Annotated in this window: 50 protein-coding genes and 1 tRNA gene; 24 read left to right on the top strand and 27 right to left on the bottom strand. The window is 67.0% G+C overall.

The features are described 5' to 3' along the window. Nucleotides 1-139: 139 nt before the first annotated feature. From ACIHAX_RS35145 to ACIHAX_RS35120, 6 genes are all read right to left on the bottom strand, one after another. Nucleotides 140-1,129: a pirin family protein gene (locus ACIHAX_RS35145; protein WP_397281936.1), complete on the bottom strand. Its 990-nt coding sequence runs from the start codon at nt 1,127-1,129 to the stop codon at nt 140-142. Beyond that, nucleotides 1,126-1,920 (bottom strand): GNAT family N-acetyltransferase, encoded by a 795-nt coding sequence (locus ACIHAX_RS35140; protein ID WP_355080055.1) that lies wholly within the window; start codon nt 1,918-1,920, stop codon nt 1,126-1,128. The genes ACIHAX_RS35145 and ACIHAX_RS35140 overlap by 4 nt, the downstream gene beginning before the upstream one ends. 140 nt (nt 1,921-2,060) lie before the next feature. Further along, a complete protein-coding gene (locus tag ACIHAX_RS35135) occupies nt 2,061-2,354 on the bottom strand; it encodes a putative quinol monooxygenase (protein WP_355080053.1) in 294 nt (97 codons plus the stop codon). A 25-nt stretch (nt 2,355-2,379) separates the two neighbouring features. Further along, complete coding sequence (locus ACIHAX_RS35130; protein WP_397281933.1) at nt 2,380-3,390, bottom strand: aldo/keto reductase; 1,011 nt, start codon at nt 3,388-3,390, stop codon at nt 2,380-2,382. Further along, a complete protein-coding gene (locus ACIHAX_RS35125) occupies nt 3,387-3,845 on the bottom strand; it encodes a MerR family transcriptional regulator (protein WP_355080049.1) in 459 nt (152 codons plus the stop codon). Before ACIHAX_RS35125 ends, ACIHAX_RS35130 begins: the two co-directional genes overlap by 4 nt. A 123-nt stretch (nt 3,846-3,968) precedes the next feature. Beyond that, complete coding sequence (locus ACIHAX_RS35120) at nt 3,969-4,853, bottom strand: alpha/beta hydrolase (protein WP_364434566.1); 885 nt, start codon at nt 4,851-4,853, stop codon at nt 3,969-3,971. Nucleotides 4,854-4,930: 77 nt separating this feature from the next. Between ACIHAX_RS35120 and ACIHAX_RS35115 the strand changes: the two genes are divergently transcribed. After that, nucleotides 4,931-5,539, top strand: a complete 609-nt coding sequence (locus ACIHAX_RS35115; protein ID WP_355080045.1) for a TetR/AcrR family transcriptional regulator — start codon at nt 4,931-4,933, stop codon at nt 5,537-5,539. Between the two features lie 10 nt (nt 5,540-5,549). Here ACIHAX_RS35115 and ACIHAX_RS35110 read toward each other — a convergent pair whose 3' ends face one another. Further along, nucleotides 5,550-5,921 (bottom strand): glyoxalase superfamily protein, encoded by a 372-nt coding sequence (locus ACIHAX_RS35110; RefSeq protein ID WP_397281930.1) that lies wholly within the window; start codon nt 5,919-5,921, stop codon nt 5,550-5,552. A gap of 58 nt (nt 5,922-5,979) precedes the next feature. Here ACIHAX_RS35110 and ACIHAX_RS35105 point away from each other — a divergent pair, with 58 nt between their 5' ends. Next, the gene (locus tag ACIHAX_RS35105; protein ID WP_355080041.1) at nt 5,980-6,183 is read left to right on the top strand and encodes a hypothetical protein; all 204 of its coding nucleotides are present in this window, start codon (nt 5,980-5,982) and stop codon (nt 6,181-6,183) included. 23 nt (nt 6,184-6,206) lie between these two features. On the opposite strand, the gene ACIHAX_RS35100 is transcribed toward ACIHAX_RS35105, so the two are convergent. Beyond that, on the bottom strand, nt 6,207-6,698 hold the full coding sequence (locus ACIHAX_RS35100) for a histidine phosphatase family protein (RefSeq protein WP_355080039.1): 492 nt from the start codon (nt 6,696-6,698) through the stop codon (nt 6,207-6,209). Between the two features lie 181 nt (nt 6,699-6,879). On the opposite strand from ACIHAX_RS35100, the gene ACIHAX_RS35095 reads away from it, so the two are divergent. Next, the gene (locus ACIHAX_RS35095; RefSeq protein WP_397281928.1) at nt 6,880-8,550 is read left to right on the top strand and encodes an FAD-dependent oxidoreductase; all 1,671 of its coding nucleotides are present in this window, start codon (nt 6,880-6,882) and stop codon (nt 8,548-8,550) included. A gap of 365 nt (nt 8,551-8,915) precedes the next feature. Here ACIHAX_RS35095 and ACIHAX_RS35090 read toward each other — a convergent pair whose 3' ends face one another. The 3 genes from ACIHAX_RS35090 to ACIHAX_RS35080 all read right to left on the bottom strand — a co-directional run bounded on the left by ACIHAX_RS35090 (nt 8,916) and on the right by ACIHAX_RS35080 (nt 11,387). Beyond that, nucleotides 8,916-9,701 carry an acyl-ACP thioesterase domain-containing protein gene (locus ACIHAX_RS35090; RefSeq protein ID WP_355080035.1) on the bottom strand — a complete coding sequence of 262 codons (786 nt, stop codon included), beginning with the start codon at nt 9,699-9,701 and terminating at the stop codon, nt 8,916-8,918. Between the two features lie 223 nt (nt 9,702-9,924). After that, the gene (locus ACIHAX_RS35085; protein WP_397281925.1) at nt 9,925-11,058 is read right to left on the bottom strand and encodes a transglycosylase SLT domain-containing protein; all 1,134 of its coding nucleotides are present in this window, start codon (nt 11,056-11,058) and stop codon (nt 9,925-9,927) included. Beyond that, nucleotides 11,055-11,387 carry a type VII secretion target gene (locus ACIHAX_RS35080; RefSeq protein ID WP_397281923.1) on the bottom strand — a complete coding sequence of 111 codons (333 nt, stop codon included), beginning with the start codon at nt 11,385-11,387 and terminating at the stop codon, nt 11,055-11,057. Before ACIHAX_RS35080 ends, ACIHAX_RS35085 begins: the two co-directional genes overlap by 4 nt. A 146-nt stretch (nt 11,388-11,533) precedes the next feature. Here ACIHAX_RS35080 and ACIHAX_RS35075 point away from each other — a divergent pair, with 146 nt between their 5' ends. Together ACIHAX_RS35075 and ACIHAX_RS35070 are read left to right on the top strand one after the other, a co-directional pair. Continuing rightward, on the top strand, nt 11,534-12,508 hold the full coding sequence (locus ACIHAX_RS35075) for an NADPH:quinone oxidoreductase family protein (protein WP_355080029.1): 975 nt from the start codon (nt 11,534-11,536) through the stop codon (nt 12,506-12,508). Nucleotides 12,509-12,525: 17 nt separating this feature from the next. Next, nucleotides 12,526-13,638 carry a winged helix DNA-binding domain-containing protein gene (locus ACIHAX_RS35070; protein WP_364434739.1) on the top strand — a complete coding sequence of 371 codons (1,113 nt, stop codon included), beginning with the start codon at nt 12,526-12,528 and terminating at the stop codon, nt 13,636-13,638. A 10-nt stretch (nt 13,639-13,648) separates the two neighbouring features. Here the strand turns inward: ACIHAX_RS35070 and ACIHAX_RS35065 are convergent, their stop codons facing one another. After that, nucleotides 13,649-14,173 carry an Lrp/AsnC family transcriptional regulator gene (locus ACIHAX_RS35065; protein WP_355080025.1) on the bottom strand — a complete coding sequence of 175 codons (525 nt, stop codon included), beginning with the start codon at nt 14,171-14,173 and terminating at the stop codon, nt 13,649-13,651. 157 nt (nt 14,174-14,330) lie between these two features. Between ACIHAX_RS35065 and hppD the strand changes: the two genes are divergently transcribed. From hppD to ACIHAX_RS35025, 8 genes are all read left to right on the top strand, one after another. Next, a complete protein-coding gene (gene hppD / locus ACIHAX_RS35060; protein ID WP_355080023.1) occupies nt 14,331-15,533 on the top strand; it encodes a 4-hydroxyphenylpyruvate dioxygenase in 1,203 nt (400 codons plus the stop codon). A 103-nt stretch (nt 15,534-15,636) separates the two neighbouring features. After that, the gene (locus ACIHAX_RS35055; protein WP_364434744.1) at nt 15,637-16,164 is read left to right on the top strand and encodes a DUF3558 domain-containing protein; all 528 of its coding nucleotides are present in this window, start codon (nt 15,637-15,639) and stop codon (nt 16,162-16,164) included. Between the two features lie 10 nt (nt 16,165-16,174). Continuing rightward, the gene (locus ACIHAX_RS35050) at nt 16,175-16,732 is read left to right on the top strand and encodes a DUF3558 domain-containing protein (RefSeq protein ID WP_355080019.1); all 558 of its coding nucleotides are present in this window, start codon (nt 16,175-16,177) and stop codon (nt 16,730-16,732) included. A gap of 342 nt (nt 16,733-17,074) precedes the next feature. Continuing rightward, complete coding sequence (gene rpsL / locus ACIHAX_RS35045) at nt 17,075-17,449, top strand: 30S ribosomal protein S12 (protein WP_039801925.1); 375 nt, start codon at nt 17,075-17,077, stop codon at nt 17,447-17,449. Between the two features lies 1 nt (nt 17,450). Continuing rightward, on the top strand, nt 17,451-17,921 hold the full coding sequence (gene rpsG, locus ACIHAX_RS35040) for a 30S ribosomal protein S7 (RefSeq protein WP_014353063.1): 471 nt from the start codon (nt 17,451-17,453) through the stop codon (nt 17,919-17,921). Between the two features lie 136 nt (nt 17,922-18,057). Continuing rightward, nucleotides 18,058-20,160, top strand: coding sequence for an elongation factor G (gene fusA, locus ACIHAX_RS35035; protein ID WP_355080017.1), 2,103 nt, complete (start codon nt 18,058-18,060; stop codon nt 20,158-20,160). Nucleotides 20,161-20,259: 99 nt separating this feature from the next. Beyond that, nucleotides 20,260-21,450 (top strand): elongation factor Tu, encoded by a 1,191-nt coding sequence (gene tuf / locus ACIHAX_RS35030; RefSeq protein WP_067809956.1) that lies wholly within the window; start codon nt 20,260-20,262, stop codon nt 21,448-21,450. 104 nt (nt 21,451-21,554) lie between these two features. Next, complete coding sequence (locus ACIHAX_RS35025; protein ID WP_397281919.1) at nt 21,555-22,037, top strand: hypothetical protein; 483 nt, start codon at nt 21,555-21,557, stop codon at nt 22,035-22,037. A gap of 375 nt (nt 22,038-22,412) precedes the next feature. Here the strand turns inward: ACIHAX_RS35025 and ACIHAX_RS35020 are convergent, their stop codons facing one another. Beyond that, nucleotides 22,413-23,072: a hypothetical protein gene (locus tag ACIHAX_RS35020; RefSeq protein WP_397281917.1), complete on the bottom strand. Its 660-nt coding sequence runs from the start codon at nt 23,070-23,072 to the stop codon at nt 22,413-22,415. A 91-nt stretch (nt 23,073-23,163) separates the two neighbouring features. Beyond that, nucleotides 23,164-23,916, bottom strand: coding sequence for a hypothetical protein (locus ACIHAX_RS35015; protein ID WP_397281915.1), 753 nt, complete (start codon nt 23,914-23,916; stop codon nt 23,164-23,166). A 1,262-nt stretch (nt 23,917-25,178) separates the two neighbouring features. On the opposite strand from ACIHAX_RS35015, the gene ACIHAX_RS35010 reads away from it, so the two are divergent. Together ACIHAX_RS35010 and ACIHAX_RS35005 are read left to right on the top strand one after the other, a co-directional pair. After that, complete coding sequence (locus ACIHAX_RS35010) at nt 25,179-29,972, top strand: FHA domain-containing protein (protein ID WP_397281913.1); 4,794 nt, start codon at nt 25,179-25,181, stop codon at nt 29,970-29,972. Nucleotides 29,973-29,985: 13 nt separating this feature from the next. Further along, nucleotides 29,986-30,228, top strand: coding sequence for a hypothetical protein (locus tag ACIHAX_RS35005; RefSeq protein ID WP_355080008.1), 243 nt, complete (start codon nt 29,986-29,988; stop codon nt 30,226-30,228). Nucleotides 30,229-30,278: 50 nt separating this feature from the next. Here the strand turns inward: ACIHAX_RS35005 and ACIHAX_RS35000 are convergent, their stop codons facing one another. Further along, nucleotides 30,279-31,211, bottom strand: coding sequence for an alpha/beta fold hydrolase (locus tag ACIHAX_RS35000; RefSeq protein WP_397281911.1), 933 nt, complete (start codon nt 31,209-31,211; stop codon nt 30,279-30,281). A 102-nt stretch (nt 31,212-31,313) separates the two neighbouring features. Here ACIHAX_RS35000 and ACIHAX_RS34995 point away from each other — a divergent pair, with 102 nt between their 5' ends. Continuing rightward, nucleotides 31,314-32,126 carry a helix-turn-helix domain-containing protein gene (locus tag ACIHAX_RS34995; protein WP_397281909.1) on the top strand — a complete coding sequence of 271 codons (813 nt, stop codon included), beginning with the start codon at nt 31,314-31,316 and terminating at the stop codon, nt 32,124-32,126. A gap of 177 nt (nt 32,127-32,303) precedes the next feature. Here ACIHAX_RS34995 and ACIHAX_RS34990 read toward each other — a convergent pair whose 3' ends face one another. The 5 genes from ACIHAX_RS34990 to ACIHAX_RS34970 all read right to left on the bottom strand — a co-directional run bounded on the left by ACIHAX_RS34990 (nt 32,304) and on the right by ACIHAX_RS34970 (nt 39,311). After that, nucleotides 32,304-33,611, bottom strand: coding sequence for an FAD-binding oxidoreductase (locus ACIHAX_RS34990; protein WP_397281907.1), 1,308 nt, complete (start codon nt 33,609-33,611; stop codon nt 32,304-32,306). A gap of 26 nt (nt 33,612-33,637) precedes the next feature. Next, nucleotides 33,638-35,089: an amidase family protein gene (locus ACIHAX_RS34985; protein WP_397281905.1), complete on the bottom strand. Its 1,452-nt coding sequence runs from the start codon at nt 35,087-35,089 to the stop codon at nt 33,638-33,640. After that, nucleotides 35,086-35,538, bottom strand: a complete 453-nt coding sequence (locus ACIHAX_RS34980; RefSeq protein WP_364434784.1) for a DUF2871 domain-containing protein — start codon at nt 35,536-35,538, stop codon at nt 35,086-35,088. The genes ACIHAX_RS34985 and ACIHAX_RS34980 overlap by 4 nt, the downstream gene beginning before the upstream one ends. A 7-nt stretch (nt 35,539-35,545) precedes the next feature. Next, nucleotides 35,546-35,983, bottom strand: a complete 438-nt coding sequence (locus tag ACIHAX_RS34975; protein ID WP_397281902.1) for a DUF4267 domain-containing protein — start codon at nt 35,981-35,983, stop codon at nt 35,546-35,548. 73 nt (nt 35,984-36,056) lie between these two features. Further along, nucleotides 36,057-39,311, bottom strand: a complete 3,255-nt coding sequence (locus tag ACIHAX_RS34970) for an AfsR/SARP family transcriptional regulator (RefSeq protein WP_397281900.1) — start codon at nt 39,309-39,311, stop codon at nt 36,057-36,059. Nucleotides 39,312-39,628: 317 nt separating this feature from the next. On the opposite strand from ACIHAX_RS34970, the gene ACIHAX_RS34965 reads away from it, so the two are divergent. Beyond that, nucleotides 39,629-41,323 carry an LCP family protein gene (locus ACIHAX_RS34965; RefSeq protein ID WP_397281898.1) on the top strand — a complete coding sequence of 565 codons (1,695 nt, stop codon included), beginning with the start codon at nt 39,629-39,631 and terminating at the stop codon, nt 41,321-41,323. 205 nt (nt 41,324-41,528) lie between these two features. Then, nucleotides 41,529-42,752, top strand: coding sequence for an FAD-dependent monooxygenase (locus ACIHAX_RS34960; RefSeq protein WP_364434794.1), 1,224 nt, complete (start codon nt 41,529-41,531; stop codon nt 42,750-42,752). Between the two features lie 189 nt (nt 42,753-42,941). On the opposite strand, the gene ACIHAX_RS34955 is transcribed toward ACIHAX_RS34960, so the two are convergent. After that, nucleotides 42,942-44,027 (bottom strand): fatty acid desaturase family protein, encoded by a 1,086-nt coding sequence (locus tag ACIHAX_RS34955; RefSeq protein WP_397281896.1) that lies wholly within the window; start codon nt 44,025-44,027, stop codon nt 42,942-42,944. 880 nt (nt 44,028-44,907) lie between these two features. Here ACIHAX_RS34955 and ACIHAX_RS34950 point away from each other — a divergent pair. Then, nucleotides 44,908-45,819, top strand: a complete 912-nt coding sequence (locus ACIHAX_RS34950; RefSeq protein WP_355079991.1) for a hypothetical protein — start codon at nt 44,908-44,910, stop codon at nt 45,817-45,819. 280 nt (nt 45,820-46,099) lie between these two features. Here the strand turns inward: ACIHAX_RS34950 and ACIHAX_RS34945 are convergent, their stop codons facing one another. Next, nucleotides 46,100-46,414 carry a hypothetical protein gene (locus ACIHAX_RS34945; protein WP_355079989.1) on the bottom strand — a complete coding sequence of 105 codons (315 nt, stop codon included), beginning with the start codon at nt 46,412-46,414 and terminating at the stop codon, nt 46,100-46,102. Nucleotides 46,415-46,423: 9 nt separating this feature from the next. Then, nucleotides 46,424-47,503, bottom strand: coding sequence for a zinc metalloprotease (locus tag ACIHAX_RS34940; protein WP_397281893.1), 1,080 nt, complete (start codon nt 47,501-47,503; stop codon nt 46,424-46,426). Between the two features lie 784 nt (nt 47,504-48,287). Between ACIHAX_RS34940 and ACIHAX_RS34935 the strand changes: the two genes are divergently transcribed. Both ACIHAX_RS34935 and ACIHAX_RS34930 read left to right on the top strand, forming a co-directional pair. Continuing rightward, nucleotides 48,288-48,563: a DUF6189 family protein gene (locus tag ACIHAX_RS34935; RefSeq protein ID WP_397281891.1), complete on the top strand. Its 276-nt coding sequence runs from the start codon at nt 48,288-48,290 to the stop codon at nt 48,561-48,563. 328 nt (nt 48,564-48,891) lie between these two features. After that, nucleotides 48,892-49,485 carry a DinB family protein gene (locus ACIHAX_RS34930; RefSeq protein WP_397281889.1) on the top strand — a complete coding sequence of 198 codons (594 nt, stop codon included), beginning with the start codon at nt 48,892-48,894 and terminating at the stop codon, nt 49,483-49,485. Nucleotides 49,486-49,952: 467 nt separating this feature from the next. Here ACIHAX_RS34930 and ACIHAX_RS34925 read toward each other — a convergent pair. The 4 genes from ACIHAX_RS34925 to ACIHAX_RS34910 form a co-directional block, all read right to left on the bottom strand. Then, nucleotides 49,953-50,028: transfer RNA gene (locus tag ACIHAX_RS34925), tRNA-Arg, on the bottom strand. A 94-nt stretch (nt 50,029-50,122) separates the two neighbouring features. Then, on the bottom strand, nt 50,123-50,965 hold the full coding sequence (locus ACIHAX_RS34920) for a DUF1542 domain-containing protein (RefSeq protein WP_397281887.1): 843 nt from the start codon (nt 50,963-50,965) through the stop codon (nt 50,123-50,125). A gap of 74 nt (nt 50,966-51,039) precedes the next feature. Next, entirely contained in the window at nt 51,040-52,512 is a 1,473-nt protein-coding gene (locus ACIHAX_RS34915; RefSeq protein ID WP_397281885.1) for a flavin-containing monooxygenase, read from the bottom strand. Between the two features lie 80 nt (nt 52,513-52,592). Then, a complete protein-coding gene (locus tag ACIHAX_RS34910; protein ID WP_397281883.1) occupies nt 52,593-53,735 on the bottom strand; it encodes an acyl-CoA dehydrogenase family protein in 1,143 nt (380 codons plus the stop codon). A gap of 526 nt (nt 53,736-54,261) precedes the next feature. Between ACIHAX_RS34910 and ACIHAX_RS34905 the strand changes: the two genes are divergently transcribed. The 3 genes from ACIHAX_RS34905 (at nt 54,262) to ACIHAX_RS34895 (ending at nt 56,417) form a co-directional block, all read left to right on the top strand. Beyond that, nucleotides 54,262-54,654, top strand: a complete 393-nt coding sequence (locus ACIHAX_RS34905) for a metalloregulator ArsR/SmtB family transcription factor (protein WP_355079977.1) — start codon at nt 54,262-54,264, stop codon at nt 54,652-54,654. Beyond that, the gene (locus ACIHAX_RS34900) at nt 54,651-55,682 is read left to right on the top strand and encodes a cation diffusion facilitator family transporter (protein WP_397281880.1); all 1,032 of its coding nucleotides are present in this window, start codon (nt 54,651-54,653) and stop codon (nt 55,680-55,682) included. The genes ACIHAX_RS34905 and ACIHAX_RS34900 overlap by 4 nt, the downstream gene beginning before the upstream one ends. Before the next feature lie 132 nt (nt 55,683-55,814). Beyond that, the gene (locus tag ACIHAX_RS34895) at nt 55,815-56,417 is read left to right on the top strand and encodes a serine hydrolase domain-containing protein (protein ID WP_397281878.1); all 603 of its coding nucleotides are present in this window, start codon (nt 55,815-55,817) and stop codon (nt 56,415-56,417) included. Nucleotides 56,418-56,460 lie beyond the last annotated feature (43 nt).

Genomic DNA, 56,460 nt, shown 5'->3' with positions numbered 1-56,460 from the left:
AATCGGCGGCCGATCCAGGCGCGTCTACGGACGCGAACGGCCGTCCGGCTCGGGACGGTGGCGGCGGCAATCCTCAACAGGTGGCGGTGCTGACAACAGCGGGGCCGCCGGGCGGAGCCGGATGAGATCGCGGCGCGGTTCAGTCCCTGGCCGGGCCGATCCGGCGCTTGCGCGGCTTCAGATGCAGTCCGGGCAGGGGCGGCGCGGGAATGCGCTGCCCCGGGGTGTGGCCCGCGATGTCGGCGAACCGGCTGACGTCGTGATTCTCCCAATCGGCGCGGGCGGCGACGATGTCCTCGTGGCTGCGGCCGACGAAGTTCCACCACATCACCAGTTCCTCGCCGAACGGCTCCCCGCCGATCAGCGCGACGTGCGCGCCGCCGGAACTGGTGAGCTGGAGTTCGTCACGGCCGGTGCCCAGGTACAGCAGCGGTCCAGCCGCGAGTTCGTCGCCCGCGACGGTCACCTCGCCCTCGATCACCAGCACAGCGTGCTCGAAACGAGGGTCGAGCGGGAGAGCGACATCGGCTCCCGGCTCGAGCCGCACATCGGCGCCGACGATGGGTGTGTAGGCGATGGCGGGCGAGGTCTTCCCGGCCAGCGACCCGATCAGCACGATCGCTCGCAGGCCGGGCGCTTCGATGACCGGCAGTTCGCGATGCTGCTCGAAATGCGGCGCGATGCCGGTGCGGTGGCCCGGCAGGGCGATCCACAGCTGCAAGCCGTGTCCGGCGGGCGCGCCGGGCACGGCGTACTCGGAATGGGCGATGCCGCGCCCGGACGTCATCAGGTTCAGCTGACCGGGTTCGATCTCCACGTCCGACCCGACCGAGTCGCGGTGCCGGATACGGCCTTCGAACGGCCAGGTCACCGTTTGCAGGCCGATGTGCGGATGCGGATCGATGTCCGGCGGCGCGCCGGTCTTGGTGACCGTCGGCGAGCCGAAGTGGTCGAGGAAACACCACGCGCCGACGGTGGGCAGGTCGCGCTGGGGCAGCACCCGTTCGACGTACACACCGCGCACGCCGCCGAGTGGCACCTCGCGGGCCGGATAACGCTCCGCGACCGGGCCGGGGCCGGGCGCGGGTTCACACAGCGTCTCAGCCGGGCGCGGATCCAGGTCACTCATCGATCGACGCCCTTGCCGATCACGTGCTTGTCGTAGTCGGGGTGCTTGTCCAGGTACGCCTTGATGAACGGGCACACCGGCCGGATCACCCGCCCCCGCTCCACGACGTCCTCGATCGCGCTCTTGGCCAGGACCGAGCCGAGGCCCTTCCCGGAGAACGCGCCGTCGACCTCGGTGTGCGTGAACACCGTCTCGTCGTCGCGTTCCTCGTAGTCGGCGAAGCCGGCCAGCTCCCCGCCGTAGAACACCTCGTAGCGATGCCGCTCGTCGTTGCGGACGACCTTGGACTCCGAAGCCGATTCGGTCATGGTTCCCTTCTCCTTCCGTGCGCGAACCGGATGCCTGCTGAGAATCGAGACCCGGTTGAACGCGCCGATCGTGGTGGCCACCCAGATGACGACGGACAGCTGGTCATCCGTCAGATACCGGCGAGCAAAAGCGTACTCACGCTCGATGACGTGCTCGTCCGGGAGCGTCGCCGTCACTTCCGCGATCGCGAGCACGGCCTGCTCGAAGGGCGGGTACGTGCCGCCGCGCCGCCAGCCGGGCAGCACCGCGATCTCCTGCTCGGTAGCCCCGGCCGCCAAGGCCGCCCGGTAGTGCACGTCGAGGCAGTACGCACAACCGTTGATCTGGGAGACGCGCAGATTGATCAGTTCGATGATCCGGCGATCCAGCCCCACGGCCGCGGCGGCGGCCCTGACCTCGCTCGCGACGCCGTTCAGTGCGCGGAACGCGGTGGGCGTCCGTTTGTCGATCCAGACGCGATCTCGCGGGGCTTCGGGGCTCATATTCATGGGATGTTAGCGGCCGCCGGTGAACGGCGCAGACCGCGCCGCCGGAGAAACGGACTTCGGTCCGGGGAAGCGTGTGGTAGGGAAGGAGTCCGTGGTGGGCCGGGCCCGCACGCGACCCCGGACCACCGCCGCGCTCATCCGATCTCGGTGAACCGTCGCAGCTGGAACGGTTCGACCAGGACGTCCTGCAACGCCGTCGCCAGGGCCTTCAGGTGTGGCGTCTGGAAGTGCGCGGCCAAGGCGTCCTCGTCGGCCCACTCCTCGAGCAGCACCATCCGGCTCTGGTCGGTGGGATGCAGGTAGAGCTCGTATCGGACGCAACCGTCCTCGGCGAGCGTCGGTTGGATCATGCCTTGCAACAGGTCCTTCAACTCCGCCTCGCGACCCGGCTTGGCGGTGAAGCGGACGTTGAGCGTCAACGTCGACATGAGCGTCTCCTGATCTCGTGGTGGGTTATTCGCGGCCCGCCGACGTGAACGACATGTCCGCGTACCGGGTGCCGGTCACCCGGCTCGCGATCGGCTCCAGTGTCGCCAGTTCGTCGGCGGTGAGCGAAATGGTCGCGGCGGCCACGTTGTCGGCGAGCCGGGTGCGGCTGCGCGTGCCGGGGATCGGGACCACTGCGAGGCCGCGCACAGCGGCCTGTGCGTGCACCCAGGCCAGGGCCACCTGCGCCAGGGTGATGCCGCGTGCCTCGGCGATGGCCCGCAGCGGGTCGAGCAGTTCGGCATTGCGCGCCGCGTTCTCGCCGGTGAAGCGCGGCATCGTGGAACGGAAATCGCTCCTGTCGGCGGTGCCGGTGAACGATCCGGTCAGGAAGCCGCGACCAAGCGGCGAGTACGGCACGAAGGTCACACCCAGCTCCGCCGCGGCGGGCACCACGCTGCGTTCGACGTCCCGGGAGAACAGCGACCATTCCGACTGCACGGCCGCGATCGGGTGCACCGCGTGCGCCGCCCGGAGTTCGGCGCCCGTCACCTCGGACAATCCGAGCGCGCGCACCTTGCCCTCCCGCACCAATTCCGCCATCGTGCCGACCGTGTCCTCGATCGGCACGGCGGGGTCCTTGCGGTGCATGTAGTACAGATCGATGGTGTCGACCCGCAGCCTGCGCAGGCTGCCCTCCACCGCGGCGCGGATGTAGGCGGGGGAGTTGTCGAACCCTCGGAAGGCCGGGTCGTCGGCCTTGCGGACGATGCCGAACTTGGTGGCGATCACCAGCCGGTCGCGCTCGGCGCCGAAGAAATCGCTGAGGAATTCCTCGTTGTGCCCGGAGCCGTAGACATCGGCGGTGTCGAACAGAGTGACACCCAGTTCCAGCGCCCGATCCAGGGTCGCCCTTGATTCGGTGAGATCGCTGGGCCCGTAGAACTCGCTCATGCCCATGCAGCCCAGACCCTGCGTCCCCACCTCGATGCCGCTGGTTCCCAGGGTGGTGGTGGGCAGGCTGTCCGTGCTCGTCATAGCTTGATTCCTTCGCTGTCGTGCGCGGTGACCATGGCCGGGGGAGCTGTCTCGACTTTGCCCTCGTACAGGGCGATCTTGTGGTCCAACACGGCCAGGGTCTGACGGAGTTCATCGATCTTGGCGAGTACCTCGGCGCGGGTGTCCCGGAACATCTCCAGCCGCTGGGGGAGCGTGGCGTCTCCCGTCCGCACCAGCTCGGCGTAGCGAACCATGTCCGCCACCGACATGCCGGTCGTGCGCAGCCGCCCGATCAGCGCCAGCCATTCGAGATCCCGGTCGCTGAACCGGCGCTTGCCGGAGTGGTCCCGGCCGATGTAGTCCATCAGCCCGATCCGTTCGTACCAGCGCAACGTATCCCGGCTCAGCCCCGATCGCTCGGACACCTCGCCGATCGAATACCGCGGCAGCTCCCGGTCGTCACTCGCGGTCACCGGAAACGCGGTTTCACTCATGACTTCACTCGCTGACGCTCGTTCACTGCACTCGCCCTTCTCGTTGAACACTGACGACGCTAATCACCTGGAGTGCACTCCAAGCAAGACCCATTCTCCGGTTGTTTCTCTCGGCTGTCGCCGTCACCGCGAGACCGGCTTCGCGTCCTGTCGCGCGACGGTGTCGACGAAGTCGGCGACCAGCGGGGCGATCTCCGGGAGGAACTCCTCGAGCGCGAAATGGCCGGTATCGAAAACGTGCAGATCGGCGTCCGGTAGGTCGCGGAGGTAGGCGTGCGCGCCCGGCTCGGGAAAGAAGGCGTCGTTTCTTCCCCAGACGATCAATGTGGGTGGGCGGTGCGACTGCAGCCAGCGCTGCCAAACAGGGTAGAGCTCGACATTGGAGTGGTAGTCCAAGCCGAGCGCGATCTGTGCCCGCTGCCGCTCGGGGCGGTCCAGGAAGTACTGGTCGAGCACCCATCCGTCGGGTGCGACGAGTTCGGAATCGGTGGTGCCGCCCAGGTATTGGCTCTGGGTCACCGGCAGGGTGAGGATCTGCCGGATGTTGTCCTCGGCGCCGGGCACGCCCGGCCGGTTGGCGACGGTCTGGCGCGCCAGTTCGGACAACCCTTCGGCGTAGGCGTTGGCGTTCTGGATCACCAAGCCCGCGATGCGGTCCGGTTGCCTGGTGGCCAGCCGGAACCCGACCGGGCCGCCGAAGTCGAAGACGTACATGACGAACCGGGTCAGGCCGAGCGCCTCGACGAAACCCTCCAGGACGTCGGCGAGCGAGTCGAACGAATAGGGGAAGTCGGCGGGCGCCTCCGTGTGTCCGAAGCCCGGGTAGTCCGGCGCGACCACGTGGTAGCGGTCGCCGAGCGCGTCGATGAGCCTGCGGAACTGGTGGGAAGCGGATGGGAATCCGTGCAGCAGGAGAAGCGTGGGCGCGTCGGCCGGTCCGGCCGTGCGATAGAAGACGCGCACGCCGTCGACCTCGACGAACCGGTGCGAGACCTTGGCGATGTTCACAGGACCACCTAAACGAGAAGAAGTTTGCATTAAGATCGTGGCAGGGCTGACGGATCGACGCAAGGGAAAGCTGTTCGATGGCAGAGGAGATCAGGCCCGGTGCGGTCCGCCCGGGCGGAAGGACGGCGCGCACGAAGCGGGCCGTGCTCGCGGCGACGCTGACGGAACTGGTCGAGAATGGCTACGCGGGAACAAGTCTGGAGAAGATCGCCGCGCGAGCCGGCGTCGCGGTGTCCACCTTGTACCGGCGCTGGGGCGGCCTGGATCGCGTGATCCTCGAGGCCGGGATGGATGTCGGCACGGGCATCGTCACGCCGGACACCGGGGACTTCGAACGCGATCTCATCGACTTCGCCCGCGCCGTGGTCGAGGTGTATCGGAATCCGGTGGCGGAGCACTGGCTGTACGCGATGGTGGTGGCCGCGACCAGGGATCCGTCCGCTCGCGCCACGTTCTCCCTGCTGTTCGAGAACCGCTTCGCGGAGGTGGTCGTCATCGTGCGGCGCGCGCTCGAACGCGGTGAGGTGCACCCTGACACCGATCCGGCGGAGGTGATCCGGTTGGCAGCCGCTCCGATCTACTACCGCATGCTCGTCACCGGCGAGCCGGTCGACGACGCGGTGGCCGAGCGCGCGGCGCGTACGGCGGCGCTGGCCGCCCGGGCGGGGGTGCTCCGGGCGGACTGACGCGCGTCGGTCAGCTGCTGTAATCGGTCAGCTGCTGGACGGCCCATTTGTTGCCGTCTGGATCAGCGAAGTAGGTGAACCGCCCCCAGGCGAGGTCCTCGACCGGGGCGGCGTCCACACCGGCGGCGATCAACTGCTGGTAGGCGTCGTCGGCGCTGGCGACCACGATCTGCATGCCTCGGACGCTGCCGGGTTCCGCGTCGGTGATGCCCTCACCGAGACAGATCGAGCATCCGGAACCGGGCGGGGTCAGTTGAACGAAGCGCAGGTTCTCGTTCACCCGGTGATCGTGGTCGGCGTTGAAGCCGATCTTGGTGTAGAAGTCTTTGGCGCGGTCGACATCGGTCACCGGAATGGCGACGAGTTCGATTTTCCAATCCATCCGGCGAGCATTCCATCGTGCACCGACAAAGTCCCGGATTCCGGCCTACCCTGGGCACATGCCTGGAAAGGACATCGACCGGATCAGGGCTCGTTCGGCCTGGGCGACGGTCAAGGAAAGCCCGGTGATCACCGCGATAGCGGTCGCGCCGTTCGCGCTCGCGCTCGGCGTGGTGTGGTGGTTGTTCGGGGGACTCGCCGCGTTCGCGCTGCTGCTCGTGCTCGGCGCGGTCGTCGTGGTCGGCGGCAGATTACTGCGCTGACCGCGCGTCCGGATCGCGTGCGGTCAGCGCGGGATGTGGAATTGCACCAGCTCTCCGGTACCCGGATCGACGTCCGCCCAGTCGCGGTCGAAGCGCAGTACCGCGAGCGCCGAAGTCGGAAACTTCCGGCTGAGTTCGACCGCGGGGGCGCTGTCGCGATTGCTCGCCAGCTCCCAAGCCGTCCACGGCATGCCCGGCGCGTGGCCGACCACCAGCAGTGTCGCCACGTCGTCGGCGCTGAGGCGGACCAGCTCGATCAGCGTTTCCGGCGTGGCCTCGTAGATCCCCGGTTCGAAGACCACCGGCGCGGTGATGCCGGTCGCGGACAGCGTCTGCCTGGTGCGGGTGGCCGTGGAACAGTGCACGGCATCGATCGGCGGCTGGGTCGCGCGCAGCCACTCACCCGCGAGTCCGGCCTCGCGCCTGCCTCGCGGCGCCAGCGGTCGCTCGTGGTCGTCGACGCCGTCCGGATAGGCCGATTTGCCGTGCCGCATGAGGATCAGAGTCCGCGCCATGGAGATACGGTAAGCCCTCCGGGCGAGAGGTCCCGACCACACTCGAGGCAAACTGAAAGCGGCATCACATCACGTGCTCCCGCGGGCGACCCTCGCGGCGGACGTGACGGACGCCGCTCATCTGTCCACCACAACCCCTGGGTGGCCACAGCCCACGTACTTCTTCGAGGATCAGCACAATATGGCCTACGTAATCACGCAGCGTTGTTGCAACGACGCCAGCTGCGTCTCCGAGTGCCCGGTCGACTGCATCCGTCCCACTCCGGACCAGCCGGAGTTCGCGACGACCGAGATGCTCTACATCGATCCCGACACCTGTATCGACTGCGGCGCCTGTGTCGACGCGTGCCCGGTGGAGGCCATCTTCTCCGAGGACGACCTGACCGCTTCGCTCGCGCGATTCCGCGACATCAATGCCGCCTATTTCCAACGGCATCCGCTGGAATCCAACTTCGATCCGATCGTCACGCCCTCGCGTCCGCCGAAGGAGCTGGGCACCCTGCGCGTCGCGATCGTCGGCGCCGGGCCCGCGGCCTGCTACGCGGCGGACGAACTGTTGCGCAGGGCCGACGTGGAAATCGAGATGTTCGACCGGCTGCCCACCCCGTGGGGTCTGGTGCGTGCGGGCGTCGCGCCCGACCATCCGGGCACCAAGACGGTCTCGGGCATGTTCGAGTCCGCGTTCCGCCGCGAGACCCTGCAGTACTACCTGAACGTCGAGGTGGGCACGCACATCTCGCACGAGGAACTGCTGCGCCACCACCACGCCGTGATCTACGCGGTCGGCGCCTCGAGCGATCGCAAGATGGGCGTCCCGGGCGAGGACCTGCCGGGCAGCCACTCCGCCACCGAGTTCGTCGCCTGGTACAACGGCCATCCCGACTACGCCGACCGGACCTTCGATCTGTCCGGTGAGCGCGCGGTGATCGTCGGCAACGGCAACGTCGCCTTGGACGTGGCGCGCGTGCTGACCGTCGATCCGGACGAACTCGCCAAGACCGACATCGCCGATCACGCGCTGGATGCCCTGCGGCAGAGCAATATCCGTGAGGTCGTCGTGCTCGGCAGGCGCGGCCCGCTCCAGGCGGCCTACACCTCGCCGGAGTTCCTCGCGCTCGCGCATCTGAAGGGCGTCGACGTCGTCGTGGAGGAGGCCGACCTGGAACTCGACCACGCCAGCCAGGCGCTCGTGGACGACCCGCAGGTGGAGCCGTCGCTGGCCTTGAAGTACACCCTGGCCAAGGAGTACGCGGGCGGGCGCAGGGCCGAGGGCAACAAGCGGATCGTCTTCCGCTATCTGACCTCGCCCACCGCGCTGACCGGCACCGATCGGGTGGAGTCCATCGAGATCGTGCACAACGAGTTGTTCGACGACAACGGTCAGCTCGTGGCGCGCCCGACCGACCGCACCGAGAGCATCGAGACTTCGCTGGTGCTGCGCTCGATCGGCTACCGCGGCGAGCGGATCGGCGAGCTGCCGTTCGACGAGCGGCGCGGCGTCGTGCCGAACGAGCACGGCCGGGTCGTCGGCGACGACGGGACGCTGCTGAGCGGCGTGTACGTCAGCGGATGGATCAAGCGGGGACCACGCGGCGTCATCGGTTCCAACCGAACCGACTCCGAGGAGACGGTGGAGCTGCTGCTCGCCGACTTCACCGCGGGCAAACTCGCAGCGCCGCAGGCCGACCGCGCCGCGCTGAAGGCGCTGCTCGCCGAGCGCCAGGCCGACTTGGTGGACCGGGCGGGCTGGCGAGCGATCGACCAGGCGGAAAAGTCCGCGGGCAAGTCCGCGGGCCGCCCGCGGGTCAAGTTCACCACCCGCGAAGACCTGCTCAAAGCCGCCCGCGGCTGACGACCCAGGACGCCGGTCGGATCACCCCGCGACCCGACCGGCTCCGATCCCCAGGTCCCGACGTGGCCCAAGCATCGGCTGGATCCAACGAGGACGCCGACCAGGTGGATCTTCTGCGAGAACCGGCCGACTGATTTCGCAGGCACATGGATAGCTCGTCGGGTACGTCCAAAACCCGAGCGGCACCCACGCAAGCCCTGAACGCAACTGCCGAGCCCCTGACCAGTACGGCCTGAAGAGGCGGAGACGCGGAGCAGCCTACTGATTTCGCAAGTACATGGGTAACTCACCGGGTACGCCCAAAACCCGAGTAGCACTCGACGCAGGACCTGAACGCAAATCCCGCGCCACCCGACTGGTACGGCCTAAATACTCGGAGAGGCGGGAATGGGCATGATGCGGACCACGGTCGTGGTGGTCCCGCCGACCACGAACCACAGCCGCAACACCGGCTGGCCGGTCCGATCCCCGGGTTCGTACCGGCTGCGCACGCTCACGTGCTGGCGTGCCAGCACCGGCGCCACGTATTCGATCACCGCGCGGTGTGGACCCGCGAGCAGTTTGGGATATTCGACCAGGAACTGTTCCACCGCTTGCCAGTAACAGGCGTTGTTGACGTGGTTGTACTGGTCGATATCGGTGGCCCGCACCGGGAACGGTAAGTCGGTGTCCGACTCCGGCGGTGTGGCGTCGGTCAGGTAGGGCCGCCACCGCAGGCGGTGTTCGGTGGACGTGCGGGCGAGGTAGGCGAGGCCCTCGTCGCTGATCCGCGCGGGCATGCCGGTGGACTCGCTGATATTGATCCAGAAGCCCTCGGTCTCGATCAATCCGCCGTTGCCGCTGGTGATCCGCACACGCATATTGGTCCACCGGGTGGACATCGCCGAGCACCACCGCAGCAGCTGCACGTCGTCCGGCCACAGGATCGGCCGGATGACGTCGATGACGGTGCGCCGGACGATCCAGTTCGGGTCCGACCGGTGGAAGAACGTGCTGTGCAGGTTTTCCCAGGCGATATCTTGCAGGTAGCGGGCGACGGCGTCGAACCGCAACCGGTCGTAGGGATCCACATCGCCAGCCCGGATGGGCCACGCCGAAGCAAAGCCCATGCCCTCCTCGGGAAGCGGGGCGAGTGGCTGATCGAGTGACACTTGTGCTCCTCGCGCTGCACGGTGTGCCGCGTTTTCTTCGTGCGGTGCTGTTGTGACGACTTTACGGGGCGTACGTCACACCCTCGCGTCGAGCCGTCCGTACCTCCTTAATAGTCCGTCTGCGGGGATCTGGGCCAGCAAAAACGGGGGTCTTGCGCGCGCGAGAGAATCCGACGCACGGTCGCGGCGGCTCGGCGGGCGTGAAGCATGGCCGTGCGCGGGGTCAGTACCCCTGGTACGCGCCGCCCGAGTTCACGGCAGCGACACCCGGGACGTTGCCGAGCGAACCATAGCGGTCGATCGAGTACCGCACGCCGGCGATGATGTTGTCGACCGGGTTCCAGACGTCGTCGTGGCCCGGCGCCTTGTACGCGTTGAACGTGCTGTCGATGGTCTGCATCAGACCCTTCGACGGATGCCCGGCCACCCAGTTGCTGTCCCAGCGGTTCTCCGCGTATGGATTGCCCGCGGATTCGTGCTCGATGATCAGCGCGATGGCCCGCTCATCGATCTGCGCTGGGTCGTACCCCATCGCGATGAGCTTCTGCTTCGCCTCGGCGATCCACTGCGCGACGTCACCGGTCGGCATGGGCCCCGACGGCGCGGACGAACTCGTACCACCGTGATACGGCGTGCTCGACGAGGTGCCGTGCGGCGACCCGGAGTTGTGGTGCCCGGACGTCAGCTGGCTCGATTGGTGCGACGACGGTGCGGCGACGGGGGTCCCCGATGCGGCGGCCGGTGCGGTGGCGGCGGGCGTGGTGGGGGCCGCGGGCACGTTCGCGCTGGGCTCGCCGAGCCCGGTGAACGCCGCCTCCAGTTTCCCGGCCGCGCTCTCGACCTGCGTCTTCGCTTGGTTCGCCACGTCATCGGCGGTCTTCAGGGCGTTGGTCAGCTCCCACGTCCGCGAGGCCGCCTGTAGTGCTTCCTGGAAGACGAGCCCTTCGACGTCGGCTTTGTCCGCGTGCGAGCGCAGATAGTCGATGCGCGTCTTGGCGTCCACGGTGCCGTTGGGCGCGACGTCGAACGGCGGCGTCTGGTTCAGCGCGTCGTCGCGCAGGCTCAATACCTTGGCTTTCGCTTCGGCGAGGTTCTGCACCTGGGTGGTGAGCGCCGTCTTCAGCTCGAGCAGGGCGGCGCTCACCGCGGAAGCGCGGGTCTTCTCGGTCTGCATCCTGGCGTTCGCGGCGTTGCCAGCGGAACCGGACCACTGCTCGGCGTCGGCGAGTGCTTTCGTGTCGTCCGCGCCCTTGCCGACCGCGGTGTCCAGGCCCTGCGACATCCGTTCGGCGAGCGCGCCCGCCGCCGTGAGCTGCTCCGGCCGCCAGTTCTCGACGTCTGGGATGCTGAGCGTCATGGCACCTGGAGTCCTATGGTGCGAAGTTTCGCCGCGAAGTCGTCCTCGACCAGCTCGTACTTTCCCGCCGCGTTGTGCAGGTTGTCGGCGATCGTGCTGAGCCGCGAGCCGATCCGCTCCAGGCAGCGGTGCGCGGCGTCGTTCGCGCGCTGGGCCGCAGGGCCGAACTCGGTGCCTGGCAGCGCCCCGACGACGGCACCGAGACTCTCGCCGCCGCCGAGGTCGGCGACCGAGGTGGCCTCCGTACGGAGAGTCTGCGCGAACGAGCGCAGCGCCGCCGGATCGACTTGCATCGTCGCCGCAGGTTGCGATTGGTTTTGCTCGACCATGAATCCCCCTTCCCTCCCGACCGCGAGGTCGCGGCCAGCATAGCAAAATCGGGCGTCCGGACGGGCGTCGTCGGACCGCGCCGGTTATGTTGTCGGTGTGGCGCCGGCCGCGGATCAGACCGGTGCGAGGACAGAGAGGTCGGCACATGCGCGCAGCCCAGGTCAGCAAGCTGGAAGGCCCGGAAGCGATCCGGATCGTGGATATTCCGGAGCCCGCGGCTTTCCCGGGCGGGGTCGTGATCGACGTGCACGCGGCCGGTGTGGCCTTCCCGGACGTGCTGATGACGCGCGGCCTCTACCAGATGAAACCCGAACTGCCGTTCGTCGTGGGCGGCGAGGTCGCGGGCATCGTCCGGGAAGCGCCCGAGGACGCGCACGTGCGACCGGGTGACCGGGTGATCGCGCTGACCATGCTGGGCAACGCGCTGGCCGAGACGGCCGTCGCGCCCGCGCAGATGGTGTTCCGGCTCCCCGACAACGTCTCGCTGGAGGCGGGCGCGGGCATTCTGTTCAACGACCTCACCGTGCACTTCTGCCTGCGTACCCGGGGCAGGCTGGCGGAAGGTGAGACGGTGCTCGTGCACGGCGCCGCGGGCGGCATCGGTACCTCGACGCTGCGCATGGCGGCGGCGCTCGGGGCGGGCCGGGTGATCGCCGTGGTGAGCACCGAGGCGAAGGCCGAGGTCGCGCGCGCCAACGGGGCCACCGACGTGGTGCTGACCGACGGCTGGCTGGCGGCGGTGAAGGAACTGACCGGCGGCCGCGGCGTCGACATCGTGCTCGACCCGGTCGGCGGCGACCGCTTCACCGACAGCGTTCGGTCGCTCGGCTCGGCGGGCCGGTTGCTGGTCGTCGGCTTCACCGCGGGGGAGATCCCGACCGTCAAGGTCAACCGGCTGCTGCTGAAGAACGTGGAGGTGACCGGCGCGGCGTGGGGCGAGTGGGTGATGTCGCATCCGGGCTATCTGCAGGAGCAGTGGGCCGAGGTGGAACCGCTGCTGGCCTCCGGCAAGATCGCCCCGCCGGAGCCGGTGCTGTACCCGCTGGACAAGGCCGCGGAGGCGGTCGCCTCGCTGGACAACCGGACGGCCACCGGCAAGGTCGTGGTCACCCTGCGCTGAGGCATTCCGGCCGCGTCATGAAGCTGTCCAACCGGGTACTGAACCGGACCCTGTTGGCTCGCCAGCATCTACTCGAGCGCTCGCGGTTGACGGTGCACGAGATGTGCGACCATCTCGTCGGGTTGCAGGCGCAGGATTCGCTGCCGCCGTTCGTCGCATTGTGGAGCCGCGTAGCGGATTTCGATCCGGCGACGGTCTCGGACGCGCTGGAGGACCGGTCGTTGGTTCGGATCACCCTGATGCGCGGCACCATTCACCTGGTCACGCCGCCCGACGCGGTGCGGATCGCGCCGCACATACAGCCGGAACTGGAGAAGGTGCCGTTCCGGAATGGTTTCAACTACGGCGCCATGGTCGGACTGGATCCGGAGGAGGTGCGCGGGCACGGCGAAGCCGCGCTCGCCGACGAGCCGACGTCCGCGGCGGACCTGCGCGCCCGCGCCGCGGAGTTGTACCCCGACCGCGACCCTGGCGCGGTGCTGCAGACCTGGCTGTACCAGCTCCCGGTGTTGCAGACCCCGCCGCGCGGCAAGTGGAAGGACAACAGCAGGCCGATCTGGTCGCGGGTCGAGCCTTGGTTGGGTGCGCCGCTGGACCCCTCGTATCCCTTGGCGGAGTTGATCTTCCGCTATCTGCGTGCTTTCGGGCCTGCGAGCACCATGGACATGCAGACCTGGTCGAAGTTGCTCGGCATGAAGCAGGCCGTCGCGGAACTGGGCGACCGGGTGCGCACCTACACCGACGAGCGCGGTCGGACGCTCTACGACATCGCCGACGGTGAACTTGCCGATCCGGACATTCCCGCCCCGGTGCGGCTGCTCGGCTGGTACGACAACGCCTTGCTGTCGCACCAGGATCGGACCCGCATCGTGCCCGACGGCGCGGCCCCTCCGCTGCGCGCCTTCGCGGCTCAGGTCTCGCCGGTGCTGGTCGACGGCTTTCTCGCGGGCATGTACAAGATCTTCACGAACGCGGGAACCGCCCGGCTCCGCATCAGTCCGACCCGGAACTGGACCGGGGCGGAGCGCGCGGATGTCGAGGCGGAGGCGCATGCTCTGCTCGCCTTCTTGGAGGCGGACAAGCAGGGCAGCGTGGAAATCCTCGACGTGCACGCCGGCCTGCGCCCCTGACCGGGGTCGCTCACTGCTCGCGGGCTGGTCGGTAGGCGGGCGCTTTGGTCGTCCCGGTCGGGCTCAACGTGCGCAACAGGGGCAGCGCCCGGCGGGACACCACGGTGGAAAGAACGATGACGCTGTGCGAGCGCACCACCGAAGAGGTCCGGTCGATGCTCAGCAGCACGGCCTGCAACCCCGCGTGCGAGTCGGCCCCGATCCGGCACAGCACGTCGCCGGTGCCGGTCGTGGCGTAGGCCTCCAGCACGCCGGGGATGGCGTCGAGCTCGGAGGCCACCGCGTCCAGCGCACCCTGGGCTATCTCCAGCGTGACGAAGGCCTGCACGTCGAACCCCGCGGCGGTGACATCGATCTGCGGGTCGTAGGAGGCGATCACGCCGGACTCCTCCATGCGCGCGATCCGGGACTGCACGGTGGCCCTTGCCACTCTGGTCCGCCGGGACAGTTCGAGAATGCCCGCCTTCTGGTACTCGTGCATCGCGGACAGGATGGCGAGATCGAGTTCGTCGAGCTTCGCCGATGTGCGCGCCATGCCGGCCTCCGTTCGCCGCACCGGGCTCGCTGCCCGGCCCGCTCATGCTATTCAAATTGTCCAGCATGGCCCGCCACTTCCTAGCCGAATTCGCCACACTGACTACCGGGAATCGGCGCTGTTGCCTAGCCGACGGAACCGGCGATTTCCTTGGAACATGACCATCGAGCACCTGCCGGACACCCGGTCCGGCGCCGTTCCCAGCGACGGCGAGCTGCGCACGCTCGTGGGGCTGGTGGACCACGACAACAGCGGTGACCCGTTTCCGGTCATCGGGTGGGACGCTCTGGTCTGGGCGGTGGGCAACGCCACCCAGACCGCGCACTTCCTGGAATCCGCCTTCGGCATGCGGTTGGAGGCGTACTCCGGTCCGGAGACCGGCAATCGCGACCACAAGGCATTCGTGCTGCGTAGCGGTGCGGCGCGTTTCGTGATCACCGGAGCGGTGCACCCGGACAGTCCACTGGCCGCCCATCACAATCGACACGGCGACGGCGTGGTGGACATCGCGCTCGAAGTGCCCGACGTCGACCGCTGTGTGGCGTGGGCGCGCACCCACGGCGCCACCGTCCTGGTCGAACCGCACGACGAGACCGACGACTTCGGCACGGTCCGCTCGGCCGCGCTGGCTACCTACGGCGACACCAGGCACACCCTGGTCGACCGTTCCGGCTATTTCGGGCCCTACCTGCCCGGCTATGTCGCCCGCCGCTCCAACTACCAGCGGCGCGACGGCGCGCCCAACCGGTTGTTCCAGGCGATCGATCACGTCGTGGGCAACGTGGAACTCGGGCGGATGGACGAGTGGGTCGAGTTCTATCGGCGCGTCATGGGTTTCACCAACATGGCCGAGTTCGTCGGCGACGACATCGCCACCGAGTACTCGGCGCTGATGAGCAAGGTCGTCGCCAACGGCAACCATCGGGTGAAGTTCCCGCTCAACGAGCCCGCCGTCGGCAAGAAACGCTCCCAGATCGATGAGTACCTGGAGTTCTACCGCGGCCCCGGTGTCCAGCACATCGCGCTCGCCACCGGCGACATCCTCGGTTGCGTGGACGTTTTGCGCAGGGAGGGTGTCGAGTTCCTGGAGACGCCGACGGCCTACTACGAGGATCCCGAATTGCGCGCCCGCATCGGCCGGGTCCGCGTCCCGGTCGAAGAACTCCAGCGGCGCGGCATCCTCGTCGACCGTGACGAGGACGGCTACTTGCTGCAGATCTTCACCAGACCGCTCACCGACCGCCCCACGGTCTTCTTCGAACTCATCGAACGCCATGGCTCCCTCGGTTTCGGCAAGGGGAACTTCAAAGCTCTGTTCGAGGCGATCGAACGCGAACAGCAAGCCCGGGGCAATCTTTAATCGGAGCTCGCGCAGCTATGGCCGGCCCGGCTGTCGCGGGCAGCGCTGCCCGGCCGTGTTCGCCGGACGGTCCGCCCGGAGCGCAATCGGTAGAGTTCTTGCCATGCGGATCAAGTCGGCGGTCGTGACCGCGGCAGCCTTGGTGCTCGCACTGGCGGGTTGCGGTTCGAGCGGAGACTCCGAGGACCCCGGTCCGTCGCGGCCTGCGCCCAAAGTGGTGGCCATGGGTCCGTTCGTCGGGGAGTGTGGGCACGTGACCGACGACGAGGTGCGCGCTCTTGGCGGGCTCGGCCGGATCTCCGGCGTCTTCCGCAATGCCGTCGGCTGCAATTGGCAGTCGGCCGGCATCGGTTCTGCCAGTATCACTTTCGCTTCCTATCGAGGGAGTCCGATCGAGCGTGAGCGGGCGTGGGTGACCGTGAACGGCCGAGCCCCCGATCCGATAAAGGTCGGTGGGCGCGAGGGTTTCGCCGCCTTGGATCCGAGTGGACAGATCTGCGACCTCGCCGTGCAACTCGGTGACGACTTCTTCGAATGGTCGACGAACATCGGAAATTTCAGCACGGGCTCCGGCAACCCGTGCGACCGCAGCCGTGCTCTCGCCGAGCTGACTCTGCAGCGGATGCAGTGAGGGGGAGGGCATGAACGTGCGACGAGTCCTGCGCGGGCGAGGCGCGGTGGCCGCCGCGGCGGTAGCGGTGGCGCTGTCCGTGGGCGGCTGTAGTCAGGTGGTGCCCGGTTCGCCGCAGCCGGTGGGCGGAAGCCAGCCGGTCAACACCAGGCTGGACAAGTTGCTGCGCGAATGCATGATCCTGTCCGAGGAGCAGATCGGCAAGGCCGTCGGCGAGGGCGTCACGGTCAGCGAGTCGTTCTTCGGCGCGGTGTGCATGTGGGATCTGATCGGCGCGCCCGGCGGCAACGGGATGGCCACGCTCAACTGGTACGAGAACGGGACGCTGAGCAACGAGAAACAGACGAACAACAAGCTCGGCTACGAGACCACCAACATCACCATCCAGAGTTCGCTGGCATTGCAGATACGCAGGCCGAAGGACCCTGATTCCTGCGGCGTGACGGCGAGTGCGCCGGACAACGGCGTGATCGGCTGGTGGATCAACTACCGCCCCGGCTCGGCGCATCCCGACCCGTGCGACGCGGCCAAGAAGCTGATGGAAATGACCTTGAACCTGGCCAGGTAGACGATCTTCGAACCGACCCACTTTGACCCTGTGTCCCGGCCACGGGTATCGTGGACCGCTGTGCCCGGAAGCATGCGGGCAAGTTCGTGCGTGACCGTAGGCCAGCGAGAGCGGCCGACGAATCCAGCGTGCCCGGAATAAGGGCTCCGCGCCGCGCGCGACACGCCCGACCTCGGGACGCGAGAAACGTGGCCGGACGTGCGAGTGAAAGCTCGATGACAGCGGCGTGAACGACGGGCCTCGAAGTGGAAGCTTGTCTCCACGAAGGGCCCCGGGAACGCCGCGAACTTAAAACAGACACCAAGTCCACACACCGCGTTAACTAATAAGGAAAGCCGGTCTATGCCAACCATCAACCAGCTGGTCCGCAAGGGTCGCCGCGACAAGGTCGCCAAGACGAAGACCGCGGCCCTGAAGGGGAGCCCGCAGCGTCGTGGCGTGTGCACCCGCGTGTACACCACGACCCCGAAGAAGCCGAACTCCGCGCTGCGCAAGGTCGCGCGTGTTCGCCTGACCAGCTCGGTCGAGGTCACGGCCTACATCCCGGGCGAGGGACACAACCTGCAGGAGCACTCGATGGTGCTCGTGCGCGGCGGTCGTGTGAAGGACCTCCCCGGTGTTCGTTACAAGATCATTCGCGGCTCGCTCGACACCCAGGGTGTGAAGAACCGCAAGCAGGCCCGCAGCCGCTACGGCGCCAAGAAGGAGAAGAGCTGATATGCCACGCAAGGGCCCCGCACCCAAGCGTCCGCTGATCAACGACCCGGTCTACGGTTCGCCGCTGGTCACTCAGCTGGTCAACAAGATCCTGCTGGACGGCAAGAAGTCCACCGCCGAGCGCATCGTCTACGGTGCGCTGGAGCAGGCGCGCGAGAAGACCGGTACCGATCCGGTCGTCACCCTCAAGCGCGCGCTGGACAACGTGAAGCCGTCGCTGGAGGTGAAGCCCCGCCGCGTCGGTGGCGCCACCTACCAGGTGCCGGTCGAGGTCCGTCCGGGCCGCGCCAACACTCTGGCCCTGCGCTGGCTGGTCAACTTCTCGCGTGCGCGCCGGGAGAAGACCATGGTCGAGCGTCTGGCCAACGAACTGCTCGACGCCAGCAACGGCCTCGGCGCCTCGGTCAAGCGCCGTGAGGACACCCACAAGATGGCCGAGTCCAACCGGGCCTTCGCGCACTACCGCTGGTGACGTCTGCCCGGCCCGTCGTCTGGGTCGGGAGGCACAGCCGGAGGCGGCACTCACCGGCCGCTTCCGGCGTTGACATAGAGGCGACCACAGGGTCGTCCCCGATAATCCCAACTAGCTACGAGCGGGGAAGATTTCCGTGGCACAGGACGTGCTCACCGACCTGAACAAGGTCCGCAACATCGGCATCATGGCCCACATCGATGCGGGCAAGACGACCACAACTGAACGCATCCTCTTCTACACCGGCATCACCTACAAGATCGGTGAGGTCCACGACGGCGCTGCCACGATGGACTGGATGGAGCAGGAGCAGGAGCGTGGTATCACCATCACCTCCGCGGCTACCACGTGCTTCTGGAACGACAACCAGATCAACATCATCGACACCCCCGGGCACGTCGACTTCACCGTGGAGGTGGAGCGGTCGCTGCGCGTGCTCGACGGCGCCGTCGCGGTGTTCGACGGCAAGGAAGGCGTCGAGCCGCAGTCCGAGCAGGTGTGGCGTCAGGCGGACAAGTACGACGTGCCGCGGATCTGCTTCGTCAACAAGATGGACAAGCTCGGTGCGGACTTCTACTTCACCGTGCAGACCATCAAGGACCGCCTCGGCGCGAAGCCGCTGGTCATCCAGCTGCCGATCGGCGCGGAGGACACCTTCGAGGGCATCGTCGACCTGGTCGAGAACAACGCCAAGGTCTGGCGCGGCGAGACCAAGCTCGGTGAGCAGTACGAGGTCGTCGAGATCCCGGACGAGCTGAAGGAGAGGGCCGAGCAGTACCGCCAGGAACTGCTGGAGACCGTCGCCGAGTCGGACGAGGCGCTGCTGGAGAAGTTCTTCGGCGGCGAAGAGCTGACCATCGAGGAGATCAAGGGCGCCATCCGCAAGCTGACGGTGACCTCCGAGCTCTACCCGGTGCTGTGTGGCTCGGCGTTCAAGAACAAGGGCGTGCAGCCCATGCTCGACGCGGTCATCGACTACCTGCCCTCGCCGCTGGACGTGGAGGCCACCACCGGCCACGTGCCCGGCAAGGAAGAGGAACTGCTCACCCGCAAGCCGAGCGCCGACGAGCCGTTCGCGGCGCTGGCGTTCAAGATCGCGGTGCACCCGTTCTTCGGCAAGCTGACCTACGTCCGCGTGTACTCCGGCAAGGTCGACTCCGGCGCCCAGGTCATCAACTCGACCAAGGGCAAGAAGGAGCGTCTGGGCAAGCTGTTCCAGATGCACTCCAACAAGGAGAACCCGGTCGGCGCGGCCTCGGCCGGTCACATCTACGCGGTCATCGGCCTCAAGGACACCACCACAGGTGACACCCTGTGCGATCCGCAGAACCAGATCGTGCTCGAGTCCATGACCTTCCCGGACCCGGTCATCGAGGTCTCCATCGAGCCGAAGACCAAGTCCGACCAGGAGAAGCTGGGCACCGCGATCCAGCGTCTCTCCGAAGAGGACCCGACCTTCTCGGTCAAGCTCGACCAGGAGACCGGCCAGACCGTCATCGGCGGTATGGGCGAGCTGCACCTCGACATCCTGGTCGACCGCATGAAGCGCGAGTTCAAGGTCGAGGCGAACGTCGGTAAGCCGCAGGTGGCCTACCGCGAGACGATCACCAAGCCGGTCGAGAAGCTCGAGTTCACGCACAAGAAGCAGACCGGTGGTTCCGGCCAGTTCGCGAAGGTGATCATCGCGCTGGCGCCGTTCGTCGGCGAGGACGGCGCGCACTACGAGTTCGAGAACAAGGTCACCGGTGGCCGCGTGCCGAAGGAGTACATCCCTTCGGTGGATGCCGGTGCCCAGGACGCCATGCAGTACGGTGTGCTCGCCGGCTACCCGCTGGTGAACCTGAAGGTCACGCTGCTCGACGGCGCCTACCACGACGTCGACTCGTCGGAAATGGCGTTCAAGATCGCGGGCGCGCAAGCGCTCAAGGAAGCGGCTCGCAAAGCCGGTCCGGTGATCCTCGAGCCGATGATGGCGGTCGAGGTCACGACGCCCGAGGACTACATGGGCGACGTGATCGGCGACCTGAACTCCCGCCGTGGTCAGATCCAGGCCATGGAGGAACGCAGTGGTGCCCGTGTCGTCAAGGCGCTGGTTCCGCTCTCGGAGATGTTCGGTTACATCGGTGACCTGCGGTCGAAGACCCAGGGCCGGGCGAACTACTCCATGGTGTTCGACTCGTACGCGGAGGTTCCGGCCAACGTGTCGAAGGAGATCATCGCCAAGGCGACCGGCGAGTAATGGCTCCCGGGCGTTTGTAAACCCTTTCCCCGTTGTCCGCGGGGATGACCCCCGCACTGCTGCAATTGCACGCACCAACAAGTCCAGGAGGACAAAGAAGTGGCGAAGGCGAAGTTCGAGCGGACGAAGCCGCACGTCAACATCGGCACCATCGGTCACGTCGACCACGGCAAGACCACGCTGACTGCAGCGATCACGAAGGTGCTGGCTGACAAGTACCCGGATCTGAACGAGAGCTTCGCGTTCGATCAGATCGACAAGGCGCCCGAGGAGAAGGCTCGTGGTATCACGATCAACATCTCCCACGTCGAGTACCAGACCGAGAAGCGCCACTACGCGCACGTCGACGCCCCGGGTCACGCCGACTACATCAAGAACATGATCACCGGTGCGGCGCAGATGGACGGTGCCATCCTCGTGGTCGCCGCCACCGACGGCCCGATGCCGCAGACCCGTGAGCACGTGCTGCTCGCCCGTCAGGTCGGCGTGCCCTACATCCTGGTCGCGCTGAACAAGGCCGACATGGTCGACGACGAGGAGATCCTCGAGCTCGTCGAGATGGAGGTCCGCGAGCTGCTGGCTTCGCAGGAGTTCGACGAGGACGCGCCGGTCGTGCGGGTCTCCGGTCTGAAGGCGCTCGAGGGCGACCCGAAGTGGGCGGAGTCGGTGCTGGAGCTGATGGCCGCGGTCGACGAGTCGATCCCGGACCCGGTTCGTGAGACCGACAAGCCGTTCCTGATGCCGATCGAGGACGTCTTCACCATCACCGGTCGTGGCACCGTGGTCACCGGTCGTGTCGAGCGTGGCGTGATCAACGTGAACGAGGAAGTCGAGATCGTCGGCATCCGCGAGAAGACCACCAAGACCACCGTCACCGGTGTCGAGATGTTCCGCAAGCTGCTGGACCAGGGCCAGGCGGGCGACAACGTCGGTCTGCTGGTTCGTGGTCTGAAGCGTGAGGACGTGGAGCGCGGCCAGGTCGTCGTGAAGCCGGGCACCACCACCCCGCACACCGAGTTCGAGGGCCAGGCGTACATCCTGTCGAAGGACGAGGGCGGCCGCCACACCCCGTTCTTCAACAACTACCGTCCGCAGTTCTACTTCCGTACGACTGACGTGACGGGCGTTGTGACCCTGCCCGAGGGCACCGAGATGGTCATGCCCGGTGACAACACCGAGATGTCCGTCAAGCTGATCCAGCCGGTCGCCATGGACGAGGGTCTGCGCTTCGCGATCCGCGAGGGTGGCCGCACCGTCGGCGCCGGTCGCGTCACGAAGATCATCAAGTGATTCGCTGAATCGCTGAGAACGGCGCCGCTCCGAAAGGGGCGGCGCCGTTCGCGTTTCGGGGCTCCTATTCCAGCGGATCGAACATCCGAGGTAGTGTGGATGTCATGAGCGCTGCCTACGACGTCGTCCCTTTCAGCGACTTACTGCACAAGCCTGCGGTGACCGCGAAGCTCTTGGACGACGTGCGCGCATTGCGGCTGCGTCGGCGCGATGCCGACGATTTGGCACTCATGCGGGTATCGCAGCTGGATGCCGAGGGCATAGTTGTCGATTTCACGGCGCGACTGCTCGCGGGTCTGGTGCGTCGGCTGGGCGCGGAGGCCGTGCGGGATGTCCTGCCGGACGCTGTTCCTTGGGTGACCTTCCTTCCGGCAGGGGATCTCGATCAGTTTCTCGATGAATTGGTCGCGGTAGCGCGGGGCGCGGCGGCCTTGGAGAACCTCGCTCCACTGGCCACGCTGCTGGCACAGTGGCGGCACACAGCTGAGATCTATGCCGACCCGGCGCTCTTGGCAATTCTGACTCGTGAGCCGGAAGGCGATCTCGGGCCGGTCCCGGTGCCGGAGTCGGAAGAGTCGGCCGGATGAGTCCGAAGCGGGGCGATCGCGTCGCGCCTCCTGCGGTCGGCGAAGAATTCGAAGTCCGTTTCGCGACTACCGAAGCCTGTACCGGTTGGGAGCATTTGGCGCAGCACGCGGCTGCCAACCTTCGTCGGGCGTTCGACGCGATCCGAGCGAATCCGAGGGCATCGGCGAACCCGGAGCGGCAGCATCGTCTCAAGGGTTCGATGGGATCGGCGGTGTGGAAGGGCGCCACTCTCGAGCGCTGGCAGTATGAAGTCACCAGTGGGGGCAGAGTCTGGTACTTGATCGATGACGACCATCGGACCATCTGGATAACGTACGCCGGAACCGGCCATCCGAAGGCCACGGAATAGCGTTGGATGTCGCAGCGACGGGTGCTCAGCAGGCATAAGCGCGGCCGACGGCCGGTTCGCGCTCCGTCTGCGGGAGTTCGCGCAGGCAGCCGAGCGGGACGACGCCCTCACTGCTCAGTTGCACGCCCGTGCCCTGAGCGGGGTGCACGCAGGTGAGGCCGGTCGTCGCGATGCGGCAGGCGTAGTCGCCGAAGGTGATGGTGCTGTCGTACGGCAAGGTCCGGCCCTGGCCGTTGATGAAAAGCCCTGGATCGCCGCGGAATTGGCCCACCGTCAACCGGCGCCCCGCGTAGGTCACGTATCCGCCGAACCATTGGCCGTAGCCCTCGCCCGGCGCTGGCACCGGTTCCTTCAGCTCGACCGTGCAGTCGAACCCGTCCATCCCCAACGCTTTCCCCGTGATGCAACTGATCTTGCTGGTAGGGCTGACGAACGCGATATCGTCCCGCAGGTCGGTCACCGGACCGCCCTCGATCCGGGCCGAATGGAAGCCGGCGAGATCAACCGGCGTACCTTGCCGAACCCAAGCGATCCGATCTCGGAGTTCCCCGTCCTTCTCCGGTGCCGCCGCCCGCGACGACGACGCCGTCTGCGACGCCCCTGCTACCGGCTGCGGCCTTCCCGCCGTGGTCTGCGCGCAGCCGCCCAGCAGCAGCACCAAGCTCATCGCAACCATCCACCGCATGCTGCTCACAATATCGCTGCCTCTCAACGAAATTCACCTTCGCAAGCCGGACGCTCACACACTGGCTGCTCGTACGACTGTGCGGTGGTGATTACGGGGGTGTGGGGGAGTCCGCGGTGGTGACGAGCAGGCGGTGCAGTACCTGCGCGGGCGGTGCGGCCTCTGCGGCGTTGAGGACTACGTCGGTGAATGCCTCGGCCAGAGCAGCGGCGGGGTGGAATCGCCCGCGATCGAAGCTGCGGCCGCTCAACTGCGACCGCCATTCCTGGAAGCCGGACACCGTGCGATTCAACGAGCCCTTGTCCTCCGGGTTCAGTTGCGGCATATACGCCCTGACCAGCACGCGCTGTGCGGCGGCGCGAGCGCGAAAGCCGCCTGCTCCGTCGAGCGCTCTGCCGAGCTCGCGCACGATCGACGAATACACGGGCCGTCTCGCGCATCCGGGGGCGAGCATGCCCGCGTTGTCGGCTGTGGTGACGGTCTGCTGTAAACGCTCCGGGTCGGTGGCAGCGCCCACCGCCAGCGCGATGCGTGCGGTGAGCACCCCCTCGGACGCGACCGAGGAGCGCTTCTCCGGTGAATCAGGAGCGTTCTCGGAGTCTCCAGGTGTCGCGCCCGAATCCCATTCCAGCCGCGTCGCTTCGCCGCTCGCCAGTTCTTCGATCCCAATGGCGCGCAGGACGATTTGCGGGTATCGCGGCAGCACGTCGTCCACTGCGGCGACGATCTCGGTCAGTACCTGGACCGCGACGCCCGGGGTCTCGAAACCGAAGGCGCGCACGCCGTGGCGGTCGGCGAGTTCCCGGGCGAGGCGGGCTGCGACCGACTCGGCGGAGGCGTCCACTTTCCGGTTTGCTTTCTCGTCCTTCTGATCCGGTCGTGCGGGAGGGCGGCCCGGCGCGCGCGGCGGCGAACCGGGTGTCCCCGCGTCCGGGGCGGAAACCCTCGGCGGACGCGCTGTGATGGGCCTGGACCATGGCGTACTCGGAGCCGTGGCGCCGGTCTGCTTCGCCACGCCGGCCCGGGGCGTCACGGCGGTCTGATTCGTGGCGGCAGACTTCGTCCACGGGGAAGACGGCCGATTGCCCTGCGTGGGACGCGTGGATGCGGTTTCTGCCCGATGAGCGGGTTGCGCGCTGGAACCGGGTGTATTTGGCTGTTCGGTGCCGCGGTGGTCACGGCCGGGCGGATTCCCCTCGGTCCCGCCCGGCTGCTGCCTCGGGCTCGAACCGTCCTCAGGCGTGCCGGGAGTATCGGCAGGAGCGCTCGACAAGTCAGGTGACCGAGCGGTCGCAGGCGCGGTGACGGGAGTTCGGTGGGCCGGCGGGGCCGCCGTCGAGGCCGCGGTGGGCAGAGGAGATCCTGCGTATGGCTGCGCGGCAGTAGGTACGTCCGTAGCGTTCGGGCCGAGCCGGTGGGTGGGGGTGACCTGCTCTCCCAGCGGGATCGATACCGGATCTTTCTGGAACGCGTCGGCAGTGTCACGGATACGCTGCCCGACGGCCCGATCGTGATTCTCAAAGTTTTCGGCGAGGTTGCGCAGATCGGTGCCTGCCTGCTGGAGCACTTCGACGAGGCTGTTCAAGTCGGCCATCGTTCGTTTGTGCTCCGGAACGTAAGATTCGGCGAACGCGCGGCCGGCGTCGTCCTTGCCCCAAGGCTCGCCTTCCTCGGCCAAGGCCGCGCGCAGTTTTCGCACGGTGGCCGCCACGTCCGCCCCGATCAGGTCGAACTGCGGCGCGTGCTCCCGCAGCCGATCCGGATCGACCGAAAATGTTTCGCCCACACCGTCTCCCTATGTACTTGCAGACATTGTCCCGGAACCGCTGGTCGCATACCCGCCTGTGGTGAGACTCCCGCCGCCGGGCCGGGACCGCGTGACGGTTGCCCCAGAAAGCGCCGTCTGGTCGATCGGCTCGGTGTGGGATAACGAAGCTACTTTCGGCGCAGTACTTTCGGATTAGTTGCAATCTCGACTGTCCGTCGCGCTGGGTACGGCCAGCTTTCCCTTACCGATCGAATTCCCACTATTGGGAATAATGAGTGCGGTCCGATATGTCTGAATGATCTCGCAGCGAATGTGAGGGTGCCGGGAGGCAGGCTGCGATGGATGCTAGCGGTTTGCTGGCCGAGGTGCCTTCGGCTGTGCGCGAATTGGTCCTCGGCCACTGGCCGGAGACCGACATCGATGGAATGCGTCGTAACGGGGACGCGTACCTGGTGGCTGCCGGTGAGTTGAACGACTCCGCCGACCGATACGAGGGCGAGGCCGGGCGTACCGAGCAAGCCGTGCAAGGCGCCACGTCGACAGCCCTGGCCGACCGCCACCGTGTCGTCGTGAAATCCATGCGCGATCAGGCAGCGGTGTGCCAGAGCTTGGGAAAGCAGTGCCACGACGTCGCTGATTCGAGTGTGCAAACACAGCATCTGCTGCTCGCGATGGGGATCGCCCTCGCCGCCCAATTGGCCTACGATGCTCTGCTGTTCTTCCAGGGCGGGGGCGCGAAGGCGCTGATCGACCGGATCGAGGCCGAGCAGGCGATGGCCGCCGCGGCCGCGAGACTCACCGCGGAGGTGGGCGAACGAGCGGTAGCGGGCGCTGCGCAGCGGGCTGCGCTGCACGGCGCGGTGCACGCGGCGAAAGTCGGTCTCCTGACCAGTGCCGCGATCAGCGGCGGCGCACAGCTGTGGGACCTGAAAGACGGCGTGCGCGACAAGTTCGACGTGGGCGCCTTCCTGGAAATGCTCCTCGGCGGTGTGGTCGGTGGTGTGGCGGGTGCGGAGGTCGGCCGCAGACTCGCGCCGCGCGTGCTGGGCTGGGCGCGCGGCCGAGCGATCAGTCAGCGCGGTCGGCTCGCTGCCCATATGGGCGGCACGATGTTGCTCGGCGGCGCGGGCGGTGTGACCGGCGGTCTGGCAGGCGCGGTGCCGTCGGTGTTGATCCACATGGACGAGATCCACAGCCTCGGTGACCTGTTCAAGATGGTTCGCGAAGCCGCGATCACCGGCTTCGGCAGCGGGTTCGTCGGCGCGGCGGGTAGTGCGATCCGAGTCCACACCGCAGGCCGTACCGCGATGCGTTCGGAAGGTGACACCCCTCGACTCGGTCTGCGCCACTGGGAATTCGCCTCACGCATCAATGAGCTGTTGAGTTCCGGTGAACCACCGCGAGTGGAGACCATCGAACGATTCAGCACCGAGGGCAAGTCGGCGAGAGTGGTAGAGCGGCTCGTCTTCCACGACGGCACCGAAGTGATCCACAAGGTGGTTTCCGATCCGCTGCACGCACACGCGGAATTCCTGAGCTCGCTGGTCGGCGACGCGGTGGGCGCACGGGTGCCCGCAGTGCACGTGATCGGCGACCACGTCTACATGGAAGTGGTGCCCGGCACGGTGGCGGCGGACACGTATCCGCGAAGCGCGTTCCCGCAGGACGTCGTCAGCGGTCCTGCCGGAATGCGCCAAGGTGTCATGGACGTGCTGATACGCATACCGGACCGCAATGGCGACAACTGGATGGTGGATCCGGACGGCAACGTATGGGGGATCGACCACAGTCGCGCGTTCGAGAATTTCACCGACGCGCAGTATTCCGTCGGCCCCTTCGCGGAGAACTTCCTGCGTTACGGGGACACCAACGAGATCTTGTGGAACGACCACGCTCTCACCCGCCCGGAGTTGCTGGAGATCCGGCAGCGTGTCGAAGAGTTGAGCCCGGTGTTCTACGCCGCGGGTCATCGGGACTGGTACGACGGCATGCTCCAGCGGATGACCGCGTTGGAGGAACATGCCGCGGGTGGTGGTGACACCGGGCGTGGGGTTCTGCCGCCTGTGTCACCGCAGTCTCCCGGCTCGGCGCCGGGAATCACCCCTGGTGACGGCCGGGCGGTGTCGGTCACGCCGCGACAAGACCGGCCGCCCGGCGCTGACGCATTTGCGGGCAACGGGAGGCCACCCACACCGCGCGGCGAAGTCGACGGCTCGGCGGTCGCGCCACGAGGCCGCCGGGACCAGCCGCCGGCGCTACCACGGAATGCGGATGGTCCGCTCGTCCGGCAGGAGGAACTGACGCCGCGGGTCCCGGTCGACGAGACGTCGGATGGACGGCCGATCCGGGACGATTCGCGTGTTCCGGACGAGTCGAGGCCGCGTCCTCCGGTCGCTGAGGCAGATCCGGCCGGGCGGCAGTCGGCAGCGGATGAGGCTCCGGCGACACACGAAGAGCCGACGCCCCACACGCGGACCGACGAACCGACGTATGACGGCCCGCCGACACGACCGCAGCCGCGCGTCCAGCTGCATGAGCAGTCGGCGAGCCAGGACCGGTACACGCTCGCGGGTGCGCCGCCGCCGGCCGGACTCACCGGGCACTACCGCCATCCCGAGGGTGGCTACGTCGACGTGGTGCTGACCGGCCCTGAGGGCGCGCGGATTCCGCTGCGACTGATTCCCGGCCAGGAATACGTTTTCGGACGCGGCCAAGGCGCGCTGCTGGAGCAGGTCGCGAACGATCGGGTGTCACGCCGTCACGCGACGCTCAAGGTGGACGATCAAGGCCACGTCATGCTCCGCGACGAGAATTCGATGAACGGCACTTTCGTCGACGGCAAGCAATTGGCGGGCGGGCAATGGGTGCGCATCTACGACGGGCAAGAGCTGCTGCTGAGCCGGGACCTCGAACTGGGGGTGACATTCGAGCGGCAGACAGCCGAAGTCCGGTTGTTCGGGGACGACGGGCCCACGTTCACGCTGCATCGTGGCCGAGAAGTGGATCTCGGTCGCGGCCTCATACACCCTGAGGCGACCGGCCGAATCACTGTGTCGGGCCGCCACGCGACCATGGGCATGGACGAGGACGGTCGCGTGTGGATCCGGGATGCGGGCTCCACCAACGGCACCCGGGTGAACGGCGACCTGCTCGCCGAAGGCGAGAAGCGCACTTTGGCACCGGGCGATGGCGTGCGATTCGGCGGCTACCGCGGGGAGGCGCAGTTCATTCCGCTGGACGCCGCGCTGGACGCCAGCCCGGTGCACGTGCGGTTCGGCGTCGGGACGGACGCGACATCCGTGCGGCTGGAACCCGGTAGGCCGGTCATCATCGGCACCGGCGAGAGTTCGCCCTTCGCATCCCAGTTGCGTGGCATCCGCGGCATCGGGGAGCAGCACGCGACGCTCGGGCTGGACCACGACGGTCGTCTGTGGATCAGAGACCACCGGGGGTCGGAAGGGGTATGGATCAACGGGGACAGGATCGCTCCGAACCAGAGGGTGACACTGTCCGAAGGCGACAACGTGGGACTCGGCCCGGACTATGTCGGGACCGCTCGTATCGGCAGCGAGGAACCCCCGCAACTTCCGCCCGCCGAGCTGCGCTTCGAGCAGCGCAGACAGAAGCTCCCCATCCGCCTCGAACCCGGCCAGGAGGTTTCCGTCGACGTCAGTGCGCTGAATGGCCACGCGATGGTGATCGGCAGGCCGGGACGGCAGGTGATCGTCGGACGTGACCTGGATGGCGGCATCTGGGTGCTCGATCGGGTTCACGACGGCTGGAACCCGCTGCGGGTCAACGACGAGATCGTGCCGGAGGGCCAGAAACGCTACCTGAACGCCGAGGACGAGGTGAAGTTCGGGGACGTGTCGACACGGCTGCGATTCGGCGAGGAACCGCCGCTGGAGCTGCGGTTGTCCGACGACGAAAACGTGCCTCCGCTGACATTGCGGCGTGGTGAACAGGTTGTGCTCGGGCGCGGGACCGACTCCCCGCTGTCGGACCAGTTGACCGACACATCGGTATCCCGCCGCCATGCCGTCATCTACCGCGACGAGTTCGGAACTCTGTGGTTGCGCGACGAACACTCCACGCGGGGGACGTGGGTCGACAACATCAAGGTCGATCCCGATCAAGGGCCGGTTCGGCTTCGTCCCGGCGATCAGGTCCGGCTCGGTGACTGGATCGGCGCCGCACGTTTCGAGGACGGTTATGGTCAGGCCCCTCCGCGCCCGTTGGCGGTGAAGCTCAACAACTCACTCGGCGACGTGTCGCTGGATCTGGTGCGCGGTGGCGAACCGGTCCTGCTCGGGCGGGACGGGACGGGGATACCCAGCGGGCTTTCGCGCGCCGACCGGATCTCGCGCAGGCACGCCAGTATCGGCACCTACCCCTCCGGCCGCGTTTGGATCCGCGATGAAGGATCTACCCACCACACCTACGTCAACGGCGAAGAGATCGCACCCGGCACGAAAGTCATGCTGCATCCGGGGGATCAGGTGCGCCTGGCCGATGTGTACGAATTCACTGTCGCTTATCCTCCCGCCGACGGTGGCGCATTCGTCAACATCATCGACCAGACACCTGAGACCGGGCAGATGGTGACAGATCTCGCCCGAGTGCCCAGCCATATCTACGCGAGGGTAAGCGAGCATATGAACGCCGTGGCCGGTGGCGGAATCGTCATAGGTAATCGCCCCCTACTCCAGTTGCCCGGTACCGAGAGCCTTGCAGGCAGTACCCCATACGGACGCAAGGCCGGAACGAGCTGGAACACCGTCCAGGGCGTGTACATGGGTGGACCGCGCCGGCTGGTGATCAACTCCGGCGGGCGCAGCGGCAGCGAGAACGTGGTCTTCCACGAGTTCGGGCATGCGGCCGACGCGGCGTACGGTACCGGTGGAAGATGGCTCAGCGACACCCAGGAGTGGCGCGACCTGCACGCGTCGATGCTTCAATCCATCGGGAAAAAACATAAGTGGAACGATTACTACAACCGTCGCTGCGAGGCTTTCGCCGAAGCGTTCACGGCGTGGATGCACGGCGACATCAAGCAGCTTCGCAAGTTCGCCCTCGGCAACGACCAGATTGCCCGTCAGTTGAAGGATTATTTTGACCGCGTATTCGGATGATACGAGCCCACCCATGCTGGCAGAAGACGGCGTGACCATCCTGCTGCCGCTGCGTGGCCAGACCGAGGACGGCGTCTTCTACAGCGGCTTCGAGGAGTTCCACCCCGGCGACCCGGGCTACGAAGAAATGCTGCCTGTCGCTCGGGAGAACCCGGTTGCGGAGAAGGAAGAGCCGCAGCGGCCGGTCGATACCGATACCTTGACCCGCATCCTCCGTGAGGCGGGTTTGGACGGACCGACCGGCGAAGACGACTAGCGGGAGCTGCGGCCCCGCAGGAACCACCCAGAGGTGGCCGACGACTACGGTCAGTGCCGGCCGACGAAGTCACGGATGACGGCGCCGGTGCCGTCGGGCTCTTCGACCATGGGTGTGTGGCCACAGTCGAGGCTCTCGATCCGGATGCCAGGGACGCGGCGGTAGTCCTCGTAAGAGTCCGGCTGCCATCGCTTGTCCTGAGAGCCGTAGAGCACCATGGCCGGAATGCCGAGGTCGGTGAGCCGGTCCGGTTCGGACCGTTCCCGCAGGTAGTCGTCCGACGCGGTGGAGGTCGCGGTGAGACTGCGGTAGGTCATGCCGCGCAGGTCGGCGACGAACTGGTCGGGGATCCGCACGTCCCGGGTGAACGCGGAACTCATGGCTTGCCGGAGCACGACATCCGGGAGCAGCGGCCACAGCGGCTGTCCGATCGCAGGAACGAACAGTAGGTTGCCGACCGGACCGCTGCCGGTGACGGCGTCCAGGCGGGGACCGGAGTCGATCAGCATGATCGCCGACACCAGGTCGTGGCGCTGTTCGGCCAGCGAGGTGGCCACGTAGCCGCCGGAAGAATGCCCGACGACGATCGCCTGTCGTACGCCCAGCTGGTCGAGCACGGCCCCCACTCGGCTCGCCTGTTCGGACGTGCTGTAGCCGCTGTCGGGTTTATCGGACTTGCCGTGGCCGAGCAGGTCGATACGCACGACGTACCGGTCCCGCAAGGCGGGCAGCACCGGATCCCAATAGGCGGTCGAGGCGCCCAGTCCGTGCAGCAGCACCACCGCGCGAGCGCCCGGCGTTCCGTCGGCGACGACGTGGATGTCTCCGCCCGGAAGATGAACCATGTGCTCGTGCGAATCGTCGGTCTCGGCGTTCGCCGCGCCGGTCGTATAGCCGGTGGCCACGGCGACCAGGACGGTGGCGATCAGCAGCCCGATATTGCGCCACCGATTCGGTCTCGCGGCGGTAGTGGTTTCGTCCACGGTTGCTCCTTCGATTGGTTGGGACACCACCACGTTCTGGCACGACAGCTGGCCGCGTATTGAAGAAATGTCAGCGTGCGCGGCTGCTCATACAATCGACGTGTGCCTTGGGACATCGCGCGACCGGCGCGGCCACCCGCCCTGCGCGGCGTCGACATGGCCGGATTCCATGTGCACGGGGACGGCCCCGAGCAGGTGCGTGTCATTCCACATCCGGCGGTCACGGTGATCGTCGAGTTCGGCGAGTGCGGCTTCGAGGTCCGCGACTCGACGGGCCGTAGCCATTCGGGCAGTCTGACACTCGGCCTCGCCGGCACCGCGCTTCCGGTTTGTGTCGACGCCGTCGAATGCGTCCAGATTCGCCTGGAACCGGTTGTCGCCCAAGCGATTCTCGGCCTTCCTCCCACCGAGCTGGGCGGAAGCATCGTCGGCCTGGACGACATCTGGGGTCGTGAGGCGGGGTGGCTGCGCGAGCGCCTGCACGAGACGCCGAGCTGGCCCGACCGGTTCGCCCTGGTCGACACCGCGCTGTCCGCGCGGTCCCGGCACGACCAGCGCGTCGACCCTGAGGTCGCCTGGGCATGGCGGCATATAAAACTCAGCCGCGGCCGTTTCCGCGTCGAGCACCTCGCCGCCGAGCTGGGCTGGAGCCGTCAACGACTGTGGTCACGCTTCGGCACGCAAATCGGCCTGACCCCCAAACGCGCCGCCAAACTTGTCCGCTTCGACCACGCCGTCCACCGCCTCGTGCAAGGACATTCCCCCTCCCGAGTAGCAGCCGACACCGGCTACGCCGACCAATCCCACCTCCACCGCGACATCCGCGAATTCACCGGCGTATCCCCCACCGCCGCAGCCACCGAACCCTGGCTCACAATCGACGACCGAGCCTGGCCGTCGACGATCGCGACGTAATTCGGCACGATACCGCTCGGATACTTTTGGCCCCGCGAAAACGGATGGGCGGCGAAGGGAATCGCCCTCGCGGCCGATACCGACATAGCTGGTCGCGGGCACAGCGCTGCCGCGCCGATCACGTTGGCGGGGCAGCGCTGTGTGGAGGTGCCTGACCTCGGTCTCGAAACCGGAGGTTCAGTGGAGAATCGGGAAGTTGGCGCGGAATACACCGTGTGGGTCGCGGGCCTGCTTGAGCTTTCGCAATCGGTCCAAGGTGCCGGTGTCGAAAACCTCCGCGACACTGTCGCCGGCGGACAGGACGGTGTACGGTTTGCGGCCGCTGACTCGCGCGCCCAGATCGGCGATGATGCGCTTCTGCGTGGCGAGTACCGCGGCAACGGTGTCGGGATCCGAGCCGGTGGCCTGCAGAGACAGTGCGTAGGGCTCCGCGAACGGCGGAGCCGCGCCTCGGGTGGGCTCGGCGAGCGCACCTCCCAACTGCCGGAGCTGGATGCCCATCAGCGGATCGATCGGTGCGTGCAGCAGGATGTCGGCGGCGGTCTCGTCCAGTGCGGTCAGCAGTTCGGTTCGCAGCAGTCCGGGGCTTGGGGCGGTGGGCTCGTTGACGATGGCGCCCAACTCGGCCGGGGACAATTCCCGGCGCGTGTCCGCGAGGATGCCGTCGATCGTGTCCAGCCGTCGCAGCAGGTCCCGTCCGCGCGCCGGTTCGCCCAGGTAGGCGGCGGCGATCGCGATCACCGGCGGAGCCTGCGGCAGTTCCAGCCGATTGAGCCAGACCGTGAGTTCGGCCGGTGCGTGATCGGTGATGTCCTGGAAGGCCGCACGGACCGCCTCGGTCTGCGCGGCCGGCCAGGCGATCAGGCCACCGAACAAGGCCGGAGCCGCGAACAGATCGAACTCCACCGCCGTCACCAGTGCGAAATCCCCGCCGCCGCCGCACAGTGCCCAGAACAGCTCCGGGTCGGATTCCGCGGTGACCCTGGCCTGACGACCGTCGGCATCGACGATGTCGAAGGCCCGGACGCTATCGGCCGCCCAACCGTATTTACGGCCGAACCACGATAATCCGCCACCGAGGGTATAGCCGACAACGCTGACCACCGGGGAGCTTCCGGCCAGCCCGGTCAAGCCGTGCCGGGCGGCCGCCGCCTGGACGTGCCCCCAATTGGTCCCCGCACCGACGCGGGCACGTCGCCGGGCCGGATCCACCTCGATCCGATCGAGTCGGCGCGTGCGCACCAGAATGGCGCCGGCGGTATCACCGGAAGCGCCGTGGCCGTTGGGCTGCGCGGTCACCGACAGGCCCGCGTCGCGCGCGTAGCCGACCACAGCGGCCATATCCTCCGCGTCTTCGACGTGCACGACGGCCGCTACCGGCTGGTCGATATTGAGGTTCCACGGGGTCCGTGCCGTATCGAACGCTTCGTCACCCGGCAGCAGTACCCGTCCGCGCACGGCGGAGCGCAATGTGTTGTGTGACATGTAGATTCCCTTCGCTACAGAAATGTTCACCGCGTCGTGCCCGAGCCGATGGATCGAGCCTGGTTCCGGGTGGCCGGGTCGGTTGCCGGGGAGATGGGTGTGGACATCGGAAAGGCCGCTTCGATATAGGCGGCGGCCGTCAGCGCGCGGCGCTCGGCGAATGGGGCGGTGATCAACTGGACACCGATGGGAAGACCCTCGGCCGATACGCCCGCTGGGACCGTGACCGCGGGCAGGGCCAAGTAGTTGGCGGCGATCGTGAGGCGATGCGCCGCGTACATGGTCGCGACTTGTGCGGTGCCGCCGAGGTCGTAGCCGACCGGCCAGGGCAGTTCGTCCGAGACCGGGCCGAGCACGATCGGATGCTCCGCGAGGAAGCGGGACCAGGCCGCGCGGCGGGTGAGGCGCTCACCCAGCGCGGTCATGTAGCCCGCCAGATCCAGCGGCGGGAACAGGTCGATCGCCGCGTCCACGAAGGTGTTCAGTCCGGCGCTGCCGACTCGCCGCATGGCTTCGCGGCGCTGGACCACCACCTCGGTGGAAACCAATCGACCGTAGTCCGCCGCCACCTCGCCCAATTGCGGCGGATCCAGTTCGGCTACCGGATACCCCGCGCGTTCGAGGGCGTCGGCGCAGCCGAGCAGCGCTGCCCGCACCTGCGGATCGATATCGTCACCGAGCGTGACGGCGACTGCGGGCAGGACGGTATCGGTCGCGTCACGCACTGGAATCCATCCGGGATCGCGCAGGTCAGCGCTGTCGCTGAGTACCTCGAATGCAGTCGTCAGATCGCGCACGGTGCGCGCCAACGGCCCCGGCGCCGCGAACAATTGATTCGTCGGCGCGGGTGCGGCCCCGGACAGGCTCGAGGCCACCGCTACCCGGCCGGGTGTGGTGCGCAGGGAGGCGACTCCGCAGAACGCGGCGGGTACGCGCAGTGAACCGCCGAAGTCGGTGCCCAGGCCTAGGGGGGTCATGCCCGTGGCTACCGCTGCGGCGTCACCGCCGCTGGAACCGCCCGGGCTGCGAGTCGGGTTCCACGGATTCACCGTCGGGCCCGCCTCGTCGTTGTCGGTATGCCAGCGAGTGGCGAAGTCCGGCATGTTCGTTCGCCCGATGACGATCGCCCCGGCTCGCCGCAGTGCGGACACCGCGGGTGCGTCCGCTGTCGCGACGGCCTGCCCGAAGGCCGCCACGCCCCAGGTGGTCGGGCTGCCCGCGACGTCGAGGTTGTTCTTGATGGTGACCGGGACCCCGTGCAGCGGCCCCGTCGGCGCCCTGCGGTCGGCCGCGGCCGCCTCGGCGCGCGCGGATTCGCTGAATACCGTGGTGAGTGCGCCGATCTCGGAGCCGGCCTGCTCGATGCGCTCGAGATGCGACTCGACAACCTGGGCCGCGGTGACCGCACCCTCGGCGATCAGCGTCGCGAGCGAGACCGCGTCCCGCGTCCACAGTGCGCCGTCCTGGCCGGTGATCACAATGCCTCCTGTTCGGCGAATACCGCTGCGCTGTGCGGTGTTCGACTGTCGTCGATGGATTTGCCGACGGTGATGAAGAAGAGGATCAGCCCGACGGCCAGCAGGATGTGGCCCACGCCCGCGCCGAGCGCGATCGCCTCACCACTGCTCTTGCCCAGCACGGTGAGGGTGCCGTGCAGCGTCATGGACGCGACGGTGATGGCCAGGCCGATGTTGTACAGCCAGAAGAACCAGCCGTACAGGCTTCCCCGGGCGCTGAGCGTGAACTGTTTCTCCAAGGCCAGCACGATGAGGAAGAACAGCATGCCCAGCGCCAGCACGTGGGTGTGCACGACACCGAGCTGCGACTGCCCGGTGAAATGTTCGACCTTGGTGATCTCGCGGTAGTAGAACCCGGAGATCAGGCCGATGATCATGTAGATGTGCGCGGTATTGAGCAGTGTCTTCATCGGGCGCTCAGCGATTTTCCCGGCGCAGCAGCAGCGCGCTGGCGGCGGCCACCAGGCCCGCGGTGAGACCGTGCACGCTCAGGGCGGTCGCGGTGGAGCCGCGGCGCACCAGGATGGTGAGCATATCGCCGGTCGGGATGAGGGCGATGGTGAGCAGGGTCGCGCCGAGGGTGCGGCGCTGCCCGGCCGCGAGCAGGACCAGCATGATCAGACCGATGACCACATCGCGGACGCCTTTGACGTTCAGAAAGCCGTTGGCCTCGCCGCGCGGCCAGTCGGTGAAGCCGAACCCCGGGGCCATTCGCTGCGGGGCGAGCAGATAACCGCCGCCGACGGAGATGATGAACCCGGCTCCCAGTACGGCGCCGGCCCTACCGAGACGTTCGCCGAGTCGGCGGGAACCACGCACGGAAACAACTGTTTCCGTATTCGAAGGAACTGACATGAGCACTCCTGGATCGGTGGGATACGTGTCCCGAGCATCCAGTGCCGCCCGTACCGTTCGCTGACAGCCGCTGTCAGCGAACGGTACGCAGCAGTTCGAGCACCGCCTCGTCGGAAAGCCGGGCGCCCGCGAGGAATTCCGCGCCCAGGCGAACGGGACCGAGCGCCTCTTCCGCTTGGTCGAGCGCCCGCCGCCGGAACGGGCCGATGCGGATCACCCCGGCCCTCCGGTTGATCCGGTCGGTTGCGCCGAGAATGCGGGCCGCCTGGTCCGGGGCGTCCTTCGCCAGAGCAACGAGGGCGTAACCGATACCGACCTCGGCCAGCAGCGCCGCCGAGGTCTGGGCGGCCAGATCGCGGGGCATGGCCAGCTCTCGCAGCGCGTCGTCCGGCCGGCCCGCCGCGACCAGGGCCGCCGCGTGCGCGGTGCTCACGAAGGCCAGGTTCACGAAGCGGACGGTATCGTGGCGTCCTGCTGGTGGCGGGCCGTCGGGGAGCGGATGCTCGGACATCCGCCGGTACAGTTCCATCGCGCGGTCGTTGTCGCCGCGCAGGTGGGCCAGGTGCGCCTGCGTCGCCGCCAAGAAGCGCCCCGGCGCGGGGATGATGTGCGGGGTGATCAGGGCCTCGGCCTGGTCGATATAGGTTGCCGCGACCTCCGTATCGCCGCCGACCAGGTACATATCCGCCGCGAAGAGCAGCACGCCCATGCGCTCACCGGCGCCCAGGTCGGCGCTGAGCAGTTCCAGCGCACTCGCGATCAGCGGGCGGGCGCTGTCCAGGCCGAGCATCCGGGTCCGGTAGCTGGCCAGGGAGATCAGGGCGCGGCTGTGTGACCGGGCGTCGCCGTGCGCGCTCAGGCAGGTCAGCGCCGCCTCCAGAGTGGGCAGGGCGCGGGCCGGGTGGTCGCCGCCCAGTTCATCGAAACCTTTTGCTATCAGCGCATTACCGCGTAGCCATGGATCATCGGAGGTGGTGCACGCGGTCAACAGGCTGTCGTCGTCGCCGAGTAGGTCACGCAGCGCCAGTATGAGCACGAACATCGGGTGCGGAGGTCGATCCTCGGTGAGGGCCGCGCGGGTCAGCCGCTCGAACTGCCCCGTGTCATCTCGGATCTGGCCCCACCAGATGTTGGTGAAGTACGCCGGCAGCTCCTCGGCGTACCGGCAGGCCAGATAGGCCCCGGTGCCCCCCGGCGGCGGTGTGTCGTCGATCAGGGCGAGGACCTCGCGGCGGCGTTCGGAGATGTCGCCGTGCAACCCGCGCAGCAGCCAATACCAGACGAGATTCGAGTACAGGCGAACCGCGCGCTCGCCGTCGCCGACGTCCAACGCCCACCGCAGTGCGGTCTCGCAATTGCCGTGTTCGGCGATCAGCCGCGCGAGCCAATCGGGTTGTGCGGTAGTGCGTAATCCGTGGGCGGCGGCGTCAGCGAATTCCGAGAAGCAGTCGGCATGGATGCGGGCGACTTCGTCCGCATCGCCTGCGGCGGTCAATTCCGCTGTCGCATAGACGCGGATGGTCTCTGCCATTCGATAGCGCTGTCCATCGAAGTCGACCAACGACTTCGTCACCAGTGAGGTGACCGTGTCGATGGCGTCCGGACCACACACCGAAGTAACGGCGTCCAAGGTCGCGCCGCCGGCGAAGATCGAAAAACGCCGGGCTGCAGTGGCTTCCGCATCGGTGAGCAGTCCCCAGCTCCAGGCGACGGCCGCGTGCAAGGTTCGATGGCGCGGGACCGCGTGGCGAGTGCTGTTGGTGAGCAGCCGGAAGCGATCGGTGAGCCGGGCGCTGAGGTCCGGTAGCGGCAGGCTGCGCAGGCGAGCGGCGGCGAGTTCGATAGCCAGCGGCATGCCGTCCAGGCTGCGTACGATGGCGCGGATATCCGCGGAATTGAGTTCGGACAGTGCGAAATCCGGGAGTGCCGCGGTGGCGCGGTCGATGAACAGCCGGACCGCGGGCGATGCGGTGACCGCCGCGATATCCGAGTCGGCTTCGGGCAGGTCCAAGGTCCGGACCGGATACAGTCGCTCGCCGTCCACGCCGATCGGCTCCCGGCTCGTGGTGAGCACCCGCAGCAGCGGCAGCCGCTGCAACAGATCGTGAATAAGGCGCGCGGTCGCCTCCACGACATGCTCGCAGTTGTCCAGTACCAACAGCATTCGGCGGCCGGACAGCGTCCGCTCCAGTACATCGGCCCATTCCGTGGACAGTTCATCGGGTCGCTCGAACTGAGCGAGCGCGTTCGCTATCGCCACTCCGACCGCGTTCATGGCCGGCCGGTCGGGCCGCTCCCGCTCGAGTGCGGCGAGTTCGACGAAAGCGAAACCGTCCGCCCAGTCCTCGGCGTGCGCCCCGACCGTCTCGGCGGCCAGCCGAGTCTTCCCCACGCCCCCGGTACCCGACAGTGTCACCAGTCGGGCCTCGCGCAGCGCCCGTCGCACTCCTTCCACGTCGCGTCCGCGTCCGACGAAGCTGGTGAACCGCCTGGGCAGCAGCGGTGCGGATGCGCCGCTGGTTCGCGATGCTTTTGTAACTCCCGTCGGACCCGATCCGGACGCCGTCTCGATCGCAGGTTTGTCGACTGCGGGATTACGGGGTGCGTTCGTGTGAATTTCGGCCAGGGCCGAGCGCAGGACCTCGGCGGGTGTCGTGCCGAGTTCGTCCAGTAATAGGGTCTCGGTTCGCTGAAACTGTTGTATCGCCTCCGAGGTTCGTCCCGCTGCCGCGAGCGCCCGCACCAGTCGTGCGGCCAGCGTCTCCCGGAACGGATGTGCGGCTACCTCCGTGCGGAGCTCACCCAATACCTCGCCGCCTCGGCCCAAGGCTCGAAAGGCGTCCGCTCGCAGTTCGACCGCCTCGAGCCGCTGTTCGGTCAAATGCAGCGCAGCGACCCGCAATGCCTCCGATTCTCCCGCATCGATCAGCGGCTCCCCGCGCCACAAGGCGAGCGCGGCATCGAAGCACGCGATGGCTTGTTCGGGCTCACCGGCCGCCAGCAACGCTCGCCCTGCCTCGACCTCACGCCCGAACCGATGCACATCGACGTCCTCGGGCGTGAGCTCGAGCACATACCCGCCCCCGTCATTCCGCACCGTGCCCGGTGCCGCCGCTCGCAACCGACTCGCCAGAGTCTGCAACGCATTCCCCGCCCCCGCCGGCGGGTTCTCCCCCCACACCCCGTCCACCAGCCGCGCCGCCGGCACCACTCGCCCGGCTTCGAGCGCCAGCAACCCCAGCAATGCCCGCACCCGCGGCCCCCCGACCGACGCCTTCCTCCCGTCCGCGGCCACCACCCGCACCGGACCCAATAGCTCTACCAGCATGAATCGTCCATCTCGCGATCGATCCTGCGTGGCGCCCCGACCTCTCGTCAACCCGGGCGAACCTGGGACCTCGCCGCATTGCGGCTATCGAACCGCCTCGAACTGTCGGCGCATGCCGACCGGCGCGGCCTGTCGTCGATCATCACCGAGATCGGCGCGCGTGACGTGATGCCGCGCCCACGGATTTCGCTACCGCGTACCCGATCGGGTGCTTGCTCGGCGTGTATTCGGCACAGACATCGGGCAGGATATTTCTAACCTGGTGAAGTGCTATCGGTGGTTTCCGCGCGGCACTGTGACGTGAGGCTTGACGGCGAATGAGTGACGAAACGGAACCGATTCCGGTCGTGGTTCCCCGGTCCGGTGGTCGTCATGCTCGGCCGGAAACGCCTGTCGAAGGGGTTCGCGAGGTGTCCGCGGAGGCGACCGACCCTGCCGAGGGCCCCACCGACCGGTATGTGCCGGTGCGGCCCACCCGCCGCGATCGGACCGCGCAGTCGTCGTGGCAGGCCAGGGTCGCACGGACCGCCCTTCGCCTGGTCGTTGCCGCTACCTCGGTTGTCGTTGTATCGGGCACCGGATTCGCCTACTACACCGAGCGCGCCGTCGATGACGGGTTCGCCCGGTCCGGGGCTATCAGTTCCGAGGACGCCGCCGCGCTCGACGGCGACATGAACCTCCTGCTCATCGGACTGGACACCCGCAAAGACCGCAACGGCAACGACCTACCCAAAGAAATCATGGACCGGTTGCACGCCGGCGACGGCAGCGAGGGCGGCTACAACGCCAATTCCCTTATCCTGGTACATATTCCGAAGGATCTGAAGAAGATCACCGCCTTCTCCATCCCGCGCGACGACTACGTCGCGGTCACCGGGATCCCCGGCTACGACCACGCCAAGATCAAGGAAGCCTACGGGCTGAAGAAGGTGGCGGTCGAGCAGAAGCTCGCCAACCAGGGCGTCAAAGACAAGGTCGAACTGGAACGCCAGGGCCGCGAGGCCGGCCGCGAATCCATCGTGCAGACCGTGAAGGCACTGACGGGAGTACCGATCAACCGGTTCGCCGAGGTCTCCCTCGTCGGCTTCTACGACCTGGCCGCCATTCTCGGCGGCGTCGATGTCTGTCTCAATCACGCCGTCGACGACGAGTACTACTCCGGCGCGGTGTTCCCGGCCGGACCTCAGCACCTCGATGCCGCCAACGCGCTGTCGTTCGTCCGGCAACGTCACGAACTCGACAACGGCGACCTCGACAGGACCCACCGCCAGCAGGCGTTCCTCACCTCGGTCGCCAAACAACTCGCGGAGTCCGGCACACTCACCAACATCGGCAAACTGCAGCAATTGATCAACGCCGCACAGAACGATGTGGTGCTCTCCCAAGGCTGGAACGTGCTCGACTTCGCGCAGACCATGGGAAAGGCGGGTTCGATTCCGATCGAATTCCAGACCTTGCCGGTGCAGGGCTACCGGACCATCGACGGCCAAGACGTCAACGTCATCGATCCGGCCGCCATCAAAAAGACGGTGCGCACGGCGTTCGGCGTGCAGGCAGCCACGCCCACCGCACTCACGACCACACCCACCAGTACCGTCGACGTCGTCAACGCGGGCGGACCGGCAGGTATGGCCGCCAAAGTGTCGACAGTGTTGGCCGACAAGGGATTCGGCAAAGGAAACATCGGCAACGCCGCCTCCACCGATGGTTCCGGCTCGGTCGTCTATTACGGCACAGGCGCCGACACCGACGCCACCCAGGCCGCGAACTTGCTCGGCGGGCTACCGACAGCCGCGTCCAAGAATATCGACCCCGGCCACATCGAGATCGTGATCGGCAGCGACTTCACCATGCCCGACGAATTGAGTGCGGGCACATCGACGAGCTCCACCACACCGACCGGCACAGCCTCGCCCACCGGGGCCCCCACCTCCAAACCCGCCGACGCGCCGCCCGACTCCGGTAAACCCGTCACCACCAGCATCGGATCCAACATCCCCTGCGTCGACTGAGGTTGCCGCCGTGGACGCCTCCGGCCCGGCCTGGTCGGTGCGGCATCGGGCAGACGAGTGTGGTGTTCGCAGGAGCGCGGACACGATCTCGGCTGCACCGATGAATTTCTTGTGGATCCGTCGTCGATACCTGTGGATACACCGACAGCGGTGGGTCAGAGCAATCGATCCGGACAGTGATCCGGCCGGGTGAGCGGGAGGCGCAGTGAGCGGTACCAGGGTATTGGTGGCGGGGGCGAGTATCGCGGGGCCGGCGCTGGCCCACTGGCTGCGCCGGCGAGGGGCCGAGGTGACCGTGGTGGAGCGGGCCCCCGAACTGCGTCCCGGTGGGCAGGCGGTGGACGCGCGTGGGGTGACCAAGGAGGTCATCCGGCGGATGGGGCTGGACGCGGCGGTGCGCGCGGCCCGCACTGAGACGGCCGGCGCGTACACCGTGGACGGGAACGGGAACGTGCTGGAGACCTATCGCGCGGACGACGATGGCGGCGACGGGTACATCTCGGAGATCGAGATCCTGCGCGGGGACCTGTCCCAGGTGCTCTACGACGACACCCGTGACGGTGTCGAGTACGTCTTCGGTGATCGGATCGCCGAGCTCACCCAGGACGCGGACGGGGTCGACGTGGCCTTCGCGGGCGGCGACCGGCGGCGCTTCGAGCTGGTGGTCGGCGCGGACGGGCTGCACTCGGCGCTGCGAGCGATGGTCTTCGGGCCGCGCGAGCGGTTCGTCCGCCACCTCGGGCACGTGCTGGCTTTCTACAGCGTTCCCAACGAGTTCGGGCTGGACCGCTGGCTGATCGACTACCAAGAGTCCGGGCGCTCCGCCGGGCTGCGGCCCATCCAGGACGCCACCCGGGCGATGGCCATGTTTTCCTTCCCCTCGGGGGACTTCGATGTCGACTATCGCGACGTCGCGGCCCAGAAGCGCCTGCTGCGCGAGCGGATGGCCGGCATGGGCTGGTTGACCCCGCGCATCCTCGCGCACCTGGACGACACCCCGGACTTCTACCTCGACCAGGTCGCCCAGGTGGTGATGGACCGCTGGTCGAGCGGACGGGTGGTGCTCCTCGGGGACGCGGCGTTCAGCTCGTCGCCGATGTCCGGGCAGGGCACCGGGCTGGCCCTGGTAGGCGCCTACCTGCTGGCGGGAGAGCTGGCCGCCGCTGGGTGGGACCCGGAGGCCGGGTTCGCCGGCTATGAGGCGCGGATGCGCTCGTTCGTCGAGGCCAACCAGGAGATCGCCCAGTTGAACGCCCGCAGCCGCGACGTCCCCGGGCCGGACGCCGAGCCGAGCCCCGATTTCACCGGGGAGTGGTTCGCCGAGTTGGTCGAGCGCGCGATCAACGGCGTGGAGCTGCCCGACTACACCGGGGTGCCGGACTCCAGGGCCACGGCCGGGCCGCCGATCACTTTGTCGGCCAAGCCGTAGGTGTCACATAACGTGTCGAGAGGGACGACGCTTGGGTAGGCCACCGCCGGACTACGTCCGCGCATACCGCGCGGATCTGCACTGGTCAGCGTAGCCATCGGAAGACAACGGGCGTTGGGACTTTCGCCGGATGGCGGTGTAAAGCATCTGCCGGGTGCTTCCGGGGCGGGGGTGACGCCCAGCTTGTGTTCAACGATCCCGTTGTGACACTTCGGTACCCGGGTGTCGATCGGGGGTGCGTAGAGGAGCGCCGACATGGTGCAAGTGTCTCAGCGCCTCGCGGTAAGAGGAGATCAACCCGGTTTCGTGGTAGGGCACGCCGATTTCGGCGCAGTAGTCGCGGACGATCACCTGGGCATGACGCAGATTCGGCGTCGGCATGCTCGGGAACAAATGATGCTCGATCTGATAGTTGAGCCCGCCGAGCGCGAGGTCGGTCAACGCGCCACCTCGTACGTTGCGGGAGGTCAGCACCTGTCGACGGAGGTAGTCGAGGCGGTCGTCGCCGGTCGAGGTCGGCATGCCCTTGTGGTTCGGGGCGAAGATGCAGCCCATGTACAGGCCGAAGAGGCCCTGGTGGACAGCGAGGAACGCGAATGCTTTGTCGGCGGGCAGAACCGCGAACAGTGCGGCCAGGTAGGTGGCGAAGTGGACGAACAGCAGCGCGCCCTCCAACCCGCGGTGTTTGACCGATCGATTTCTCAGCGCCCGAACGCCCGCCACATGGAGGTTCAGGCCCTCCAGCATCAGTAGGGGGAAGAACAGGAACGCCTGCGCCCTCCCGATGAGACGAGGCAGACCGCGACTGGACCGTGCTTGCTGCTGTGACCAGACCAGAATGTCGGGCGCGACATCGGGGTCGAGTTCCTCGTGGTTCGGATTGGCGTGATGCCGAGTGTGCTTGTCCTGCCACCAGCCGTAGCCCAGACCGATGCCGGCGTTGCCGACAACTCTTCCCACGAGCTCCGTCGGCTGCCGTAGCCGGAAAACCTGGCGATGTGCGACATCGTGCATGACCAGCGCGATCTGAGCGAACGTCACGGCCATGAACCCCGCGACCAGCAGCGTCCACCACGAATCGCCGATGAGGACGAACGCTGCCCAGCAGGCTGCGAACGCGACCCCGACGAGGCTTAGCCGGACGGCGTAGTAGACGGGACGCCGGTTCATCAGCCCCGCGTCGGAGATCCGGCGCAACAGACGGGCGTAGTCACCGTCGGCGCCGCGCCGCGGTGACCGTGGAGATGACTCGGGGACCAAGGCAGGTGTCGTCATAGATCTTCCTGAGAGCTGAGCCGGAGACGCCACCCCCATCCGTCGACGATGTCGGCCGGTCGATGTCGGAGCGGGGCGCGGATTTCGATACCCCGAAGCTATCGGCCGGATTCTCGTTACTCGTAACCCTCTGGTATGAGAGGGAATCGGACTGCGGTGTGATATTCGATGTCCACAGCTGCAGAGGCGGCCGGCCCGTTGTCGGCCGACACATCCGGGTCGCCGGACCGGACTCCCCTCATGCCGCTGATCGAGCGATGTGGACAGAACCGTTTCGTCGAATCTGTGGCGCTCGCACCGGGCAAAGCGACCGGCGCCCTCCGTCGCCGGCAAATATGTTGCAGTAGGGTTCCTGGGAGGTGCCGTCACTCGCTGTGATGTGGCCGGAGGCGCTACTTTGCCGAGGATCCGATTCGAATTCAAACCTGCACTGACGCAATGGTTCTGTGAAATACTCGTGCTGTTCTCCACTGTCCGAGGAGGGCTTGATGCGATCGGTATCGCAGCTATTTGCGGTCTGTTCCTGCTTGTTGATCGGTGGGCTGGCCGCGTGCGGGTCGCCCGATGCACCGACCACGGTTTCTCCGACCACAACCGCCCCGAAAGCTGATACGTCCAGCGCAGTGACCACCTCTCCCGACTCGGCGACTGCCAGCTCGGTCCTTTCAGCTACTCCGTCCGTATCCCCCGAGACCGGGCGGGTGATCCCCTCAACCGTGTCAGTCTCCGTGGCGAGTAGCACGACCGGAGTCATCATCCCGACAACACCGCCCACAAACGTGCCACCGACGGTTCCGATTCTTCCGGGCAGGCCGGGCACTGGAGTCGATATCACGACGACTGTTGCGCCTCACCCAGCGACGACCAGTGAGCCCCCTCGATGAGTGGGGACGACGCCGATTCGACTGGCCGGCACAGTCTTCGTCGAGCTCTGACCGCTGCGGGAGCCATCGCCTCGCAGGGCGCGGTTATCGCCGCAGTGCTCTACTACTTCGGCATGGTGTACACCCGCGCCTGGTACGGCTATTTCGGCGTGGATGTCGGGATGCTCGGTTTGTCCACCCCCGACTACGTCATCGGCAGCCTCACCAGTAGCTACTGGCCCGTGACCATCGTCTTGCTGGTCGTGCTCGCCTGCTACGCACTTCGGTCGGTTCCGCTTGCCGTTGCCGTACGCAGCCGACGACCCGTCGCCACGCTCCGGCGCTGGACGATGGCCATCTTGATCAGCGGCGCCATCCTGGCCACAGTCTTCGCGCTTCTGGTCATCGTCCGCGACTGGCTACCGCCGTGGCTCGGTTCATACATGCCGATCATGCTCATCGCGGCGGTCTCACTCCTCGGGTACGCCATCGCGCTGCGGGAAACCCATCCCCGCATTTTCAGCCGCCCCGGCGCCGGTCGCAGACGCACACAATCCACCCCATGGCTACCGATCCTGGCCTTGCTGGGCTTAGGTTTCCTCGGCTTCTCGTGGGCGGTGGGCTCCTACGCCCATCAGCGCGCCATTCGCGACGCCCGCCTCACCGTCGAGACCGGCTTCGGCGCACGTCCGGTCGTCCTGCTGCTCAGCGTCGATCGGCTCGCGATCGAAGGCGGCGGCTCCCAAGTTCTCCCGATCACCACACCCGGGGAGAAATACCGCTACGCCTACAGCGGGCTCCTACTACTGGCGCGCACTCCTGACCGCTTCTTCCTGATCCCGCACCAGTGGACGAAGGCCAACCACGACCGAGTATTCGTCATCAGCAACAACGACAACGTCCGCATCGACCTCGCACCCCACCCATAACAAAGGCCCACCACGATTCGGGCACAGCACGCTAGTCCCCTGATGCAGGCACACTCTCGATCCGTCGCCCACGCTGCATGCTCGCCCGAAATCTGACCGGTCCAACCTACCCGTCAGTCGCCGACGAACAGGAGATATCCGTTGGCGCGAAGCCGGCCGATAGCTTCGGGGTTTCGTTCCGAACCGCTGTCACGGTGCTCATCCCGATCCAGACGCCGCCACATCGAAGGTCAGCGAGACCCACAAGGGTTTCAGGTGGGGGATTGGTGATCGAAGCTGATTACCCGGTGTCCACCAGAAGGGCGTCCCCGACGCATTGCAGCGTACGTGTAGTGGGCTCCGCTGCGCCTTCGGCGGGAAAAGACATCGAGTAACGGCCGTCCCCGAGGTCACGCCAGGAGCCGGTCGTCGCCCGGGCCCGGTCATCGGCGCCGGGACGGTATTCGACGACGGTGCCGTCTTCTCCGAACTCGAGGCCGGACCGGCCACGTGACCGGGGAAACGGGAAGTCACGTGGCCGATAAATCGACACCGTGTCGGTGTCCTCCTCGTGGGAGTGCACCCATATTCCGAGGATGGGGATCGGTCCGGTCACCGGCAATCCTCACCGGGTCCCCGGCGCCGACCAGTGTGGCGCTCGGGCGAGGACGCCGTTGATCTCGTCGAGTAATGAACGCAACAACGCTACCTCGCCCTCGAGGTCGGCGACCGCACCCGCGCCGCCGGAGGAACTCGAATTCGTCGATGGCACGGAACGGGGTGCGGCCGCCTCGCCGCGTCCGGGCGTCGCCTCCGCGGCCATGGAGGACACCGCCGGTCGCAGATCCCCGGCCGGAGCGCGAGCGGCGACCAGGAACGAGGCCCTCGGCCCATCCAGGCACGCGTTCATCCGCAAGGATTGGCCGGTGGTGAACATGAACATCGCCGCGTCGTCGGTGTAGTCCATGTAGTTCATGAACATGTCGCCATTGGGGCCGTTGTTGCAGGAAATGTGCGGGAACTGGGGTTTGCCGAAGTTCTGGGTGGCCTGGTTGGGCGTGTCGTCGACCAGATCGCCACCGGAGCAGCCGCTTCCGTCATCGCCCCAGATATGGCGCAGACTCAGCCAGTGCCCGACTTCGTGCGTCGTGGTGCGCCCCAGGTGGAACGGCGCGGTGGCGGTTCCGATTGTGCCGAAGCAGGTTGTCGCGATGACGACGCCATCGGTGTCGACGGGACCGCCAGGGAATTGCGCGTAACCGAGAATCGAGTTTCCGGGCGCGGTCTGCGGATCGGCGCATACCCAGAGGTTGAGGTATTCGTCGCTCGGCCAGGGATCGGCGCCGCCGGTCGCGGTGGCTTTCACATCGTCGGCTTCGGCGCTGAAGAATGTCTTCGCGGTGGCGGTCCGGGTGATGCCGTCGGTCGCATTGCCATCAGGATCGGTTGTCGCCAAGGCGAATTGAATTCGACAGTCGGCGATACGATCGGTCCAGACGGTCGGCACGCCGACGCGGTCGAGATTGGTCGCCCGGAAGTCCTGGTTGAGCACCGTGATCTGGCTCTCGACCTGGGCCGCGCTGATGTTCTCGGCCGGGAACGCGGGATTGTGGACGACGTGGACGACCACGGGGATCGTGATCGGACCGGTGCGCATCGGTGCGCGCATACGGCCTTCGTAGGCGAGCGCGCGGTTCTCGAACATCGCCGAACGCTGTCGGTAGCTTTCGCTCTGTTGGAGCAGTTTATGGTGAACTGCCATGGTGCCGCACAATTCGCGGCTTCGTGCACCAGGTGTAGGAAGATCGGCCATCACATATCCTTTCGCGAATCAGTCGGATGAAATCGCTCGGTAAGGATGCTTCGCCGATTCTGCGGCCGTGACACGAGTAGCGACTACCTGCATCCGACCTCGCGCGGCTAAAATCCGTACAACTTTGAAATATGTGGAAGATCGGCGACGACCCCGCCGCACAGCGGTGGAGTAACAGCTCGCGCCGGTCGGCACCGGACCGCACATGACGAGGTTCGCGAACGGATCCAGCGATCACCCCGCCCCGCGTCCCGATGAGTATCGCCGGGTAGGAACCCGTAGTCGACTACTCGTGAGACGACGACATCCGAGGCGAAGACTCGGGGAATCGGATCGTCCGTTCCCCGACACCGATGACTGGGAAGACGACAAAATCATCGACTGAATAGTCGACTTCGCGAAGAAGCTGGACCAGCCGCCAGTCCTCCAGGACAACGGCAACTGGAAAGTAAACGGCACCCGCAACGGCGTCCAAATCGAAGTCATTGTCGCTCCCGACGGCTGAGTCGTGACCGGCTATCCCATCGGCGGCGAGGGTGTAGTCAGGAACGACGCGAATGGTGACCCGATCAAATAGGCTAGGAGAGCGATGAATCCGGACAGGGCGGCACGAGACACGCGAAAGCGTCAGCGAGACCCGCAAGCGATCGAAGCCCGTAGCCGTCGGCTGAACAAGATGAGCAAGGACTCGCGAGACCTTCTCGAGAGCGTCGCCGACCGTCTGCTTTCTGACCTGGTCGAAAGCTACCGGACCTATAGCAATGTGGGGGAGTGGGCGATGCTGGTCGACGTGCTGTGCGCCACGCTCGTCAAGCGCAGGATCCCGGTCACTGAGGCGGAACGTGATGCTGTGGCGAACGTGCTCGGCCAGTTCAGTCCCCCAGTGGAGGGATATCGCTACCTCAACGACCCGCAGGGTGTGCTGTCTGAGCTCAACGTGGTCAATGGGTAGAAATCCTCGTGGTCCGTTCGGGGCGAGATGGCCGAGTCGTCCGGCGGCAGCGCCTTGAGCCAGTTGTAGACACTGGAAACCAGGCCCTTGATCGGACGTGAACTAAGCCCGTGGCAGTCTCGAAGACCACGTCATGGGCTAGACGAATGTGACGTAACCCTGGAGCCATCAGGTGGTGCCGACGTCTTTCTGGCCCGCTTGCCTTCCTGCGATCTCGAGGAAGATGGTGGCCTGCTGCAGGGCGAGTGCCTCGCCCTCGGCTCGTCGAGGATGTCGTGTGAAGGAAAATCAGTCGGGGATGTGACGGTGCCTTGGCAGAGTGCTCGACATGACTGTCTCCGGCCCCAAAGCGGATCTGCACCGTTATCTGCGCTATGCCCGCGAAGCCATGCTATGGAAGCTCGACGGCCTGTCCGAGTACGATCTGCGTCGCCCGATGACCCCGACCGGCACAAACCTGCTCGGCTTGGTCAAACACCTCGGCACCGTCGAGTTCGGCTACTTCGGCGACACCTTCGCCCGCCCATACGACGAACCCCTCACCGAACACGACTTCGAGGCCGATCCCACGGCTGACATGTGGGTCACGGCCGAACAGTCGCGCGAGGACATCATCGGGTTCTACCGTCGGGCCTGGGCACATGCCGACGCCACGATCGACAGCCTCGACCTCACCGCCGAAGGCTCGGTCCCGTGGTGGTCCGAGGGCCAGCGGGCCGTCACGCTCCATCGGATCCTGGTGCACGTAGCGGCCGAAACCAACCGGCACGCCGGACATGCCGACATCATCCGCGAGCTCATCGACGGCGCCGCCGGCCTTCTCGAGGGCAACGACAACATGCCTACCAGCGACTCGACCTGGTGGCAGCAATATCGAGCCAAGCTGGAGCACACCGCAAAACAGGCCGCAGGACTCCGGTGACCGATGAATCCCAGCCTTCTTGACAGCCTGTCAACCGGCGCTCGCTACGAGAATGAGGCAGCCTCGACGCTACCCCCTGTAGCGAAAGGCGCCCGGATCGTGCGGTCGGTAGTCCCCGGATGCAGGCATCTCCAGCACAGTATCTCGGCCAACGGCCGAACACACGGACATGCCGCTGAGCGCGTGATCGGTAGCGGTCGAGAGCGTAGGGGCGATAAGACCGGGACCGGCTGAATATGTTGTTTTGCAACAAGTTCAGTGATGCGGGGCGTCATTGATCGAAGGGGATGACGGCTCGCGTCTCGGTCGGCTGGGTTGTTCGGCGCGGGCGGTCGCATTGCTCGGTGTGTGTTCCCATGTTCGATGTGCCCTGCAGGGCGCACTCGAAGACCATATCTGAGTTCTCGATATGGTCATTTCGGGATCGTTCGGAAATGTTGTTGACCTGCGAAAACGTTGTCGCAGGTTGGTGCCCTCGGCAGGATTCGAACCTGCGACACCCGCTTTAGGAGAGCGGTGCTCTATCCCCTGAGCTACGAAGGCTGGGTGGGCTCGAGGCCCGCCCGGGACGTTCGCAGTCTACCGGGTAACGGGCTCGGAGGCCGCATCGCTGTCGTATGGGCGTTGGTGGACGGGATCAGAAGCCCCCGTCGAAGCCTCCGCCGTCGAATCCTCCGCCGTCGAAGCCTCCGCCGTCGTAGCCGCCTCCGTCGAACCCGCCGTTGTCGTAGCCGCCGGAGTAGTCCCCGCCCTGGTCGTAGCCGCCGGGGTAGTCGCCGCCTTGGTCGTAGTCCCCGCCCTGGCCGCCATCCGCGGCCAGTCCGTCTTGGAACCCTTCGCCGTAGCCGCTCTCGAAGCCGTGCGCGTCGTAGCCCACTCCGGACATTCCGGAGAACAGGGAGGTGAACAGCAGGGCCGAGCCGAGGCCCCAGGCGCCTGCGACCATGGCGGGTTTCCACCAGGGTTCGGAGTACCACCCAGCGGGTACCGGTCGTCCGGCCACTCGGCCGCCGGGGTAGTAATTCGGTGTCGATGACGAGGGTTCGGGGGCGGCCTTGATCTGCCTGCCCTCGTACTCGACGACGCGCTTCTCGGTCACCTGCCCCGCGGCGTCCTGGCCGTCGAGTCCGGGGATCGCGGGGCCCGGGTCCATGTTCATCGCGGTCCGTGCGGCCCTGATGTAGTAGAGCCCTTCCAGCGCGGTCTGCTTCGCCAGCCGTGCCTGCGTGGGCGTGCGCGCCTGGTCGAGTTGCGCGCCGGCCGCGAGATGCCGCTCGGAGGCGTCGGCGAGTGCCTGGACTGCCGCGTCGTTGCTGCCGGAGAGGCTGTAGACCTGGCCGCCGAGCCGTTCGTTCACTTGCCTGGCGTCGGCGAGAGCGTCGGCCAGCTCGGTAGCTTTACGCTGTTCGCTCTGTTGTGACTGCCATATCAGCAAGACGATCAGCGCGCCGAGTATCAAGGCGATAAGCAGCCAAAACATGGGCACCTCTTCCGCGGAATCTCGGACAAGGACAGTTTACTGTCGGCTTGCTGAGGTCTCACTGAGTGTGCGGGTCACGGCGTCGCGGCGGGTGCTTGCGCCTCGTCGTAGTCGGCGGGGTCGAAAGTCTTGGTCTTCCAGCGGTACAGCAGGGTCGCGCCGGGCCAGTTGTTGGTGATCCGGCCGGAGGCGTTGCGGTACCAGCTGGAGCAGAAGTTCCAGGGGGTGTCTTTCAAGCGCTTCTGCAACCAGTCGTCCCAGCGCTGCTCGGCGGCGGGGCGGGCGGCGAGGTAGCGGCCGGGACGATCGGTCAGGTACTGCACGACCTGGCGGATGTAGCGGGCCTGGGATTCGAGCATGTAGATGATGGAGCCGGAGCCGACGTTGGTGTTCGGGCCGTACATCATGAACAGGTTGGGGAACTGGGGCACCGAGAGTCCGAGGTAGGCGCGGGCGCTTTCGTCGCCCCAGACGTCGGCCAGTTTGCGTCCGCCGAGGCCGTAGATGTTCATCGGGGCAAGGAACTCGGTGCCCTTGAAGCCGGTACCGAAGATGATGACGTCCACGTCGTGCTCGACGCCGTCGGCGGTGCGGATTCCGGTCGGCGTGATCGACTCGATGGCAGTGGTCTCCACGGTGACGTTCGGCTGCGCCAGCGCGGGGAAGTACTCGTTGGAAAACAGTCCGCGCTTGCACCCCGCCGCGTAATCGGGAGTCAGTTTCGCGCGCAGTTCGGCGTCGGGCACCTGCTTTTCCCGGTGCCGGTCGGCCAATGCGATCACGGGGGTCTTGATCGCCGGGATGTCGGTCAGGCCGAGGGCGAGCGCCTCGAAGAAGGACCAGATGGCGAAGCGCTCGGCGAGGCGGCTGGGCGGAAAGTATTTGAACAGTGCGTGATGCAGAGCGCTGTACTCGACGTCGGCCTTCGGCAGCACCCAGGCGGCGGAGCGCTGGAACAGCGTGAGGTGACCCGCGGTCGGCTGAATGCGCGGGATGTATTGGATCGCGCTGGCCCCGGTGCCGATGCAGGCGATGCGCTTGCCGGTCAGGTCGACATCGTGATCCCACTCGGCGGAGTGGAACGCCGGACCGGTGAAGGTTTCGATGCCAGGGATGTTCGGCAGGGCCGGGCGCGAAAGCTGGCCGACCGCCGGGACGAGGATGTCGGCGGTCAGTTGCGCTCCGTCGGCCGTGCGGACGGTCCACTGGCCGGTGCGCTCGTCGAACTCCGCGTCGGTGACCTCGGTGCCGAAACGGATGAAGCGTCGCAGGCCGTGCCGGTCGGCGACGCCCTGCATGTACTCGTGGATGTCGCGTTGTTCGGAGAAACGCCGTGGCCAGTCGGACTTCGGCTCGTAGGACCACGAGTACAGCGGGGAAGGCACGTCGCAGGCAGCGCCGGGATAGGTGTTCTCCCGCCAGACGCCGCCGAGATCGGTGGCGCGCTCCAGAATCGTGAAGGTGTCCAGCCCGGCCCGCCGCAGCTCCAGCGCGATGCCGAGCCCACCGAATCCGGCGCCGATGATGATGATGGACGGCGTCGTCATCCATACAGAGTACGAGCCGGTATCCGCAGGTCCGAAGACATCCGCGGTCATTGAATCGGCATTTCCGGCCAGCGAGGGCGTCAGTTCCCGGCGAGTTGGCGTGCGATGACCAGACGCTGAATCTGGTTGGTGCCCTCGAAGATCTGCATCACCTTGGCCTCGCGCATGTAGCGCTCGACCGGGAAATCCTGGGTGTAGCCGTAGCCGCCGAACACCTGGACCGCGTCGGTGGTGACCTTCATGGCGGCGTCGGTGGCGACGAGCTTGGCCACGCTGGCCTGGCGCGAGTACGGCAGGCCCGCGTCGCGACGGCGGGCGGCGTCGAGGTAGGTGGCGCGGGCGGAGTCCACGGCGGCGGCCATGTCGGCGAGCACGAAGCCGAGCCCCTGGTGGTCGATGATGTGGCGGCCGAACGCCTCGCGTTCCTTGGCGTACGCGACGGCCTCGTCGAGGGCGCGCTGCGCCAGGCCGGTGGCGACCGCGGCGATGCCGAGACGGCCGGAATCCAAGGCGCTGAAGGCGATCGAGAGTCCCTGTCCCTCGGCGCCGACGCGACGTTCGGCGGGCAGGAACGCGTCGTCATAGGCGGCGGTGGTGGTCGGCACGGCGCGCAAGCCCATCTTCTCCTCGGGCTTGCCGAAGCTGAGCCCCTCGGTATCACCGGGGACCAGGAAGCAGGAGATGCCGCGGGAACCTTCGCCGGTGCGGGCGAACAGGGTGTAGAAGTCGGCGCGTCCACCGTTGGTGATCCAGGCTTTGGCGCCGGTGATCCGGTAGCCGCCCGCCACGGGGGTGGCGCGGCAGCGCAGCGCGGCCGCGTCGGAACCGGCGTGCGGTTCGGACAGGCTGTAGGCGCCGATGGTCTCGCCGGAGAGCATGTCGGCCAGCCAGCGTTCCCTCTGTTCCTCGGTGCCGAAGGCGAACAACGGATGGCAGGACAGGCTGTGCACGCTGACGGCCACGGCGACGGCGGCCCACCGGGCGGCGAGTTCCTCGAGCACCTGGAGGTACACCTCGTAGGGCTGCGCGCCGCCGCCGTATTCCTCCGGATACGGCAGGCTGAGCAGCCCTGCGGCGCCCAGCGCGGGGAAGACGCCATCGGGGAAGATCCCGGTCTTCTCGCACTCGGCCACGCGCGGTTCGAGCACCTTGTCGGCGATGTCGCGGGTCAGCTCCAGCAGGTCCCTGGCCTCGGAGGTGGGCAGCATTCGGTCCACTGGCATGTCGTCTACTCCACGGTCGCTCGGTGCGTCTCTCGTGATTCACAGTAACCGGGCGTGTCCGGCGGCTCCTTCACGTCGGAAGGCGGTCGCGGCGAATCCAGGGTGCGGCACGGCGGGACATTCCGGTCCGGACACGATTGCGGCGGATACGACGAGTTCGGTGCAGAATATTCCGACCGGAGCGGCACCTGGTGGCCGAGTGCGAACTGTTGCAGGACGCTCCTTCTGCACGTGCAGTTGTGTGTACAGGTGCGCGTGAACGTCGCTGCGACGCCGGGGTATTCGTGCTGGTAACCGTCGTTGTGCGCGAGGCATGTCCACATCGCGGGAAGGGCGTGCCGATCGGTTTGTCTCAGTCGGGTGATATCGCTTCGCTCGCCTGGCGCACTGACGCCACACTCGACTAAGACAGAAGACTGTCGGGATCCGGGGTCGACCGGTGTGTCGGCGGCAACGCAGGGGGTGCCGCCGCCACACCGGCCCGGAGCGCTGGTGCCGGCGGCTTCGTCTGTTCTAATATCTGCGTATGAATGCAGATAACCAGGAATGGCGGCCGCGTCTCGCGGAGGATCAGGTCGGACTGGTTGTCGAGGTGTTCCGTATGCTCGCCGACCCCACCCGCGTGCAAGTGCTCTGGGCGCTGGTCGACCGCGAACTGTCGGTGAACGACCTGGCCGGACAGGTCGGCAAGCCGGCGCCTTCGGTGTCCCAGCATCTGGCCAAATTGCGCATGGCGCGGTTGGTGAACACCCGCCGATCGGGGACGACGATCTTCTATCGCCTGGAGAACGAGCACGTCCGGCAACTGGTGGTGGACGCGGTGTACAACGCCGAGCACGCGGGCCCAGGCGTTCCCGCGCATCATCGTGGCGCGAGCGCGCTGCGTGAACTCCCCGGCCGAGACGAGGCGAGCGCATGACCCATCGGCACCATCACCACCACGATGACGGACATCATCATCACCGGCATCCTTCGGGACCGTTCGCGGTGCTGCGGGAGATCTTCGTCCCGCACAGCCACGACGCCGCCGACAGCATGGATGACGCGCTGGAGGCCAGCGCGATCGGCATCCGGGCGGTCAAGATCAGCCTGGTCGTGCTCGGATGCACCGCGGTGCTGCAACTGGGTATCGTCGCTGTGTCCGGCTCGGTGGCGCTGGCCGCGGATACCGTGCACAACTTCTCCGACGCGCTGACCGCGGTTCCGCTGTGGATCGCGTTCGCCCTCGGCCGCAAGGCCGCGACCCGGCGCTACACCTATGGCTTCGGCCGGGCGGAGGATCTGGCCGGGCTGTTCGTCGTCGCGATGATCGCCTTGTCGGCGCTGATCGCCGGATATGAGGCGGTGCGCAGGTTGCTCCATCCGGTGCCGATCGAGCATCTGGGCTGGGTCGCCGCGGCCGGGTTGGTCGGGTTCCTCGGCAACGAGACTGTCGCGCTGTACCGGATCCGCGTCGGCCGGCGGATCGGTTCGGCGGCATTGGTCGCCGATGGCTTGCACGCGCGCACCGACGGTTTCACCTCGCTGGCCGTGCTGCTCGGCGCGGGCGGAGTGGCACTCGGCTTCCCCCTCGCGGATCCGATCGTCGGGTTGCTCATCGCCGCGGCGATCCTCGCGGTGCTGCGAACCGCGGCACGCGACGTGTTGCGCCGCTTGATGGACGCCGTCGAGCCCGGGATGGTCACCGCGGCCGAGCGGGCGCTGGCCGCCGAGCCCGGCGTGCAGGGCGTGCGCAGCCTGCGAATGCGGTGGATCGGTCACCGGCTGCACGCCGACGTCGAGTTGGACGTTGCCCCGACGATCACGCTCGCGGACGCGCACCGCGTCGCGCACGAGGCTCAGCACGCCCTGACCCATGTGGTGCCCAAGCTGGACACCGCTGTGGTGCATGCCTATCCGGCGCATACCGAAGTCGCGGTCTCCGGACCGGGTCGCGCGCCGAGCTGACCAGCGCAAACTGATGGCGTATGCCGTCGGATGGGTGGTCGCGGTTCTTGCTCCGCGGCCCCTGCCCACAGCGGCCTACCGTTGGGTAGCATCCCCGGTGTGATGTGGCTCATGGTCGATGCGTGCTGAACCATGACGCCGCGTGTACCGACTCTCCCTGAACTGCCCGACCTGGGTCTACGCAGTCGCAAGCCGGAATATTTCGACATCGTCGCGTCGATTGGCGCGGAAGTGGATCCGCCCGAAGCCGCTCTTGCCCGCGACTATGCGGAGTATCTATGGCAGCGCGTGCGACCGGTTTATCGCAGCGGTGCGCACCCGGCCATCCAGTTGTGCGTGCGACGGTCCGAGCAAGTCGTTGTCGACCGGGCGCTGGGCCACGCGGACGGCGACGGCACCGACGCGCCGAATGTGCCGGTCGACATGACCACGCCGTTCGTCACCTACTCCGCGTCCGACTGCGTCACGGCATTCGCCGAGCGCCTGCGCACCGAGCGCGAACTGCTGGAACCGCACGCGCCGATCGGCCGCCGCATTCCCGAATACGTCCGCCACGGCAAGGAATCCAGCACGATCGGGCAGGTGCTCGCGCATCGGTCCGGCGTGGCGAACCCGCCGGGGGAGACGCTCACCGTCGCGGACCCGGGAACTGCTGGTACGGAACCCGATGGTGGCCGAGACCGATGTGGCTTTCTGTGGGGAAGTCATCGATGGAAGAAGGAGTTCCGATGTTGAGCACTATGCAGGACGAGCCGTTGTCGTTGGCGACGTTGCTGCG

This window comes from Nocardia sp. NPDC051929 (assembly GCF_044548645.1).
GTDB classification, from domain to species: domain Bacteria; phylum Actinomycetota; class Actinomycetes; order Mycobacteriales; family Mycobacteriaceae; genus Nocardia; species Nocardia sichangensis.
Note: the sequence above shows the minus strand (reverse complement) of the source record. Positions and strands in the feature narration are given on the sequence as shown.

Bases quoted from the DNA above. Each gene is read 5' to 3' on its own strand.
- ACIHAX_RS35145 (WP_397281936.1), bottom strand. From the start codon at position 1,129: ATGAGTGACCTGGATCCGCGCCCGGCTGAGACGCTGTGTGAACCCGCG.
- ACIHAX_RS35140 (WP_355080055.1), bottom strand. From the start codon at position 1,920: ATGAGCCCCGAAGCCCCGCGAGATCGCGTCTGGATCGACAAACGGACG.
- ACIHAX_RS35135 (WP_355080053.1), bottom strand. From the start codon at position 2,354: ATGTCGACGTTGACGCTCAACGTCCGCTTCACCGCCAAGCCGGGTCGC.
- ACIHAX_RS35130 (WP_397281933.1), bottom strand. From the start codon at position 3,390: ATGACGAGCACGGACAGCCTGCCCACCACCACCCTGGGAACCAGCGGC.
- ACIHAX_RS35125 (WP_355080049.1), bottom strand. From the start codon at position 3,845: ATGAGTGAAACCGCGTTTCCGGTGACCGCGAGTGACGACCGGGAGCTG.
- ACIHAX_RS35115 (WP_355080045.1), top strand. From the start codon at position 4,931: ATGGCAGAGGAGATCAGGCCCGGTGCGGTCCGCCCGGGCGGAAGGACG.
- ACIHAX_RS35110 (WP_397281930.1), bottom strand. From the start codon at position 5,921: ATGGATTGGAAAATCGAACTCGTCGCCATTCCGGTGACCGATGTCGAC.
- ACIHAX_RS35105 (WP_355080041.1), top strand. From the start codon at position 5,980: ATGCCTGGAAAGGACATCGACCGGATCAGGGCTCGTTCGGCCTGGGCG.
- ACIHAX_RS35100 (WP_355080039.1), bottom strand. From the start codon at position 6,698: ATGGCGCGGACTCTGATCCTCATGCGGCACGGCAAATCGGCCTATCCG.
- ACIHAX_RS35095 (WP_397281928.1), top strand. From the start codon at position 6,880: ATGGCCTACGTAATCACGCAGCGTTGTTGCAACGACGCCAGCTGCGTC.
- ACIHAX_RS35085 (WP_397281925.1), bottom strand. From the start codon at position 11,058: ATGACGCTCAGCATCCCAGACGTCGAGAACTGGCGGCCGGAGCAGCTC.
- ACIHAX_RS35080 (WP_397281923.1), bottom strand. From the start codon at position 11,387: ATGGTCGAGCAAAACCAATCGCAACCTGCGGCGACGATGCAAGTCGAT.
- ACIHAX_RS35075 (WP_355080029.1), top strand. From the start codon at position 11,534: ATGCGCGCAGCCCAGGTCAGCAAGCTGGAAGGCCCGGAAGCGATCCGG.
- ACIHAX_RS35070 (WP_364434739.1), top strand. From the start codon at position 12,526: ATGAAGCTGTCCAACCGGGTACTGAACCGGACCCTGTTGGCTCGCCAG.
- ACIHAX_RS35065 (WP_355080025.1), bottom strand. From the start codon at position 14,173: ATGGCGCGCACATCGGCGAAGCTCGACGAACTCGATCTCGCCATCCTG.
- hppD (WP_355080023.1), top strand. From the start codon at position 14,331: ATGACCATCGAGCACCTGCCGGACACCCGGTCCGGCGCCGTTCCCAGC.
- ACIHAX_RS35055 (WP_364434744.1), top strand. From the start codon at position 15,637: ATGCGGATCAAGTCGGCGGTCGTGACCGCGGCAGCCTTGGTGCTCGCA.
- ACIHAX_RS35050 (WP_355080019.1), top strand. From the start codon at position 16,175: ATGAACGTGCGACGAGTCCTGCGCGGGCGAGGCGCGGTGGCCGCCGCG.
- rpsL (WP_039801925.1), top strand. From the start codon at position 17,075: ATGCCAACCATCAACCAGCTGGTCCGCAAGGGTCGCCGCGACAAGGTC.
- rpsG (WP_014353063.1), top strand. From the start codon at position 17,451: ATGCCACGCAAGGGCCCCGCACCCAAGCGTCCGCTGATCAACGACCCG.
- ACIHAX_RS35025 (WP_397281919.1), top strand. From the start codon at position 21,555: ATGAGCGCTGCCTACGACGTCGTCCCTTTCAGCGACTTACTGCACAAG.
- ACIHAX_RS35020 (WP_397281917.1), bottom strand. From the start codon at position 23,072: ATGCGGTGGATGGTTGCGATGAGCTTGGTGCTGCTGCTGGGCGGCTGC.
- ACIHAX_RS35010 (WP_397281913.1), top strand. From the start codon at position 25,179: ATGGATGCTAGCGGTTTGCTGGCCGAGGTGCCTTCGGCTGTGCGCGAA.
- ACIHAX_RS35005 (WP_355080008.1), top strand. From the start codon at position 29,986: ATGCTGGCAGAAGACGGCGTGACCATCCTGCTGCCGCTGCGTGGCCAG.
- ACIHAX_RS34990 (WP_397281907.1), bottom strand. From the start codon at position 33,611: ATGTCACACAACACATTGCGCTCCGCCGTGCGCGGACGGGTACTGCTG.
- ACIHAX_RS34980 (WP_364434784.1), bottom strand. From the start codon at position 35,538: ATGAAGACACTGCTCAATACCGCGCACATCTACATGATCATCGGCCTG.
- ACIHAX_RS34975 (WP_397281902.1), bottom strand. From the start codon at position 35,983: ATGTCAGTTCCTTCGAATACGGAAACAGTTGTTTCCGTGCGTGGTTCC.
- ACIHAX_RS34970 (WP_397281900.1), bottom strand. From the start codon at position 39,311: ATGCTGGTAGAGCTATTGGGTCCGGTGCGGGTGGTGGCCGCGGACGGG.
- ACIHAX_RS34965 (WP_397281898.1), top strand. From the start codon at position 39,629: ATGAGTGACGAAACGGAACCGATTCCGGTCGTGGTTCCCCGGTCCGGT.
- ACIHAX_RS34955 (WP_397281896.1), bottom strand. From the start codon at position 44,027: ATGACGACACCTGCCTTGGTCCCCGAGTCATCTCCACGGTCACCGCGG.
- ACIHAX_RS34950 (WP_355079991.1), top strand. From the start codon at position 44,908: ATGAGTGGGGACGACGCCGATTCGACTGGCCGGCACAGTCTTCGTCGA.
- ACIHAX_RS34940 (WP_397281893.1), bottom strand. From the start codon at position 47,503: ATGTTCGAGAACCGCGCGCTCGCCTACGAAGGCCGTATGCGCGCACCG.
- ACIHAX_RS34935 (WP_397281891.1), top strand. From the start codon at position 48,288: ATGAGCAAGGACTCGCGAGACCTTCTCGAGAGCGTCGCCGACCGTCTG.
- ACIHAX_RS34930 (WP_397281889.1), top strand. From the start codon at position 48,892: ATGACTGTCTCCGGCCCCAAAGCGGATCTGCACCGTTATCTGCGCTAT.
- ACIHAX_RS34920 (WP_397281887.1), bottom strand. From the start codon at position 50,965: ATGTTTTGGCTGCTTATCGCCTTGATACTCGGCGCGCTGATCGTCTTG.
- ACIHAX_RS34915 (WP_397281885.1), bottom strand. From the start codon at position 52,512: ATGACGACGCCGTCCATCATCATCATCGGCGCCGGATTCGGTGGGCTC.
- ACIHAX_RS34910 (WP_397281883.1), bottom strand. From the start codon at position 53,735: ATGCCAGTGGACCGAATGCTGCCCACCTCCGAGGCCAGGGACCTGCTG.
- ACIHAX_RS34905 (WP_355079977.1), top strand. From the start codon at position 54,262: ATGAATGCAGATAACCAGGAATGGCGGCCGCGTCTCGCGGAGGATCAG.
- ACIHAX_RS34900 (WP_397281880.1), top strand. From the start codon at position 54,651: ATGACCCATCGGCACCATCACCACCACGATGACGGACATCATCATCAC.
- ACIHAX_RS34895 (WP_397281878.1), top strand. From the start codon at position 55,815: ATGACGCCGCGTGTACCGACTCTCCCTGAACTGCCCGACCTGGGTCTA.